This window comes from Streptomyces sp. NPDC107550, from assembly GCF_055639095.1.
This window is the reverse complement of record NZ_JBVKBC010000026.1, coordinates 55,783-100,635: the sequence shown is the minus strand read 5'-3', so window position 1 is coordinate 100,635 and position 44,853 is coordinate 55,783. Positions and strand designations below refer to the sequence as shown.

The window sequence follows — 44,853 nt, the reverse complement described above, 5'->3', positions numbered from 1 at the left end:
GAACGGACGCTTCCTTTGTACTCACCCTCTCGGGCTTTCCTCCGGGCGCTTCCCTTCGGTCTTGCGTTTCCAACCTTACCAGATCCGTTTTCCGTCCCGTTTCCGGTTCGGATTTCTTTTCCGGTGGCCGCTGGAGGGCCTCTGCCTTTCGGCGCGTTCACTACGTTAGCGGATTTCCTCGGTAACTCATAATCGAGTTTCGCGGGATTGAATTTCGGCATGCGGACATGCAGAAGAAGCCCCGGCGAGGGAAGTGCTAGTAGTGGTTTGGCCGCTTCCGGCTGCAGGCGGAACGCCGTACCCGGGTCAAGCGGCTCGGGCCACATTACGGGTCCCGTAGGGCCGCGTCAAGTCCGACGTTTGCGCGGGGTGTGGGCACGGTACGGGCTGACCGTCGGGTCGTCCGCGATCCAGAAGCGCCAAGGGTGGACGCCCCCTTCACCTGACACCCCCGTACGCGGGCCGTTGCGCACCTGGTCGGGGCGGACGGGCGTGCCTTCGAGGACCGTCAGTGCCGTCGCCTCGCGGGCGCAGGCGTCCGTGCCGTCGAGTCCGCGGTCCACGCCGAGGGCGGTCGCCAGCCGGGCCGGGCCCTTGGCCAGTTCCTTGTCATTGCGGGCCGAGAGGCGTCGGGTGCGGGCCAGTTCGGCGCCCTCGGTGATCTCGCCGGCGCGCAGCAGCACGGCGCTCGCCCGTCCTTCGGGGCCGCACACCAGGTTCATGCAGTGCCACATGCCGTACGTGAAGTAGACGTACACGTGTCCTGGCGGGCCGAACATCACGTCGTTGCGCGGGGTCCGGCCGCGGAAGGCGTGGGAGCCGGGGTCGTTCTGGCCGTCGTACGCCTCGACCTCCGTGATGCGGAGTTCTATCGGGCCGTCAGGGGTGTGGCGTACGAGCGTGCGGCCCAGGAGGTCGGGGGCGACCTCCAGTACGGGTCGGTCGAAGAACTCCCGGGCGAGGGGCTTACGGTCAGGGGCCGCGATCATGCCGTCCGAGGGTAACGGCACCGGACGGCGGGAGCACACGCGGAACCGGGCGGGCGCTCCCGGCGTTTGTAGTCAGCAGTGCCGGCCGGGGCGCGCGGTGCCCGGCGTCGCGGTTCGCGGTTCACAGGTCATCTACGGAGGAGAGCGGGTCCATGGGGTTCAAGCGGCTGATGGCGAGTCTTGGTGCGGGTGGGGCGTCGGTGGAGACCGTGCTCACCGAGACGAACGTCGTGCCCGGTGGTGTGGTCCAGGGTGAGGTGCGCATCCAGGGCGGGTCCGTCGACCAGTCGATCGAGGGCCTGTCGGTCGGGCTCCAGGCGCGGGTCGAGGTGGAGAGCGGCGACAACGAGTACAAGCAGGACATCGAGTTCAACAAGGTGCGGCTCGGCGGCGCGTTCGAGCTGCGGGCCGGGGCGGTGCACGCGGTGCCGTTCGGTCTTGAGATCCCGTGGGAGACGCCGGTCACGATGATCGACGGGCAGGCGCTGCGCGGAATGAACATCGGGGTGAGCACCGAGCTGGAGATCGCGCGGGCCGTGGACTCCGGCGACCTGGACCCGATCAACGTGCATCCGCTGCCGTCGCAGCAGGCGCTCCTCGACGCGTTCATCCACCTCGGGTTCCGGTTCAAGAGCGCCGACATGGAGCGCGGGCACATCAGGGGGACGCGGCAGACGCTGCCGTTCTACCAGGAGGTCGAGTTCTTCCCGCCGCAGCAGTACCGCGGGCTGAACCAGGTGGAGCTGAGCTTCGTCGCCGACAGCCGGGAGATGGACGTCGTCCTGGAGATGGACAAGAAGGCGGGTCTGTTCAGCGAGGGAAGCGACACGTTCCGGTCGTTCGTGGTCGGGCACCACGACTTCCAGGGCACGGACTGGGCGGCGTATCTGCACCAGTGGCTGTCGGAGGTCGGCAGCAAGCGGAACTGGTTCTAGGGGCTCTAGGGTTTCAGGAGGACGGATCTGTCGTACTCGCATGTCGCGGGTGCCGTGCGATCCGGTCCTCGTCCGCAGAACTCCGTACAACCAGGAGGTGTCGTCGTGACCGAGCAGCCCGAGCGGGCGCCGCTGCCGCATGACTTTCATCCGCAGGTGCCGTCGTTCACCGTCGTGAGCGAGGACTTCGAGCCGGGTGGGGTACTCAAGGACGCTCAGGTCCAGGCGGCCGGGAACACCTCGCCGCAGCTGCGGTGGGAGGGCTTCCCGGCGGAGACCAAGAGCTTCGCCGTGACGTGCTTCGACCCGGACGCGCCGACGGGCAGCGGCTTCTGGCACTGGTCCGTGTTCGACATCCCGGCGTCGGTGACCGAGCTGCCCGCCGGGGCCGGCAGCGGCTCGTTCGCGGGGCTGCCCGAGGGTGCCGTGCAGGTGCGCAACGACTACGGGGCGAAGGAGTTCGGTGGCGCGGCGCCGCCGCCCGGGGACCCGGCGCACCGCTATGTGTTCACCGTGTACGCGGTGGACCAGGAGAAGCTCGGTCCTGACTCCGACGCCACCCCGGCGGTCGTCGGGTTCAATCTGCGTTTCCACACGCTGGCGCGGGCTCAGGTCATCGCCGAGTACGCGGCTCCCGCCGAGGATCAGCCGGCGTAGCGGGCGATTCACGGCCGAAGCGTTCACGGAACGTTTGCCCGCCCCTGGTCTTGGAATTGATCAGGGGCGGGCAGTTTTTTATTGCGTTGTCCATCTCGGCGTGCACGGCCAGAGTTGACGCACGGACGCCGAGGGGTGATCCGCTGCGTACGGGAGGTGGGCAGGATGCGGGACACACTGGTGCTGAACGCGAGCTTCGAGCCGCTTTCGACGGTGACGCTGAACCGGGCCGTCGTGCTGGTGCTCCAGGACAAGGCCGTCGTCGAGCAGGCCCACCCCGAGCTGCGGATGCGCGGCGCCGCGATCGACATACCGGTCCCCCGGGTGATCAGGCTGTGCCGTTACGTACGGGTGCCGTTCCGAAGACGCGCGCCGTGGTCGCGGCGGGGCGTACTGGTGCGGGACCAGCACCGGTGCGCGTACTGCGGGCGGCGGGCGACGACCGTGGACCACGTCGTGCCCCGGTCGCAGGGCGGCGCGGACTCCTGGCTGAACACGGTGGCGTCCTGTGCCGAGGACAATCACCGCAAGGCCGACCGGACGCCCGAGCAGGCGGGGATGCCGCTGCTGCGGGAGCCGTTCGAGCCGACGCCCGCCGACGCCATGCTGCTGTCGCTGAGCGCGGGCGGCCGCGACGAGCTGCCGCGCTGGCTGGTCGGGGAGGCCGTCGCCGCGTGAGCGCCGGGCGACGGCAGTGACGTACGGCTGTGGTGACGTACGACAGCAATGACGTACGGCTGTGGTGATGGGCGTACGGGCGTGGAGGCGGCGCCTTCGGACATGTGACAGGGCCCGCCGGTCTTCGAGGAGGCCGGCGGGCCCTGTCGTGTGCGGTGCGGGGTGGCGTCAGTCGATGGGGGGCTGCTCGCGGCGCTCCTTGGCGGCCGGCGGGGCGGACGGGGCGCCGCCCATGGGGCCGAAGTTGCCGATGGCGCCGGAGAGGCCCTTGAGGGCGTCGCCGATCTCGCTGGGGACGATCCAGAGCTTGTTCGCGTCGCCCTCGGCGATCTTGGGGAGCATCTGGAGGTACTGGTACGACAGGAGCTTCTGGTCCGGGTCGCCGGCGTGGATGGACTCGAAGACCGTGCGGATGGCCTGGGCCTCGCCCTCGGCGCGCAGCGCGGCGGCCTTGGCCTCACCCTCGGCCCGCAGGATCGCCGACTGCTTCTCACCCTCGGCGGTGAGGATCTGGGACTGGCGGATGCCTTCGGCGGTGAGGATCGCGGCGCGCTTGTCGCGGTCGGCGCGCATCTGCTTCTCCATCGAGTCCTGGATGGAGGTGGGCGGCTCGATGGCCTTCAGTTCGACGCGGTTGACGCGGATGCCCCACTTGCCGGTGGCCTCGTCGAGGACGCCGCGCAGTGCCGCGTTGATCTCCTCGCGGGAGGTGAGGGTGCGCTCCAGGTCCATGCCGCCGATGATGTTGCGCAGCGTGGTGACGGTGAGCTGCTCGATGGCCTGGATGTAGCTGGCGACCTCGTACGTGGCGGCGCGCGCGTCGGTGACCTGGTAGTAGATCACCGTGTCGATGTTGACGACGAGGTTGTCCTGCGTGATCACCGGCTGCGGCGGGAACGGGACGACCTGTTCGCGCAGGTCGATGCGGTTGCGGATCGAGTCGATGAACGGGACGACGATGTTCAGCCCGGCGTTCAGCGTGCGGGTGTAGCGGCCGAAGCGCTCCACGATGGCGGCGCTGGCCTGCGGGATGACCTGGATGGTCTTGATCAGGGCGATGAAGACCAACACCACCAGAATGATCAGGACGATGATGATCGCTGACATCGCGTCTCCTGTGCCCTTCGTGCCGTCGTCGGTCCGGCGCCGGTGGCCGGAGTAACTTGGATCTTGCGCGTCGAGTCTGTCAGAACGCCTGGGCTGACGTGGCGAGTTCGCGCCAGATGGCGAGGTCGCGGAGGGTCACATGACGATCGCCGTGGCTCCTTCGATGTCGACGACGTCGACCTGTCTGCCCGGCTCGTACGCGGCGTCGCCGTCGAGGGTGCGGGCCGACCAGATCTCCCCCGCCAGTTTGATTCTCCCGCCGCTGCCGTCCACGCGCTCGACGACGACGGCCTGCCGTCCCTTGAGCGCGTCGATCCCGGTGGCCAGGTGCGGCTGCTGGGAGCGGTGGCGGGTGGCGATGGGACGTACGACGACGATGAGCGCGCAGGAGACGACGGCGAAGACGAGGACCTGGAGGACCAGGCCGCCGCCGAGGCCCGCGGTCACGGCGCCGGCCGCGGCGCCCGCCGCCAGCATGCCGAATTCGGGCATGGCGGTGATGACGAGCGGGATTCCCAGTGCGGCCGCGCCGATCAGCCACCACACCCATGCGTCGATGTCTGCCACATGGTCATGGTAGGGCGACGAGGGGCCGTGCGGACAGGGCGCGATGGCCGCCCTGTCCGCCGCGGTGGCGGGGTGGTCAGCTCAGCGGGAGGCCGGTGGCGGTCCAGCGGTCGCCGCGCTGCTCGACGACGAGCGGGAGGCCGAAGCAGCGCGAGAGGTTGCGGGAGGTCAGCTCCAGCTCCAGCGGGCCTGCGGTGAGGACCTCGCCCTGGCGGATCATCAGGACGTGGGTGAAGCCCGGGGCGATCTCCTCGACGTGGTGCGTGACCATGATCATCGACGGGGCGATGGGGTCGCGGGCCAGGCGGCCGAGGCGCCGGACGAGGTCTTCTCGGCCGCCGAGGTCGAGGCCGGCGGCGGGCTCGTCGAGGAGCAGCAGCTCGGGGTCGGTCATCAGGGCGCGGGCGATGAGGGTGCGCTTGCGCTCGCCCTCCGAGAGCGTGCCGAACTTGCGGTCCAGGTACTCGCTCATGCCGAGGCGGTCGAGGAAGGCGCGGGCGCGCTGCTCGTCGACGTCCTCGTAGCTCTCCTGCCACCCGGCGGTCATGCCGTAGGCGGCGGTGAGCACGGTCTGCAGGACGGTCTGGCGCTTGGGCAGCTTCTCGGCGAGGGCCATGCCGGCGACGCCGATGCGCGGGCGCAGGTCGAACACGTCCGTGCCGGGCCTGCCGAGGGCCTCGCCGAGGATGGTGGCGGTGCCCTGGCTCGGGAAGAGGTAGCTGGAGGCGACGTTCAGGAGGGTGGTCTTGCCCGCGCCGTTGGGGCCGAGGATGACCCAGCGCTCGCCCTCCTTCACGGACCACGAGACGTGCTCCACCAGAGCCCGGCCCTCGCGGACCACGGATACGTCCTCCAGCTCCAGTACATCGCTCATGAGCGCGTTGTCTCCCATTGCAGTCTCGGCAGTCTCGCGTGCGTCCGTACAGGTTCGGCTTTTTCGTCGCGGACGCAGCCCCCAGGGAAAACCTACGCCACCGGGCCGGGTGGCCCTTCCATCGGCCGGGTTTTTGGGGTGGGGCGGGGCATGTTCGGCGGGTGTCGTGGGCGTCTTCGGCGGGGGCCGGGGGTCTCGCGGGTACGGCCTAGGCTGGGGCGCATGCTTTCGGAACCGCGCTCTGGACGTCTGGCCGCATGGGGAAATGCCCTGTTGGGCGGGTTTGTCGCACCGGATGACGCGGTCCTCGCCATCGTCGGCGAGGACGCCGTGCACCGGGTCGAGGGGATTCCCGGGGAGACGGGCCCGGTCGGGCTGACGCTGGCGCTCGGGCGGCTGCGGGCGCTCGGGGTGCGGGGCCTGCGGGTGGCGCTGCCCGCGCCGGGGCATCCGCTGGGGCTGAGCGGGCCGCCGGAGTTCAACGCGCGGGCGCTGGAGGCGGAGGAGGCGGTCGTCTGCCTCGGGGCGGCGCTCGGGCTCGTACCTGAGGTGTACGAGGCGGGGCCCGAGGGCGATGTGCACGTGGAGGTGGTCTGGCACTGCCTGCCGGTGCGGGAGGCGCCGCCGGCGGACGTGCCGTCGCTGGGTGAGGCCGAGCGGGAGCTGGCGGAGGCGCTGCGCGAGGCGACGGAGGTGCTGACGCGGCTGGACGTCGCCGGCTCGGGGCCGGTCGCCGAGGCGGCGGTGGACGCGTACCGGGCGCGGGCCGAACAGGGGCGCGAGGCGCTGGCCCCGGGGTATCCGCCGCGGGCGGTACGGGTGCTGGAGCTGGCGCAGCGGGTCGGGCTGCTGATCTCCGTGGCGTACGAGAACGGGCACGGGGGTGCGGTGAGCGCGTCGGAGATGGGGGCGCGGGCGGTGGCGCTCCAGCCGGTGGAGCGGACGGCCCGGCGGGCGCTGGTGGCGGCGTACAACGCGTTCGTGGAGGAACGTGAGCGGGGGGCGCTGTAGCGCCGGGGGCGGGGTTAGTGCCGGGGGTGTTGTGAGCGCCGGGGGTGCGGGGTGGTGGTTCTTCGGGTGCGGCGTGTGCCGTGGCTGGGCGCGCAGTTCCCCGCGCCCCTTGCGGGGCTGCCAGTACCGGGGCGGGCCTGGCCGGTGAGCGCCGGGGTGGGGGCGGTGGTTCTTCGGGTGCGGCGTGCGTCGTGGCTGAGCGCGCAGTTCCCCGCGCCCCTTACGGGGCTGCCAGTACCGGGGCGGGCCTGGCCGGTGAGCGCCGGGGTGCGGGGTGGTGGTTCTTCGGGTGCGGCGTGTGCCGTGGCTGAGCGCGCAGTTCCCCGCGCCCCTTGCGGGGCTGCCGGGGTTGTAAGGGGAAGGCCCCTCTCCGGTGTCCGGGAGGGGCCTTCGGGGGCGTGCCCTGGTGTCAGAGGTTCGCCGCGGTGTTGCCGAACGCCGGGTTCAGCAGGCCGATGACGTTGACCGAGTTGCCCGAGAGGTTCACGGGGACGTGGACCGGGACCTGGGCCTGGTTGCCGGAGATGACGCCGGGGGAACCCACGGCGGCGCCCTCCGCACCGGCGTCCGCGAAGGCGGCACCGGCGGACGCGCCGGCGGCGATGCCCGCCACGGCGATGGTCAGGGCGGCCTTCTTGGCAATGCTCATGAGAGAAATTCCTCCAGAATCGGCGATCCGGCCCCGGTGACGGGGCCGCACGCTGGGCAACGCACGGGTTCCGGCCGCGACACGGGTGCCGGGCCCGATGCCCTCGTTCGGCTCAATTGTTGGATCAAGGACACGAAGATCCGATCGATTGATCGGGCTGGTGTGCGAGTGCCGTACCGGCGTACGGGACGGCCGGAGCCGGGCATGCGAGCGGCCCCCCGGGTGTACCCGAGGGGCCGTGATCGCGCGCCGGACGGGCCCGGCGGCCGAGTCGCCGTCGCCTGGACCGCGGGGCCGGGGTCCGGACGGATCAGCGGTTGAGGCCGGCGTTGCCGAAGGCCGGGTTGAGCACGCCGATCACGTTGACCGAGTTGCCCACGGCGTTGACCGGGATGTGGATCGGGGCCTGGATCAGGTTGCCCGAGACGACGCCCGGGGAGTGCAGCGCCTTGCCGTCCGCGTGCGCGTCCGTGGCGGAGGCCAGGCCCGCACCGGCGACGACGAGACCACCGGCGACGAGGCTGACGGCAGCGGCCTTCTTCATGTTCTTCACTTCTTGGTCCTCCTAGCGATGGCCGCGGCCAGCCGCCGCGACACGCACTGGAGAACGCGAGCACCCTCGCCGGGATACGCCGTACGGGGGACGTCCACACGACAGTATGAATCTCAGACCGGAGTGCAACCTTCCGCCGGCGCGTGCAGTAGTGCGCCGGAGTGCGCCCGGCGCGGGCGCGGGGTCAGCCCGCGATGCCGTGGCGGACCGCCCAGAGCGCGGCCTGGGTGCGGTCCGCGAGGTCGAGCTTCATGAGGATGTTGGAGACGTGCGTCTTGACGGTCTTCTCGGAGAGGACGAGGGCGCGGGCTATCTCGCGGTTGGAGCGCCCGTCCGCGATCAGCCCGAGCACCTCGCGCTCCCGGTCGGTGAGCGAGCCGCCGCGCCCCTGTCCCCCGCCGCCCACGTCCTGGGAGAGCAGGGCGCCCGCCACCTCGGGCTGGAGCAGGATGTGGCCCGCGTGGACCGAGCGGATCGCGCCGGCGAGCGCGTCCGGGTCGACGTCCTTGTAGACGTAGCCCGCCGCTCCGGCGCGCAGCGCGGGGACCACCGTGCGCTGCTCGGTGAAGCTCGTGACGATGAGGACCTTGGCGGCGTTGCCCGCCTCGCGCAGCCGGCGCAGGGCGTCGACGCCGTCCATGCCGGGCATCTTGACGTCCATCAGGACGACGTCGGGCCGCAGTTCCTCGGCTCGCTCGACCCCTTCGGCGCCGTCGGCCGCCTCGCCGACGACCTCGATGTCGTCCTGCACCTCCAGGAACGTACGCAGTCCCCGGCGGACGACCTGGTGGTCGTCGACGAGCAGCACCTTGATCGCGTCAGCCACCGGGTACCTCCATCTCGATCGTGGTGCCCTTGCCGGGCTCGGACTGGACGGTGAGCCGGCCGCCGACGCCGCTCGCGCGGTCGCGCATGGAGACGAGGCCGAGGTGGCGGCCGGCGCGGCGGACGGCCTGCGGGTCGAAGCCCGCGCCGTCGTCGGCGACGCGCAGGACCGCGCCCGCACCGCGCTTGTCGAGGGCGACGGTGACGGCGGCGGCGCCGGAGTGGCGCAGCGCGTTGTGCAGGGCCTCCTGGGCGACGCGCAGCAGGGCCTCCTCCTGGGCGGCGGGCAGGGCCCGGATGCCGCCCGCGACGAAGGAGACATCGGCGGTGTGGGCGCGGTCGAGGACCCGTACCTGGTTGCGCAGGGTGGCGACGAGGCCGTCGTCGTCGAGACCTGCGGGGCGCAGTTCGACGACGGCGGCGCGCAGTTCGTCGGCGGCCTCGGCCGCCAGTTCCGCGACGTGCTGGAGCTCGCCCTTGGCGCGGGAGGGGTCGCGGTCCACGAGGGTGGCGGCGGCCTGGGCGGTCAGGCGCAGCGAGAAGAGTTTCTGGCTGACGGCGTCGTGCAGTTCGTGGGCGAGGCGGGAGCGTTCCTCGGCGATGGTCAGTTCGCGGCTGCGCTCGTAGAGGCGGGCGTTGGTGAGGGCGATGGCGGCGTGCTGGGCGAGGATGCGCAGCAGTTCCTCGTCGTCGGCGGTGAAGCCGCAGCCGCCCTCCGGCTTGGGGCAGCGCTTGTTGGCGAGGAAGAGGGCGCCGATCGTCTCGTCGCCGTCCTTGACGGGCAGGCCGAGGAAGTCGGACATCTCGGGGTGGGCGGCGGGCCAGCCCTCGAAGCGGGAGTCCTCGCGGACGTCGGCGAGGCGTTCGGTGCGGGCCTCCTTGAGCATCGCCGCGAGGATGCCGTGCTGGCGGGGCAGCGGGCCGATGGCCTTCCACTGGTCCTCGCTGACGCCGTCCACGACGAACTGGGCGAAGCCGCCGTGGTCGTCGGGTACGCCGAGGGCCGCGTACTCGGCGTCGAGCAGGTCGCGGGCGGAGGCGACGATCGTCTTGAGGACGTCGCGGACCTCAAGGTGCCTGGTCATCGCCAGGAGCGCGGCGCTCACCGCGGCGAGTCCCGTGCGGGGGCCTTGGCTCATGCGTTCACGGTACCGGCGGGCGGCGGCGGGGCGTATCGGGCGTACGGCGGGTGGGCCTGGGTCCGAGGACCTAGGGCGTCGGTCCGGTGCCGATGCCGGCCCCCGGCCGTTTCCGGTGCTGTCCCCTGACCGGGTCCGGTGCTGTCCCCCGGCCGTGCCGGTTCCGTCGGGCCGCACACGGAGAGAGTTGCTATCGCAACTGGCAGTCACCTCGGGGGGCGGGGCGTGTGAGCCCGGGCATAGGGCGCAGGTCACGTACGAAGGGCGCTAGTGGATGACGGGGCGTCGGCCGTGCCGTGGCTGCGTACGGGCGGGGGGACGGGTGGGGGCACTACGCCGGTTCTCGCGGGACGGACGCCCACTATCCGGCTTCGTACGTCACACCTTTGCCACGGAATTTTGCGGCCGCTAAGAATTGCCGTCGTTGCCTGACGCCGACACGGCTTACCCAGGGCGACAGAGTCCCAAACGTCACCCGAGAGGTCCCCGTCTCCCATGTCCAAGCTCAGTTCCTTCGGCCATAGTCAGCTCACCCGCGTCCACAAGGTCTCCATGGCCGGTGTCGCCGCCCTCGGCGCGGCCGCCCTCGCGGTGACGCTGGTGCCCGGCCACGACACCCAGGCGCAGGCCGAGACGGTCGCCGCCGCGCACGTCGCCTACCCGACGGCGGCGGGCACGCAGCAGATCCAGGACGTGCACGCGAGCGTCACCGACCAGCAGGCCGCCGCGTCGGAGAAGGCCAAGGCCGCCGCCGACAAGCTGAAGGCCGAGCAGAACGCCAAGGCCCAGGCCGACGCCAAGGCGCAGGCCGACGCGAAGGCCAAGGCCGACGCCGCCGCGAAGGCGAAGGCGGACGCCGACGCCCGCGCGAAGGCCGAGGCCGACGCGAAGGCGAAGCAGGAGCGCGACGCCCGCGAGGCCGCCTCCCGCGCCGCCGCCCGCAAGCCCGTCTACGCCAACAACCTGGACGGCTGGATCCGCCAGTCCCTGGACATCATGAAGGCCAAGGGCATCCCGGGCAGCTACGACGGCCTGCACCGCAACATCATGCGCGAGTCGACCGGCAACCCGAACGCGATCAACGGCTGGGACATCAACGCCCAGAACGGCACGCCCTCCATCGGCCTGCTCCAGATCATCCAGCCGACGTTCGACACGTACCACGTGGACGGCACGTCGTCGAACATCTACGACCCGGTCGCCAACATCACCGCCGCCGCCAACTACGCGGCCGCCACGTACGGCTCGATCGACAACGTCAACAGCGCGTACTGAGACCCTTTGACGGGACCTCAGGGTCCCAGCGCTCGCTGAGCCCGCGTACGGGCAGATAGAAGAAGGGCGGCACCCGTCGGGTGCCGCCCTTCTTCATGTGCGCGTACGCGCTTCATGTGCCCGTACGCGTCGGATCACTTGCGCATGACTTCGGGCTCGTGGCGGCGCAGCAGCCGCGCCACGGCGAAGCCGCAGACGACGCCGAGGGCGAGCAGCACGGTGAGGTTGATGCCCCACTGGCTGACCGAGTGCTCCCACAGCGGGTCGAGATCGGTCGGGTTCTTCTGGTCCCACGGCGGCATCAGGTGCGCGAGGTCCAGGGTGGCGCCGCTGCCGGCGATGGCCCAGCGCGAGGGCATCAGCCAGGCGAACTGCTCCAGGCCGGGCGAGCCGTACACCTTGAACAGGATGCCGGTGAAGACGACCTGGACGATGGCGAACATGACGAGCAGCGGCATGGTCTTCTCGGCGGTCTTCACCAGCGCGGAGATCACGAGGCCGAACATCATCGACGTGAAGCCGAGCGCGATGATCACCAGGCACAGTTCGACGGCCGGCGGCATCAGCAGGCCCTCCTTCGGCAGGTCCCGGGGGACGAAGCCGATGGTGCAGATGATGACGCCCTGGATGGCCGTGATGACGCCGAGGACGATGACCTTGGACATCAGGTACGCGGAACGCGACAGGCCGGTCGCCCGTTCACGCTCGTAGATGACCCGCTCCTTGATCAGCTCGCGGACCGAGTTCGCCGCGCCGGAGAAGCACATGCCGACCGCGAGGATCAGCATGATCGTGCCCGCGTCGCCGTTGAACCGGGACGGCGGGGTGGGCGGCGCGAGGCCGAAGTCGGCCGGGATGACCGTGGAGACGACGCCGAGGACCGCCGGCAGGATCACCATCAGCCCCAGGAAGCCCTTGTCGGACGCGATCACCGAGACGTAGCGCCGGATCAGCGTCATGAGCTGGGCGCCCCACGGCTGGGGCTTGGGCGGCTTGACCGCGGCGGGCGGCGGCATCTGTACGGACTGGGGGGCGACGGCGTCGATGTCCGCGGCGTACATCTGGTAGTGCTGCGAGCCCTTCCAGCGGCCCGCCCAGTCGTAGTCGCGGTAGTTCTCGAACGCGGAGAAGACGTCGGCCCATGTCTCGTAGCCGAAGAAGTTGAGCGCTTCCTGCGGCGGCCCGAAGTAGGCGACGGAGCCGCCGGGGGCCATGACGAGGAGCTTGTCGCACAGCGCCAGTTCGGCCACCGAGTGCGTGACGACGAGGACCGTACGGCCGTCGTCGCTCAGGCCGCGCAGCAACTGCATGACGTCGCGGTCCATGCCCGGGTCGAGGCCCGAGGTGGGCTCGTCCAGGAAGATCAGGGACGGCTTGGTCAGCAGCTCCAGGGCGACGGAGACGCGCTTGCGCTGGCCACCGGAGAGGGAGGTGACCTTCTTCTCCTTGTGGATGTCGAGCTTCAGCTCGCGCAGCACCTCGTCGATGCGCTGCTGGCGCTCCTGCTCGCTGGTGTCCGCGGGGAAGCGGAGCTTCGCGGCGTACTTGAGCGCCTTCTTGACGGTCAGTTCCTTGTGCAGGATGTCGTCCTGCGGGACCAGACCGATGCGCTGGCGCAGCTCGGCGAACTGCTTGTACAGGTTCCGGTTGTCGTAGAGGACGTCGCCCTGATTGGCGGGCCGGTAGCCGGTGAGCGCCTTGAGCAGGGTGGACTTGCCGGAGCCCGAGGGGCCGATGACGGCGATCAGCGACTTCTCGGGGACGCCGAAGGAGACGTCCTTGAGGATCTGCTTGCCGCCGTCGACGGTCACCGTGAGGTGGCGCGCCGAGAAGGAGACGTCACCGGTGTCGACGAACTCCTCGAGACGGTCGCCGACCAGGCGGAACGTCGAGTGGCCGACGCCGACGATGTCGTTCGGGCCGAGGAGCTGCGTGCCGCCCTTGGCGATCGGCTGACCGTTGACGTACGTGCCGTTGTGCGAGCCGAGGTCGCGGATCTCGTAGCGGCCGTCGGGCGTCGCGTGGAACTCGGCGTGGTGGCGGGAGACCTGGAGGTCGGAGACCACCAGCTCGTTCTCCAGGGCACGGCCGATGCGCATGACGCGGCCGAGCGCCAGCTGGTGGAACGTCGTCGGGCTGCGGTCCCCGTACACCGGCGGGACCCCGCCCGGCCCCTGCTGCTGCGGGACCTTCCCCATGGGCTGGTGCGGTGCCTGCGGCTGCGGTGTCTGCTGCTGCTGCGGTGTCTGCTGCTGCGCCCACCCGGCCTGAGCGGCCTGCTGCTGTTGCTGCGGCGGCGGCTGCTGGGCGAGGCCCGCGGCCTGCTGCTGCGCCTGGTGCGGCGAGGCGACCGCGGCGGCCTGCGCGCTGCCCTGCACGGTGACCTTCGGGCCGTCCGTCGAGTTGCCCAGGTACACCGCGGTGCCGGGACCGATCTCCATCTGGTGGATCCGGTGCCCCTGCGCGAAGGTGCCGTTGGTCGAGCCGTGGTCCTCGATCATCCAGCCGCGGCCGGTCCAACTGATCGTGGCGTGACGCCAGGAGACCCTGGCGTCGTCCAGCGCGATGTCGCCCTGCGGATCGCGTCCGAGGGTGTATGACCGGGACGGATCTAGCGTCCAGGTCCTGCCATTCAATTCCAGTACGAGTTCAGGCACTCCATGCCCCACTAGTTGTCCCCCGTGTTGCGCCCCGTCATGGGGAGTCTAGGGATGTCGAACATCGTGAGGAACTATTCCAGGAAGGCACCCGTGACCGGAAGTCGCCCCTTGCGTCGGGCCTTGTGAAGACTCACCGGGGTGGGCACAGTTCCCCGCGCCCTTTGAGGTGGCAGCCCCTTCGGGCGGGTTCGTCGGCCTCGACTCGCGTCGTGGCTGAGCGCGCAGTTCCCCGCGCCCCTGAGGGAGCGGGGCTTCGCCCCAGCTTCCCCGATGGAGGTGGCGACGCAGTCGCCCCTCCAGGGGCGCGGGGAACTGCGCGACCAGCCCCCACCGGCCGGAAGGCGGCCTCGTGCCGGACGGACCCGGGGTGTCCCGGGGTGTGGACCGGGGCCGCGGCAGGGCGCGGGGGGCCTATAACGTAGGGCCCATCATGAGCGCTTCGCAGCCCCAGCACCCTGCTGACGCCCCTGCCACCCCCGGAACCCCTTCCGGCCCGGCCGCCGTCCCCACCCTCCTGGTGAAGATCTTCGGCAAGGACAGGCCCGGCATCACCGCCGGCCTCTTCGACACCCTCGCCGCGTACTCCGTCGACGTCGTGGACATCGAGCAGGTCGTCACCCGCGGCCGGATCGTCCTGTGCGCCCTCGTCACCGCTCCCCCGCCCGGCCTTGAGGGCGATCTGCGGGCGACCGTCCACAGCTGGGCGGAGTCCATGAGGATGCAGGCCGAGATCATCTCCGGCACCGGCGACAACCGCCCCCGCGGCCTCGGGCGCTCCCTGGTCACGGTGCTCGGGCACCCGCTGACCTCGGAGTCGACCGCCGCCATAGCGGCCAGCATCACCGGCACCGGCGGCAACATCGACCGTATCTTCCGCCTCGCCAAGTACCCGGTGACCGCCGTGGAGTTCGCCGTGTCCGGCACGGAGACGGAGGCGCTGCGCACGGCGCTGGCCATAGAGGCGGCGCGGCAGGGCGTGGACGTGGCCGTGGTCGCCGCGGGGCTGCACCGGCGGGCGCAGCGGCTCGTCGTGATGGACGTCGACTCGACGCTGATCCAGGACGAGGTCATCGAGCTGTTCGCGGCGCACGCGGGCTGCGAGGCGCAGGTCGCGGAGGTGACGGCGGCGGCGATGCGCGGCGAGCTGGACTTCGAGCAGTCGCTGCACGCGCGCGTGGCGCTGCTCGAGGGGCTCGACGCGTCGGTCGTGGACAAGGTCAGGAGCGAGGTGCGGCTGACGCCCGGCGCCCGCACGCTGATCCGTACGCTGAAGCGGCTCGGGTATCAGGTGGGTGTGGTCTCGGGCGGGTTCACGCAGGTCACGGACGATCTGCGGGAGCGGCTCGGGCTCGATTTCGCGCAGGCCAACGAGCTGGAGATCGTCGACGGGAAGCTCACCGGCAAGGTCACCGGGGAGATCGTGGACCGGGCGGGCAAGGCGCGGCTGCTGCGCCGGTTCGCGGCGGAGGCGGGGGTGCCGCTGGCGCAGACGGTGGCGATCGGCGACGGCGCGAACGATCTGGACATGCTGAACGCGGCGGGTCTTGGGGTCGCCTTCAACGCCAAGCCGGTGGTCCGCGAGGCGGTGCACACGGCGGTGAACGTACCGTTCCTCGACACGGTCCTGTATCTGCTGGGCATCACGCGCGAAGAGGTCGAGGCGGCCGACGCGCACGTCGAGGACTGACGGCGCCCGGACGCGCGCAGCGAGCGGCCCCCGGGCCCGCCGGAGGGGCGGGCGCGGGGGCCGGCGTGTGTCCGGGGGGGGGCGGGTCAGTCGGTCGGGGACCAGTAGTCGACGAGCGTGGCGGCGCCGGGCTCCAGGGACTTCCAGGGGCCGGTGAAGGTGAGCACGGCGAACGCGGCGGTCGGGAAGCCGCCGCGCTTCATGCGGGCGACCGCGTCCTGCTCGCCGCCGCCGGCCAGGACCTCGGCGGTGCCGTGGATGCCCGGGTTGTGGCCGACGAGGACGAGGTCACGTACGTCGTCCGGGGTCTCGTTGAGCAGGGCGATCAGCTCGCCGGGGGACGCTTCGTAGACGCGCTCCTCGTACACGGTCCTGGGGCGCTCGGGCATCTCCTGCACGGCGAGCTTCCAGGTCTCGCGGGTGCGGACGGCGGTCGAGCAGAGGGCCAGGTCGAGGGCGATGCCCGAGTCGGTCAGCTTGCGGCCGGCGGCGGGGGCTTCGAGGCGGCCCCGCTCGGCGAGCGGCCGCTCGTGATCGGAGACCTCGGGCCAGTCCGCCTTGGCATGCCGGAAAAGGACAATCCTGCGGGGTTCTGCGACGCTCATGCGTCCCAGCTTCGCATGAAACCGGGGGTCGGGCGCAGGGAGTTGGCGGGGTCGCCCGGCGGGGGTCGCGGGCGGCCGGCGGGGTCAGCGCAGGACGAGTTCGCGGGCGCGTTCCAGGACGTGGGCGATGGTGGGGTCGTGGGTGGCGGCCTGGGCGTCGGCGGGGTCGAGGATCAGCAGCAGGAGCGCCACGAAGGCGACGGCGGGCAGCACGAGCGCCCACCAGGGCAGCCGGGTGCCGACACCGGCCCGGGCGGCGGGGCGGGTCCGGGGGTGCGTGGGGGCCGACATGGCTGCCTCCGTGGTCCGTGGTCGTCGGTGGTGCCGCCGTTCCTGGCGACACTTCGACGATACGGAGACGGCGGGCGGCGGCCCATCCGGCGATCCACCCACTTCACCCTGAGCCTGGCCCCCTAGGGGGAGGTGGTGCTAGGGCGTGTCCGCAAAGTCCCGTCGTCGTCCGAAGGACGGCCCCGCGGCGTCTGGTGCGTGCTCTCGGCGTGCCGGGTGCAAGGCCTCGTACTGGATGTACTCGGCCTTACGCCCGGTGCGGCGAGAGTGCGTGCCAGGCGTCGCGGGGCAGACGGGACTTTGCGGACACGCCCTAGCCCCACCCCGGCCCCGCGGGTGGTTCAGGGGGAGACGAGTGTGGCGACGATGGCCACCACGACGGTGATGCCGAGCATCGCGCCGAGGACGAGAAGAAGCTTCTTCTGGCCGTTCTGGGGGTTGGGTTCGAGCACAGGCGACATGCGGCAAGTGTCGCACCCGCCCCCGTACGCCCCGACGCCAGCCCCCGCCCACCGGTCGCCGCGCCCGGCTGTCCCGTACCCGCTCCCCGTACCGCATCGACGTACGGGCGTACGGGTGTACGCGGGTCAGGCGGTCTCGGGCGCGGGGGCCGGGGCCAGTTCTTCCTCGATGGTGCGGTTGCGGCCCGCGAAGACGCCGACGACGATCTGCGGGATCATCAGCGCGGCCATGAACGCGATGGGGACGCCCCAGCCGCCCGTGCTCTGGTTCAGCACGCCGACCAGGAGCGGGCCGGGGATCGAGATCAGATAGCCCGTGGACTGGGCGAACGCGGAGAGCTTGGCGACGCCCGCCCCGGTGCGGGCCCGCATGCCGACCATGGTGAGCGCGAGCGGGAAGGCGCAGTTGGAGAAGCCGAGCAGGATGGCCCAGGCCCAGGCGCCGGATGCGGGGGCGAAGTACAGGCCCGCGTAGCCGGCGAGTCCGCACAGGCCGAGGAGGACCACGATGGGGCCCTGCTGGTTGAGGCGGGCGGCGGTGCGCGGGATGACGAAGCCGAGCGGCACGCCCATCACCATGATCACGGCGAGCAGCACACCCGCGGTGGAGGCGGAGACCCCGGAGTCGCGGTAGATCTGCGCCATCCAGCCCATGGTGATGTACGCGGCGGTGGCCTGGAGGCCGAAGAAGAAGGCGAGGGCCCACGCGGTACGGGAGCGGGTGATGCGCAGCTCGGCGGCCGGGGCGGCGGGCGCGGCGGCGCCGGGGAGGGGGGCGCCGGGCTCGGCCGGGGCCGCGTCCTTGGCGCGCACGATGGGCAGCCAGGGCACGACGGCCGCGACGGCGAGGACGGCCCACAGGGCGAGCCCGGTGCGCCAGTTGCCGCCGAGGGCGTCGGTGACGGGGACGGTGACGGCGGCCGCGAGCGAGGTGCCGGCGGCCAGGGCCATGGAGTAGACGCCGGTCATGGAGCCGACGCGGTCGGGGAACCAGCGCTTGACGATCACCGGCATCAGCACGTTGCTCACGGCGATGCCCATGAGGGCGAGGGCCGTGGCGACGAGGAAGGCGACCGTGTTGCCGACGAAGGGGCGCAGCGCGAGGCCGCCTGCGATGGCGGCCATGCCGGCGCAGACGATGGCGCTCGGGCCGAACCGCTTGGCCAGGCGCGGGGCGAGGCCGCCGAAGACCGCGAAGCAGAGCGGGGGCACGGAGGTGAGCAGGCCGGCGACGCCGCCGCTCATGCCGAGTCCGTCGCGGACCTCTTCGAGGAGGGCGCCGAGGCTGGTGATGGCCGGGCGCAGGTTGAGCGCGGCGAGGACGATGCCGAGGGTCACAAGACGCAGGGCCCAGACGCGCGGGGCTTTCTGCTCCTCGCGCGCGGGGGTCGTCGGGACGTTCGGTGGTGCCATCGTCGGGGTTTCCTCACTAGCCATGAGGCCCATCTTAGAATCATGGGATGATTGGTTGTCCAATCCGGCTGCGTCACACTGGGAGCCCCGGCTCTCCTGTCCGTACGAGCAAGCACGAAGGAACGTCATGCCGCTGACCTCGCCCCAGCGTTCGGCCCTGTCCGAGCAGGTCATCTCCGCCCTGCGCGCCCAGATCTCCGGCGGCGAGTGGCCGGTCGGCTCCCGCATCCCGACGGAGCCGGAGCTGGTGGAGCAGCTCGGGGTCGCGCGGAACACGGTGCGGGAGGCGGTCCGCGCCCTCGCGCACAACGGCGTGCTGGACATCCGGCAGGGCTCGGGCACGTACGTGGTGGCGACGAGCGAGCTGGCGGGGGTGATGCAGCGGCGGTTCGCGGGCGCCGACCCGCGGCACATCGCGGAGCTGCGGGCGACGCTGGAGTCGAGCGCGGCGCGGCTCGCCGCGGAGCGCCGTACCGAGCGCGATCTCAAGCAGCTCGACGCCCTGCTCGTACGGCGTCAGGACGCGTGGGAGTCGGGGGACACGGAGGCGTTCGTGGCGGCGGACGCCACGTTCCATCTGGCGGTGGTGGCGGCCTCGCACAACGACGTGATGACCGCGATGTACGCGGACCTCGGCGAGGTGCTGCTGGACTGGCTGCGCGAGGACGTGGGCGAGCGGCTGTCCGCGGAGAGCCACATGGACCACGGGCCGCTGGTCGACGCGATCCGTGCGGGGGACGCGGAGGCGGCCGCGGCGGAGGCGGCGGGCTATCCGTTCCTGTGCCGCCCGGGCCGGCTGACCTCGCCCGCCTGAGCCGGGGGCGCCGGGCGGTGTTCAGGCCGGCGCCTTGTGGTGGGTGAACCAGGCGCCGCGGACGGTCTTCCAGCAGCGGCCCGAGAGGCGGACCGTCTCGGCGGCGCCGACGGTCACCGGGCGGGTGTCGGTGTCGATGTCCCACCAGCGGGCGCACTCGACGTGCAGGGCGACCCGGTCCGCGCGCGGGTACGGGTTGTGGCACACGGCGCTCACCCGGTCGCCCGCGACGGCGACGCGGCACTGGGCGCCGAAGGGTTCGGGGCGCCGGGGCGCGGTGCCGTCGGCGGCGGGCGCGGGCGCGGCGACGAGCAGGGCCAGGGCGGCGGCCACGGCGGGGGCGATCCGGTGGGGCAGACGCACGAGGGGACCTCCTGCACTCAGCGTGCGGGGAGGCCCCCTCGGGTCGCGCGGCCGGTGGGCCGATCGGGTGAGCCCACGCCGGTGGGGCGCGGGGTCCTTCGGACGGTCAGGCGCCGATGGCGTGCAGGCCGCCGTCGACGTGGATGATCTCGCCGGTCGTCTTCGGGAACCAGTCCGACAGGAGCGCGACGACACCGCGGCCGGCCGGCTCCGGGTCCTTGAGGTCCCAGGCCAGCGGGGAGCGGCTGTCCCACACGGCGGCCAGCTCGCTGAAGCCCGGGATGGACTTGGCGGCCATCGAGCCGAGCGGGCCCGCCGAGATCAGGTTGCAGCGGATGTCCTGCTTGCCGAGGTCACGGGCCATGTAGCGGCTGGTGGCCTCCAGGGCGGCCTTCGCCGGGCCCATCCAGTCGTACTGCGGCCAGGCGAACTGCGCGTCGAAGGTGAGGCCGACGACGGACCCGCCCTCGGTCATCAGCGGCAGCAGCGCCGTCGTCAGCGACTTCAGGGAGAACGCCGAGACGTGCATGGCGGTGGCCACGGACTCGAACGGCGTGTTGAGGAAGTTGCCGCCGAGCGCGTCCTGCGGGGCGAAGCCGATGGAGTGGACGACGCCGTCGAGGCGGTCACCGAGGTGCTCGCGGACCTGGCCCTCGAGACGGGCGAGGTGCTCGTCGTTGGAGACGTCAAGCTCCAGCACCTTGACCTTGTCGGGGTGCGGCAACTTCTTGGCGATGCGCTCGGTCAGCGTCGGCCGGGGCCAGGCGGTGAGGATGATCTCCGCGCCCTGCTCCTGGGCCAGCTTCGCGGTGTGGAAGGCGATGGAGGACTCCATCAGCACACCGGTGATGAGGATCTTCTTGCCGTCGAGGATTCCAGCCATGGTTCAGTGACCCATTCCCAGTCCGCCGTCAACCGGGATGACGGCTCCAGTGATGTACGAGGCGTCGTCGGAGGTCAGGAACTTCACCACTCCGGCGATCTCCTCGACCTGCGCGTACCGGCCGAGCGGCACCTGGGACACGATGCCCGCGCGCTGCTCGTCGGTGAGCGCCTGGGTCATGTCGGTGTCGACGAAACCCGGGGCGACGACGTTGAAGGTGATGTTCCGCGAGCCCAGTTCACGGGCGAGGGAGCGCGCGAAGCCGACAAGGCCCGCCTTCGACGCGGCGTAGTTCGCCTGTCCCGCCGAGCCGAGCAGGCCGACGACGGAGGAGATCAGCACGACGCGGCCCTTCTTGGCGCGCAGCATGCCGCGGTTGGCGCGCTTGACGACGCGGAAGGTGCCGGTGAGGTTGGTGTCGAGGACGGACGTGAAGTCTTCCTCGGACATGCGCATCAGGAGCTGGTCCTTGGTGACGCCGGCGTTGGCGACGAGGACCTCGACGTTGCCGTGCTTCTCCTCGATCTCCTTGTAGGCCTGCTCCACCTGCTCACTGTCGGTGATGTCGCACTTGACGGCGAGGAAGCCCAGCTTTTCGAGTTCGGCGGGGTCACCCGAGCGGTACGTGATCGCGACCTTGTCGCCGGCGTCGGCGAACGCGCGGGCGATGGCGAGGCCGATGCCCCGGTTTCCTCCGGTGACGAGAACCGAGCGGCTCAACGGATCACCCTTTCGATAGCGGTGGTGGTACTTCGAGAACCTATCGGTACGACCAGGTGTACGGAGAATCGGCCACCGACAGTCGCGTCCCCGACTCCCTGTCGGGTCCCTACAGAAAACGCTGGCCGCGCACCCCCGCCGCGCGACATGATCGGGGCGGCCGGCCGGACCGGTCCGCTCTCCGGTCCGCTCTCCGGTCCGCTCCGCGCGACGGGCGCCGGACGGACGACAGGACGACAGACGGACTACAGGGAGACCTTCGTGCACCGTACGATCGACGACGCCTTCACGGCGCTCCCGTTGCGGGCCCTCGCCGACGCCGCGCTCGCGCGCGCCCGCGCGCTGGGGGCCGAGCACGCCGACTTCCGCCTGGAGCGGGTGCGGAGCGCGGAGCTGACGCTGCGCGACGCGCGGCTCGCGGGCACCTCCGACGCCACCGACCTGGGGTACGCGGTGCGGGTCGTGCTCGGCGGCGCCTGGGGGTTCGCCTCCGGCGTGGACCTGACGATGGACGCGGCGGCGAAGGTCGCCTCGCGGGCCGTGGAGATGGCGAAGCTGAGCGCGCGGGTGAGCGAGGCCGCCGGGGCGGGCGCGGACCGGGTGGAGCTGGCGCCCGAGCCGGTGCACGCGGACCGCACCTGGGTCTCCTCGTACGAGGTCGATCCGTTCTCGGTGCCGCAGGAGGAGCGGACGGCGCTGCTCGCGGAGTACAGCGCGCGGCTGCTCGGGGCGCGCGGGGTGACCCATGTGGACGCCTCGCTGACGGCCGTGCACGAGAACAAGTTCTACGCGGACACGGCCGGCACCGTCACCACGCAGCAGCGGGTGCGGGTGCATCCGCAGCTCACGGCGGTGGCCGTGGACGGACCCGGCGGCGAGTTCGACTCGATGCGCACGCTCGCGCCGCCGGCGGGCCGGGGCTGGGAGTACCTGACGGGCACGGGCTGGGACTGGGACGGCGAACTGGCCGAGCTGCCGGAGCTGCTCGCCGAGAAGATGCGGGCGCCGAGCGTCGAGGCGGGCGCGTACGATCTGGTCGTCGATCCGTCGAACCTGTGGCTGACGATCCACGAGTCCATCGGGCACGCCACGGAGCTGGACCGCGCCCTCGGCTACGAGGCGGCGTACGCGGGCACCTCGTTCGCCACGTTCGACCAGCTCGGGACGTTGCGCTACGGCTCGGAGCTGATGAACGTGACGGGCGACAGGACCGCCGAGCACGGCCTGGCGACCGTCGGCTACGACGACGAGGGCGTCGCCGCGCAGTCCTGGGACCTGATCAAGGACGGCACGCTGGTCGGCTACCAGCTCGACCGCAGGATCGCGCGCCTGACCGGCTTCGAGCGCTCCAACGGCTGCGCGTACGCCGACTCCCCCGCCCATGTGCCGGTGCAGCGGATGGCGAACGTGTCGCTCCAGCCGGATCCGGGCGGCCTGGCGACGGACGATCTGATCGCGGGGGTCGACCGGGGCCTGTATCTGGTGGGCGACCGGTCGTGGTCCATCGACCAGCAGCGCTACAACTTCCAGTTCACCGCGCAGCGGGCGTACGCGATCCGGGGCGGGCGGCTGGCCGGGCAGGTGCGGGACTTCGCGTACCAGGCGACGACCACCGACTTCTGGGGGTCGATGGCGGCGGTCGGCGGCCCGCAGACGTACGTCCTCGGCGGCGCGTTCAACTGCGGCAAGGCCCAGCCGGGCCAGGTCGCGGCAGTTTCCCACGGCTGCCCGAGCGCCCTGTTCAAGGGCGTCACCATCCTTAATACGACGCAGGAGGCCGGTCGATGAGTCCGCGCGTGAGCAAGCCGTACGAGGTCGTGGAGCGGGCCCTCGCACTGTCCCGGGCGGACGGCTGTGCCGTCATCGCCGACGAGACCTCCAGCGCGCATCTGCGCTGGGCGGGCAGCTCGCTGACGACGAACGGGGTGACGCGGGGCCGCACCCTGACGGTGATCGCCACCGTGGACGGCAAGGAGGGCACCGCGAGCGGCGTCGTCTCCCGTACCGCCGTGACCGCCGACGACCTGGAGCCGCTGGTGCGGGCCGCCGAGGAGGCCGCCGCGCAGGCCGGGCCCGCCGAGGACGCGCGGCCGCTGGTGACGGGGGCCGAGCACTCCCCCGCGTTCACGGAGGGGCCCGCGGAGACGTCGGCGCAGGTGTTCTCGGCGTTCGCGCCGGCGCTCGGGGAGGCGTTCGCGCGGGCCCGCGCGGGCGGCCGTGACCTGTACGGGTTCGCGCAGCACCAGATGACGTCCAGCTACCTCGGCACGTCCACGGGCCTGCGGCTGCGGCACGACCAGCCGACCGGGACGCTGGAGCTGAACGCCAAGTCCCCCGACCGCCGGCGCTCCGCATGGGCGGGGCGGGCGACGCGGGACTTCAGGGACGTGGACCCGCTGGCGCTCGACGCGGAACTGGCGACGCGCCTCGGGTGGGCGCAGCGGCGGATCGAGCTGCCCGCCGGGCGGTACGAGACGCTCCTGCCGCCGACCGCGGTCGCGGACCTGTTCATCTACCAGCTGTGGTCGTCGGGGGCGCGGGACGCGGCGGAGGGCCGGACCGTGTTCAGCAGGCCGGGGGGCGGCACCCGGGTCGGGGAGCGGCTGAGCCCGCTGCCGCTGACGCTGCGCAGCGACCCCGCCGAGCCGGGTCTGGAGTGCGCGCCGTTCGTCCTGGCCCGCGCCTCGGGCGACGCGGGGTCCGTGTTCGACAACGGCCTGCCGGTCGGCGCGACCCGCTGGATCGAGGACGGTGAGCTGGCACATCTGGCGACGACCCGGCACAGCGCGGCGCTGACCGGGCTGCCGGTGGCGCCCTCGGGCGGCAATCTGCTCCTGGAGGGCGGCTCGGACCGCTCGCTCGCTGACATGGTCGCGGACACCGAGCGAGGGCTGCTGCTGACCTGCCTGTGGTACATCCGGGAGGTCGATCCGGCGACGCTGCTGCTGACCGGGCTGACCCGTGACGGCGTCTACCTCGTCGAGGGCGGCGAGGTCGTGGGCGAGGTCAACAACTTCCGGTTCAACGAGTCGCCGGTGGACCTGCTCGGCCGGGCCACCGAGGCGGGGCGCACCGAGCGGACGCTGCCGCGCGAGTGGGGCGACTGGTTCACCCGGGCGGCGATGCCCGCGCTGCGGGTCCCCGACTTCAACATGAGCTCGGTCAGCCCCGGGGTCTGACACCCATAGACTGGCCGGGACACCATCCACCCTGTTCAAGGAGACACGGCACCGTGACGGACATCGTCGACGAGCTGAAGTGGCGCGGCCTCTGGGCCCAGTCCACTGACGAGGACGCCCTGCGCAAGGCGCTCGCGGACGGTCCGGTCACGTTCTATTGCGGGTTCGACCCGACCGCCGCGTCCCTGCACGTCGGGCATCTGGTGCAGGTGCTGACCATGCGCCGGCTCCAGCAGGCGGGCCTGCGTCCGCTGGCGCTGGTGGGCGGGGCGACGGGCCAGATCGGTGACCCGCGCCCGACCGCCGAGCGCACGCTGAACGACCCGGAGACGATCCGGCTCTGGGTCGACCGGCTGCGCGCGCAGATCGAGCCGTTCCTCGACTTCGAGGGCGAGAACGCGGCGACGATGGTCAACAACCTGGACTGGACCGCCGGCATGTCGGCGATCGAGTTCCTGCGGGACATCGGCAAGCACTTCCGCGTCAACAAGATGCTGACGAAGGACTCCGTGGCCCGCCGCCTGGAGTCGCAGGAAGGCATCAGCTACACGGAGTTCAGCTACCAGCTGCTCCAGGGCATGGACTTCCTCGAGCTGTACCGCCGCTACGGCTGCACGCTCCAGCAGGGCGGCTCCGACCAATGGGGCAACCTGACGGCGGGCCTGGACCTGATCCACCGCCTGGAGCCGGAGGCGTCGGTGCACTGCGTCGCCACGCCGCTGATGGTGAAGGCGGACGGCACGAAGTTCGGCAAGACCGAGGGCGGGGCCGTGTGGCTCGACCCGGAGATGACGTCGCCGTACGCGTTCTACCAGTTCTGGCTGAACGTGGACGACCGGGACATCTCCACGTACATGCGCATCCTCTCGTTCCGTTCGCGTGCGGAGCTTGAGGAGCTGGAGGCGCAGACCGCGGAGCGTCCGCAGGCCCGCGCGGCGCAGCGGGCGCTGGCCGAGGAGCTGACGACGCTGGTCCACGGCGAGCAGCAGACGGCGGCCGTGATCGCGGCGTCGAAGGCGCTGTTCGGGCAGGGCGACGGCAATCTCGCGGACCTGGACGAGAAGACGCTCGCCGCCGCGCTGTCGGAGCTGCCGAAGGTGCGGGTCGGCGAACTGCTTCCGGTCGTGGACCTGTTCGCCGAGGTCGGTCTCGTCGCCAGCAAGTCGGCGGCCCGCCGGACCGTGAAGGAGGGCGGCGCCTACGTGAACAACGTGAAGGTGGCCGCCGAGGACTTCGTGCCCGGCGCGGAGGACCTGCTGCACGGGCGGTGGCTGGTGCTGCGGCGCGGCAAGAAGAACCTGGCCGCGGTGGAGTACACGGGCTGACCCCCTCGCGGCGTACGGCAAGGCCGAGGGCGCCGTTCCCTTCGCGCGGGTGCGCGGGAGGGGGCGGCGCCCTCGGCGTTTTCCGGGCCGCCCGCACAAGGGGCGGTCCGGGTGATCCGCGCCGGGTGCCGGATGCGCGTCAGGCCCGTTTCCTGTTGCCGCGCAGGGCCGTCCACGCCGCGTCGCCGACGCCCACGACGATCACGGCTCCGATCAACTGGAGCAGATGGCGGGTCCAGTCGATGCCCTTGGTGTCGTTGACGCCGAGGCCGGTGGCCGCCCAGTTGCCGAGCACACTGCCGATGATGCCGAACACGGTCGTCAGCCACAGCGGGATCTGCTGCTTGCCCGGCAGGATCGCCTTCGCGATCAGACCCAGTACCAGGCCCACGATGATCGCCCACAACCAACTCATGCCGTCGCCTCCTCATGCGGCGTGAGAGTGCGCGCCTGCGCACCTGTGATCAGTTTCGTTCCGTACGCCATACGGCGCATGTCGGGCGGCGCCATACGCGCTGCGGCGCAGGTGGCCCGCGCCGTTCGTCGGGCGCCCCCCTCTCGTGGGCCGGGGACCCCCGGCGTACCGTAAGAAGGGGTCCGGACCGGGGAGGGTCCGGCGAGTCGGCGGGCGGTGGAGCGTGATGCGTAAGCACAGTGGCGGTGGCACGGCGGAGGTCTTCAGGATCACCGGTGCCCGCACCGGGCTCGCCGAGGACGTGCGCGGCCGGCAGCGCCGGTATGTCATCTCGATGGGCGTGCGCACGGTCGCCGTGATCCTGACGGCGGTCCTGTGGAACGTGGAGCGCCATGTGGCGATCGTGACCCTGATCCTCGGCGCGCTGCTGCCGTACGTGGCCGTGGTCATCGCCAACGCGGGCCGGGAGAACGTGACGTCGTTGCCGTCGACGTTCGTGCCGGCCGCGTCGCGGCCCGCGCTGACGGCCGCGCCGGGCGCGGGGACGACGCCGGAGCCGAAGCCGGCTCCGGAGGAGCGGGTCTGACGGACGGGCCCGAGGGACGGGTCCGAGGGACGAGCCCCGGGGAGAGCCCCGCGGGCTGGTTCGGCGGCCTGGTTCGACGGCCTGGTTCGGCGGGTCGGACAGGGTGGCCGGGGCGTCTGCACAGCGGCGGCAAGCGGTCCACCAAGCTCAAGAAAAGCTCAGATCAATCATGTGGTTCCGGTGCCGGGCACCGGGTCCCCCGTGACATACTTCGTACGCGCTCCGCATCCCCCGTCGGAGCGACGGACCGACGCCGGGCAGCTCCCCCCGTGGCTGCTCGGCGTCGCCCATTCCAGGGCCGTTCAGGGCCCGTGTGCGGGGTCCCTCGTCGGCGGCACCCGGGGCTCTCCAGGAGCCGTAGGGTGGAGGTCGTGAACCTCGATGATCTCTCCGCATCCCAGTCCTCCCCGGAGACGCCCCCGTGCTCGGGCAAGGGCTGCCGCAGCGACGCCGTATGGGTGCTCGCGTGGAACAACCCGAAGCTGCACACGCCGGACCGGCGCAAGACCTGGCTCGCGTGCGACGAGCACCGGGAGCATCTGACGAAGTTCCTCGGGATACGCGGCTTCCTCAAGGAGGTCGTCCCGCTGACCGAGTGGCAGGCCAGGGAACAGCCCGCCGGCGACTAGGGCCTGCCCTTCGGAGCCGTCAGCCGCCGATCGCGGACATGGGGCGGTCGGGCTGGAGGAAGGTGGGGTCGTCGAGGCCCGAGCCGGCCTTCTTGCCCCACATCGCCGTCTTCCACAGCCGCGCGATGTTCTCGTCGCTGTTCTCCGGGGCCTCGGCGCGCAGCGCGGCCCGCAGGTCGGTCTCCTCCGTGGCGAACAGACAGGTGCGCACCTGTCCGTCGGCGGTGAGCCGGGTGCGGTCGCAGGCGGAGCAGAACGGGCGGGTGACGGAGGCGATGACGCCGACCCGGTGCGGTCCGCCGTCCACGATCCAGCGCTCGGCGGGCGCGGAGCCGCGCTCGTCGGCGCCCTCGGGCGTCAGCTCGAAGCGGGTGCGGAGCGAGGCCAGGATGTCGCCCGCCGTGATCATGCCGTCCCGCTTCCAGCCGTGCTGGGCGTCGAGCGGCATCTGCTCGATGAAGCGCAGCTCGTAGCCGTGCTCGACGGCCCAGGCGAGCAGCTCGGGGGCCTCGTCCTCGTTCAGCCCGGGCATCAGCACGGAGTTGATCTTCACCGGGGTGAGGCCGGCGTCGTGGGCGGCGGCGAGGCCCTCGATGACGTCCTTGTGGCGGTCGCGGCGGGTCAGGGTCTTGAAGACGTCGGGGCGCAGCGTGTCCAGCGACACGTTGACCCGGTCCAGGCCGGCTTCCTTGAGCGCCTGCGCGGTGCGCTTGAGGCCGATCCCGTTCGTCGTGAGGGACATACGGGGGCGGGGGTCGAGGGCGGCGACCCGCTCGACGATGCCGACGAGCCCGGGCCGCAGCAGGGGCTCGCCGCCGGTGAAGCGGACCTCGGTGATGCCGAGGCGGGTGACGGCGATGCGGACCAGCCGCACGATCTCGTCGTCGGTGAGCAGGTCGGGCTTGGCCAGCCATTGCAGGCCCTCTTCGGGCATGCAGTACGTGCAGCGGAGATTGCACCGGTCGGTCAGCGAGACCCGCAGGTCGGTGGCCACCCGGCCGAAGGTGTCGATGAGCACGTGGGCCCCCTCCCTGAGCGAGTTCTTCCTGACGCCTCCGAGCCTACGTGACGGGTCTGACAACGACAGGCCGGTGATCCCACGAGCGCGCCGCGCCCCCGTCGTAGGGATCTACAGCCCAGGGCGACGGGGGCGCGGCGGCGGGAGTGCGTTCGTACAGGTCAGGCCCGTGCGAGTCAGGCCCGTACAGGGCAGGTACGTACAAGGCAGGTACGTACAGACCTGGCCGTACGCATCAGTGGGCGCCCGTGCCGGTCAGGGAGCGGACCTCGAGCTCGGCGTACTTGCCCTTGTCCGCCTTCTCCTTGGAGAGGTACGTGCCGAGGACGCCGAGGAGGAAGCCGACCGGGATGGAGACGATGCCCGGGTTCTCCAGTGGGAACCAGTGGAAGTCGACGCCCTTGAACATGGACGTCTTCGGGTTGCCGGAGACGACCGGGGAGAACAGGACGAGGAACACGGCGGTGAACAGGCCGCCGTAGATCGACCAGAGCGCCCCGCCTGTCGTGAACCGCTTCCAGAACAGGGAGTACAGGATCGTCGGCAGATTCGCGGAGGCGGCGACGGCGAACGCGAGGGCGACGAGGCCCGCCACGTTGAGGTCGCGGGCGAGGGCGCCGAGGGCGATGGAGACGATGCCGATGAAGACGGTGGCCCAGCGGGCGGCCCGCATCTCGTCCTTCTCGGTGGCCTGGCCCTTCCTGATGACGTTGGCGTAGATGTCGTGCGCGAACGACGACGACGAGGCGAGGGTGAGGCCCGCGACGACGGCGAGGATCGTGGCGAAGGCGACGGCCGAGATGGAGGCGAGCAGGATCGCGCCCCAGTTGGAGTCGGTGCCGCCGAGGTGCAGCGCGAGCAGTGGCGCGGCGGTGTTGCCTGCCGGGTTGGAGGCGATGATCTCGGCGGGCTTGATGAGGGCGGCGGCGCCGAAGCCGAGCGCGATGGTCATCAGGTAGAAGGCGCCGATGATGCCGATGGCCCAGTTGACGGACTTACGGGCGGCCTTCGCGGTGGGCACGGTGTAGAAGCGGATGAGGATGTGCGGCAGGCCCGCGGTGCCGAGGACGAGGGCGATGCCGAGCGAGATGAAGTCGATCTTCGACGTGGACGTGGCGCCGTACTTGAGGCCGGGCTCCAGGAACGCCGAGCCCTTGCCGCTGTTGGTGGCGGCGGTGCCGAGCAGGTCCGAGATGTTGAAGTGGAACTTCAGCAGCACCAGGAACGTCAGCAGGATGGCGCCGGCGATGAGCAGGACCGCCTTGACCATCTGCACCCAGGTGGTGCCCTTCATGCCGCCGATGGTCACGTACACGATCATCAGGACGCCGACGAGGGCGACGATGAGGATCTTGCCCGCGTCGGAGGTGATGCCGAGCAGCAGCGAGACGAGGACGCCGGCGCCGGCCATCTGCGCGAGCAGGTAGAAGATCGACACGACGATGGTGGAGGCGCCCGCGGCGGTGCGGACCGGGCGCTGGCGCATGCGGTAGGCGAGGACGTCGCCCATGGTGTAGCGGCCGGAGTTGCGCAGCGGTTCGGCGACGAGGAGCAGCGCGACGAGCCAGGCGACGAGGAAGCCGATGGAGTAGAGGAAGCCGTCGTAGCCGAAGAGGGCGATGGCGCCGGCGATGCCGAGGAAGGACGCGGCGGACATGTAGTCGCCGGAGACGGCGAGGCCGTTCTGGAAGGCGGTGAACTGCCGCCCGCCCGCGTAGAAGTCGGCGGCGCTCTTGGTCTGGCGTCCGGCCCACACGGTGATGACGAGGGTGGCGAGGACGAACACCGCGAACAGGCTGATGATCAGCGGCCGGTGCTCGCTGGCCTGCTGGGCGGCCAGGGTGGTCACGGGGCTCATGCGCCGCCCTCCATACGGGACTTGATGGCCTCTGCCTTGGGGTCGAGCTTGGCGGCGGCGTGCCGCGAGTACCACCAGGCGATGAGGAACGTGGTGAGGAACTGGCCGAGGCCGAGGACGAAGGCGACGTTGACGTTGCCGGCGACCTTGGTGCCCATGAAGCCGCCCGCGTAGTTCGACAGCAGGACGTAGAGCAGGTACCAGGCGACGAACGCCACGGTGAGGGGGAAGGCGAACGAGCGGTGCGCACGGCGCAGTTCACCGAACTCCGCGCTCTGCTGCGCCTCGACGAACGCCTCGGTGGAGGGCAGGTCGGGACGGGCGTCCGGGCTGCCCTTCTGCGGTGGTGGTGCGTCGGTGGCCACGGAGTCTCCTCGCGGTGCGTGTGCGGTCATTCGGTCGGCGGTCGTGGGGGTGCGCGCTCATGCGGGGTCGACGGCTCGCAGTGATGTGGATCACATGGGCCGGGTCGAGATGGTAGGGCCACTCGCCGGGTTGCGACAGGGGGCCGAAGCCCTCCCGTACCCCTTGCTCAACGGCACGGAGGCACGGCCGCCGTGGTTCAACTCCCTTTATTTCTTTCTGAACTCGTTGCTGACCTGCGGGGACTAGAGATACGTTCGCACCGCACCACGCGTCATGTACCTGCCCGGGCACCACTTGTGTTCGGGCTTTTCCGTATTCGCCTCATACGACGGATGATGTGGAGATCCCATGGCTCATCTGCCTGCCAGACGCCGCCTTGCCCTCGCCCTGCCGATCGGCATGGCGCTCACGGCCTCCTTCGGCTTCCTGCCGTCCACGGCCGCGGCGGCGCCCGCCGACTCCCCGGCGGTGAGCGCCGGTTCGGAGTCCGCGTACGCCTACGTGGTGAACGCGCGCGGCACCGACCGCAAGACGATCGCCGCCGCACAGCAGGCGATAACGGCGGCCGGCGGCTCCATAGTCGAGACGTACGCGAAGATAGGCGTCGTCGTCGCGCACTCGTCGAAGGCCGATTTCGCGCAGCGCGTGCGGGCCTCGAAGGCGGTCGCGTCGGCGGGCGCGTCGCGTACGGCACCGCTCACCCCGGCGGGCACGACCGACGAGGGCGCGGTCAAGAAGCTGTCGGCGGCGGACGTCAAGTCCCTGGGCGCGAAGGCCGCTTCGGGCCAGGAGCCGCTTGAGGCCGACCAGTGGGACCTGCGGGCGATCGGCGCCGACAAGGCCGCCGCGATCAACCCGGGCAGCCGTTCGGTGACGGTCGGCGTCATCGACACGGGCGTCGACGACACCCACCCGGACCTCGCCCCGAACTTCTCCGCCTCCCAGTCGGCGAGCTGTGTCGGCGGCAAGGCGGACACCTCGCCGGGCGCCTGGCGTCCCGCCTCCCCCGACCACTACCACGGCACGCACGTCGCCGGTGAGATCGCCGCCGCGCGCAACGGGATCGGCGTCGCCGGTGTCGCGCCGGGCGTGAAGGTCGCGGGCATCCGCGTGGCCGACCCGGTGAGCGAGATGTTCTACCCGGAGGCAGTCGTGTGCGCCTTCGTGTTCGCCGCCGACCACGGCATCGAGGTCACCAACAACAGCTACTACGTGGACCCGTGGATGTACAACTGCGTCGGCGACCCCGACCAGCGGGCCATCGTGGACGCGGTGAACCGCGCGCAGAGCTACGCCCGCGACAAGGGCACGCTGAGCTTCGCCTCCGCCGGCAACTCCAACCACGACCTCGACTCCGACGCGATCGTGGACACGTCCAGCCCGGACGACTCGACGCCGGTCACGCGCACGATCGACCCGCACAAGTGCTTCGACGTGCCGACCCAGCTCCCCGGTGTCGTCACGGTCAGCTCGACGGGCGTGACCAACGCGAAGGCGTACTACTCCAGTTACGGCAACGGCGTCATCGACATCGCCGCGCCGGGCGGTGACAAGTACAAGAGCCCGTCCGACACCCCGTCGAAGAACGGCCGCATCCTCTCGACGCTGCCCGGCAACCAGTACGGCTGGCTCCAGGGCACGTCCATGGCGTCGCCGCACGCCGCCGCCGTCGCCGCGCTGCTGAAGTCGGCGCACCCGAAGGCGTCCCCGGCGCAGCTCCAGGCGCTGATGAAGACGCAGGCCGATGAGGAGACCTGCCCGGCGTCCTACGACGGTGACGGCGACGGCAAGGTCGACGCGGTCTGCGAGGGCGGCACGCAGCGCAACGGCTTCTACGGCTACGGCATCGTGAACGCCCTGAAGGCCGTCAAGAAGTGAGGGGCGGGCGGATGGGAACGCGTCTGACGAAGTCCCTCGCCGCCTGCGCCGGTCTGGTGACGGCGACCGCCCTGGCCATCGTGCCGCAGGCGGTCGCCGCGCCGGGCCCGGTCGCCACGGACGGCCCGCTGCTCAGCTACGTCGTCAACGTCCGTCCGGGGCACGGCACTTCGGCCGAGGTCAGCCGGGCCATCGGACGGGCCGGCGGCAGTGTCGTCATCGCGTACGACAAGATCGGTGTGATCGTCGCGCACTCGAAGAACCCGGAGTTCGGCCGCGTCATGCGGGCCGTGCGCGGGGTGGCGAGCGCGGGCGCGACGCGTACGGCGCCGCTCGCGTCGTCCGCCACGGACGAGACGGGCACGACGAAGGCGCTGGACGCGGCCGGTGTCGCGCGGGCGAGCGCGAAGGCGACGGCGGGGCAGGAGCCGCTGGAGCCCAACCAGTGGGACATGCGGCTGATCGGCGCCGACCGGGCGAACCGTGTCGAGGCGGGCAGCCGGAAGGTGACGGTCGGCGTCATCGACACCGGCGTGGACGACACCCACCCGGACCTCGCCCCGAACTTCTCCGCCGACCGGTCGGCGAGCTGTGTCGGCGGCAAGCCGGACGCCTCGCCGGGCGCCTGGCGGCCCTCGGAGGCGTCGGCGGACCACGGCACGCATGTGGCGGGCACCGTCGCCGCCGCCCGCAACGGGGTCGGCGTGGCCGGGGTGGCGCCCGGGGTGCGCATCGCGGCGATCAAGGTCGCGGACGCGGGCTCGCAGATGTTCTACACGGAGTCCGTGGTCTGCGGCTTCGTCTGGGCGGCCGACCACGGCATCGACATCACCAACAACAGCTACTACTCCGACCCCTGGTACATGAACTGCGTGACGGACGCCGACCAGAAGGCGCTGGTGGACTCCGTCAGCCGGGCGATCCGCTACGCGCGCGACAAGGGCGTCACCAGTGTGGCGAGCGCGCACAACTTCAACGACGACCTGGCGGCGGACTCGGTGGTCGACACCTCGAGCCCCGACGACGGCACCCCCGTCGAGCGCACGGTCGACCCGGCGAAGTGCCCGATCGCGCCCGAGATGCTGCCCGGCATCGTGACGGTCTCCTCGGTCGGCGTCACCAAGGCCAAGGCGTTCTACTCCAACTACGGGCAGAACGTCATCGACGTCTCCGCGCCCGGCGGCGACAGCCTCAAGCCCGCCGGTACGCCCGACGCCAACGGCCGCGTGCTGTCCACGCTGCCCGGCGGCAAGTGGGGCTACAAGCAGGGCACGTCGATGGCGGCGCCGCATGTCACGGGCGTCCTCGCGCTGCTCAAGTCGCGCCACCCGAAGTCGTCCCCGCAGCAGTTGGAGGCGCTGCTGAAGCGGCAGGCCGACCCGCAGGCGTGCCCGGCCTCGTACGACGGTGACGGCGACGGCGTCGTCGACGCGGTCTGCGCGGGCGGCAAGCAGCACAACGGCTTCTACGGCCACGGCATCGTCGACGCGCTGAAGGCCGTCGCGCTGAAAGCCGTCAAGTAACGCGGCACGTACGGCACTTACCCGTAGGAAACGATGGGAGAGCTCATGACGACGTCCACCTCGCGGCAGCCGCGCGGACGCCTGCGCCGGGCGGTGTCCGTACCGCTGGGCATCGCCGCGGTGACGGCACTCGCCTTCCTGCCGAACGCGGCGGCGACGGCGGCCCCCGCCCCCGACGGCGGCGCGTCCGCGCGGGCGGCGGCGGACGGCCCGGAACTCAGCTACATCGTCAACGTCCGCCCCGGCAAGGGCGACACGGCGTCCGTGCGCAAGGCCATCGCCGAGGCCGGCGGCACGGTCGTCATCGCGTACGACAAGATCGGCGTCATCGTCGTGCACGCGAAGAACCCGGACTTCGCCAGGACGGTCCGTGCGGTGCGCGGCGTCCAGTCGGCCGGGGCCACGCGGACCGCGCCGCTCGCCGCGCAGTCCAGCGACGACATCGCCACGCAGAAGGTGCTGACGGCGGCGGAGGCCAAGAAGGCCGCCGCGCGGGCGACTTCGGCGCAGGACCCGCTGGAGCCGTTGCAGTGGGACCTGCCGGCGATCAAGGCCGACCAGGCGCACGAGAAGACGCTCGGCAGTCCGAAGGTGACCGTCGGCGTGCTCGACTCGGGCGTCGACGACACCCACCCGGACATCGCGCCGAACTTCGACCGGAAGGCGTCGGCGAGCTGCCTCGGCGGCGTCCCCGTGCAGAAGGGCGACGCGTGGCGGCCGGTCGCGGGCGAGTCCGACCACGGCATGCACGTGGCGGGCACGATCGCGGCGGCGAAGAACGGCGTCGGGGTCACCGGTGTCGCGCCCGGCGTGAAGGTGGCGAGCCTGAAGGTGGCCGAGCCGGCGACCGGCATGTACTACGCGGAGGCCGTCGTCTGCGGCTTCGTGTGGGCGGCCGACCACGGCGTCGACGTCACCAACTCCAGCTACTACACCGACCCGTGGCTGTTCAACTGCGTGACGGACGACGACCAGAAGGCCCTGGTCACCGCCGTCACCCGCGCCACCCGGTACGCCGAGGGCAAGGGTGCGGTGAACGTGGCGGCGGCCGGGAACTCCTCGACGGACCTCGCGCAGGACGAGATCGTCGACGACTCCTCGCCGGACGACTCCAACCCCGTACCGCGTACGATCCGCACCAAGGACTGCTTCGACATACCGTCGCAGCTCCCGGGCGTGGTGACCGTGTCGGCGACCGGCGCCAAGGGCATCAAGGCGTCGTACTCGAACTGGGGCAAGAACGTCATCGACATCGCCGCGCCGGGCGGTGACTCCACGAAGTACCAGACGCCCGCTCCCCCGGCGACCAGCGGTCTGATCCTGTCGACGCTGCCGGGCGGCAAGTACGGCTACAAGGCCGGTACGTCGATGGCCTCGCCGCATGTCGCGGGGGTCGCCGCGCTCATCAAGTCGACGCATCCGCACGCCTCGGCCGCCCAGGTCAAGGCGCTGCTGTACGCGGAGGCGACGCCGACGGCGTGCACGGACCCGTACGACATCGACGGTGACGGCAAGGTCGACGCGGTGTGCGTGGGCGGCAAGAACAAGAACAGCTTCTACGGCGCCGGTACGGCGGACGCGCTCGCCGCGGTCACCAAGTAGCGGCGGTTCAGGGCACGTCGGAGGGCCGGGTGGCGCACGCCACCCGGCCCTCCGGTGTGAGCGGGGGCGCGCGGGGCCAGAGTGTGGACATGACTCCTGCTGCTCCCGGCACCGCCGCGGTGTGGGCGGCGCTCGGCGGCGATCCCGCCCTGCTCCCCCGGCTCTCGTACCTCACGCGCGCGGGCGCGCTGCCCGCGCGGCTGCCCGTCCTGGACCTCGCCCGTTCCTGTGTCGGCGGCTGCGCGCTCGCCGCCGCCGAGTGGACGGCGGCCTGGCGCGGCGGGCCCGTGCCCGCCGCGCGGGTCGACGACGGCGCGGTGGCCACCGCGTTCGTCAGCGAACGGCATCTGCTGATCGACGGGCGGGCGCCTGTCTCGTTCGCGCCGCTGTCGCGGATGTGGCGCACCGGCGACGGCTGGCTGCGCACCCACGCGAACTATCCGCACCACCGGGCCCGGCTGCTCGCCGCGCTCGGCGCCGGGCCGGGGGCGGGCCCCGAGGAAATCGCCCGACTGCTGGCCGGGCGGTCCGCGTACGAGGTCGAGGAGACGGTGTACGCGGCCGGGGGCCTCGCGGTCGCCCTGCGCACCGCCGAGGAGTGGGCGGCGCACCCGCAGGGCGCGGCGCTCGCGCGGCGCCCGCTGATCGGGCGGGAGCATGTGCCGGGGGCGCCGGCGCGGGCGGCGGGGCGGCCGGTGCGGGTCCTGGACCTGACGCGGGTCATCGCGGGCCCGGTGGCGACGCGGACGCTGGCGCTGCTGGGCGCGGACGTGCTGCGGGTGGACACGCCCCGTGTGCCGGAGGACCCGGACGCGCACGCCGACACCGGGTTCGGGAAGCGTTCGGCGCGGCTCGACCTCGGCACGGCGGCGGACCGGCGGGCGTTCGAGGAGCTGCTCGCGGGCGCGGACGTGGTCGTCACCGGGTACCGGCCCGGCGCCCTGGACCGGTACGGGCTCGGCGCGCGGGAGCTGGTGGAGCGGCGGCCGGGGCTCGTGGTGGCGCGGTTGTCGGCGTGGGGGCAGGACGGGCCGTGGGGCGGGCGGCGCGGCTTCGACAGCCTCGTGCAGGTGGCGACCGGCATCGCGGCGGCCGAGGGCACGCCTCAGGCGCCGGGTGTGCTGCCCGCGCAGGCGCTCGACCACGGCACCGGGTATCTGATCGCGGCCGGGGTGCTGCGCTCGCTCACCGAGCAGGCGCGGGCGGGCGGTTCCTGGCTGCTGCGGTTCGCCCTCGCACGAACGGCGCACTGGCTCACCGGCGAGCTGGAGCCGGGGGCGGGCGGCGTGGTGGGCGAACCTTACGACGCGAAGGACCCGGCCGCCTGGCTGACGGTGACGGACAGTGCGGTGGGCCGGCTGCGGCACGCGCTGCCGCCGCTCGATGTCGACGGCGCTCCGGCGAACTGGGCGCGCCCGCCCGGCGCGTGGGGCACGGACCCGGCGGTGTGGGCCGAGCGGGGGTGAGCCGGACGCGGCGGTGTGGGCCGGGCGGGGGTGAGCGGGCGCGGTGGTGTGGGCCGGGCGGGGAGTGAGCGCACGGGGCGGTGTGGGCCGAGCGGGGGTGAGGGCACGGACGCGGCGGTGTAGGCCGAGCGGGGGTGAGCGCGCGCGGCGGGCCGGGGCGGTGGGGTGCCCCTGCGGGCGGAGCGCTTCGCCCCGGTTGTTCCCCTGCGCTTGCCGCTTGCCCGGACCACTGGTGAAGATCCCAGGGTGACTTCGCTTCCACCGACCACCGAGATACCCGCGCCCAGATCCGCGGACGCGGCGCCCGTGCGCGGGCCCGGGGCCGGGCGTGCCGTCGCCGCGCTCGTCCTCGTCGTCGCCGCCGTGCTGATCCCCGCGCTGGGTCCCGGCGCCGCGCTCACCGGCACCGGCGAGGCCGCCGCGCCCGGGGTCGGGGGCATCGCGGTGCTGCGGACGGTGCTGTTCGCGGCGGTGTGCGTGCAGGCGGGCGAGCTGTTCGCCGCGCGCCTGGCACGCCGGTCCGCGCCGGGGACGCGGCTCGGGTCCGCGCGGGGTGCACGGCTGGTGTCCGCGCCGCGCGCCTGGTCGCCGTACGCGTCGTGGGCGGGGTTCCTCGCGGCGCTCGCGCTGGCCCTGGTGGTTGCCGCGGGCAATCTGATCCCGCACCGGCTCGGCGATCTCGACATCGGCGGCCTGTACGGGTCGCGGGACGGCACGATCGCGCTGGTCGAGGTCAACGCCTTCCTCGTCGCCGCCTGGTGCGCCCGCTCCCGGCGGCCCGGCACCGCCGTCGTGCCGCTGGCTGTGATCGTGCTCGCGGAGGCGCTGCGGGCGCACCCCCCGACCGAGGACAGCGCCCTGTTCGGGTCGGTGCTGACGGTGGTCCATCTGACGTGCGCGGCGCTGTGGGCGGGCGGTCTGCTCGCTGTGCTGCGGCGGCTGCGGGCGGCGCGGCGCACGGCCCCGGAGGCGGGCACGGCGCTGTTGTGCCGCTACGCGCGCGTGGCCGCGCTGCTGCTCGCGGGGATCACGGTGACGGGCCTGTGCAGCACGCTGCGCCGGATGCCGCCGGGCACGGTCCTCGACCAGCTGACGACGACGGCGTACGGGCGGACGCTGCTGGCGAAGGTGCTGCTGGTGGCCGTCGTCGCGGTGCTGGCCCTGGTGGCTCGGCTGCGGCTGCGCCGGGCGCCGGCCCGCACGCACGCGTACGCGCCCGCGCGGGCCGAACTGGTCGTGCTGGCGCTGGTGGTGGCGGTGTCGGCGGTGCTGACGGCGGTGCCGCTGCCGATCCGCTGGTGAGCGGCCAGTTCCCAGCCGGGCGGCCGGTCAGTTGGTGACGAGGACCTTCAGGGCGGTGCGCTCGTCCATCGCGCGGTAGCCGTCGGGGACGCCCTCGATGTCCACGGTCATGTCGAAGACGGGCGAGGGGTCGATCGTGCCGTCCAGGATGTCGGGGAGCAGGTCGGGGATGTAGGCGCGGACCGGGGCGACGCCGCCGCGCAGCGCGATGTTCCGGTCGAACATGACGCCGAGGTCGAGTCCGGTGCCGCTGCCGTGCGGGACGCCGACGTAGCCGATGGAGCCGCCGTCGCGGGTGATGCCCACGGCCGTCTCCATGGACTGCCGGGTGCCGACCGCCTCGATCACGGCGTGGGCGCCCTGGCCGCCGGTCAGGGTCCTGACGGCCTCCACGGCGGCTTCCCCGCGCTCGGCGACGACGTCGGTGGCGCCGAAGCGCCGGGCGAGGTCGGTGCGGGCGGGGTGGCGGCCGAGGGCGATGATCTGTTCCGCGCCGAGGCGGCGGGCGGCCAGGACCCCGCACAGGCCCACGGCGCCGTCTCCGACGACGGCGACGGTGGCGCCCTCGCGCACGCCCGCGCCGAGCGCCGCGTGGTGGCCGGTGCCGAGGACGTCGGACAGGGTGAGCAGCGCGGCGAGGAGGCGGTCGTCGCCCATGGCGTCGGCGGGCAGGCGGACGAGGGTGCCGTCGGCGAAGGGCACGCGTACGGCCTCGCCCTGGCCGCCGTCGTAGCCGACCGTGCCCCAGAAGCCGCCGTGCTCGCAGGAGGTCGTCAGGCCCTCACGGCAGAACGCGCAGACGCCGTCGGACCACATGAAGGGCGCGACGACGAGATCGCCGCGCCGCACGCCGCTCACCTCGGCGCCGGTCTCCTCGACGACGCCGAGGAACTCGTGCCCGATGCGCTGCCCCGGCCTGCGCTCCGACTCGCCCCGGTACGCCCACAGGTCGCTGCCGCAGACGCAGGCGCGCAGGACGCGGACGACGGCGTCGGTGGGCAGGGCGACGACGGGTTCGGGCACGTCCTCCACGCGCAGGTCGTAGGGGGCGTGGATGGTGGTGGCGCGCATGGGGGGGTGTTCCTTCGTGCGGATCGTGCCGGGGGGTGCCGGTACGGGGGTGCCTGTACGGGAGTGCTGGGTGCCGCTCCCGAACGGCGCACGCGGGAACGTGCTGCTCAGGAGAGGGCGCGCGGGGTCGCCGCGTGCTTTTCACCGTACGCCGACCGCGGCAGGGCCCGCCGTCCGAGGGCGCCCTGGGTGAGCAGGTACTGGGCCGCCACATAGGTGAGCATGATCCAGAAGTCGGGCAGCGGCGGCGCGGGCCGTTCGGCGACGCCGAGGGCGATCATCGAGTCCGACAGCAGGAACAGCGCGCCGCCCACCCCCGCCGTCGCCCCGAGCCGGGACGCGCCGAAGGCCATGGCCGTCAGCAGCAGGCTGTACCCGGCGACGGGCCCGCGCATGTCGGCCGGCAGCCCGCTCCACAGGAAGGCCAGCGTCGCGGCGAGGGCGACGGCGTACCCGGCGCCCAGCAGCACCGCACGCGCGCGTGGGCGGCCGGCCCGCCGGAACAGCAGGAGGTAGCAGACGTGCCCGGCGGCGAAGCTGCCCATCCCGGCGAGGAACGCGGCGTCACTGCCGAACAGCAGCAGCACGTCGCCGCCCCACCCGCACAGCAGCGCCGCCACCAGCAGCCGGGGGGCGTCGCAGGCGACGGCGTAGGCGGCGAGGACGAGCATGAGCAGCGGCTTGAGGATGACGTGCCCGGTGTGGAACCCGGCGAGGAGGGCGAGCAGGTCGCCGGCGCAGACGATGAGGAAGGCGGCGCGCAGGGCGCCGGCGCGGCTCACGCGGCGCTCTCGGTGGCGGGGCGCGCGGCGGGCGCCGGGGTCTCGGCGGGGCGCGGGGGCTGCCAGCCGGGGCCGCGGAAGAGGCGCCCGGCGCGCTCCCGCCACGTACGGGCCGCTTTGAGGTCGCGGGCGATGGCGGCGTACTCGTGGGTGGCGACGCGCAGCGGGTTGTACGTGCTGATGTTCTTGGTGAGGCCGAAGACGGGCCGCTCGACCTCGGGCACCCAGGAGCCGAAGAGGCGGTCCCAGACGATGAGGATGCCGCCGAAGTTGCGGTCGAGGTAGCCGCCCTGCGAGGCGTGGTGGACGCGGTGGTGGGAGGGCGTGTTGAAGACGTACTCGAAGGGGCGCCACATCTTGTCGATGCGTTCGGTGTGGATCCAGAACTGGTAGACGAGGTTGGCCGACGAGCAGAACGCGAGCGCCGCCGGGTGCACCCCGCAGGCGATGAGCGGCAGGTAGAACGGCCACACGGTGAGGCTGGTCCAGGGCTGGCGCAGGGCGGTGGAGAGGTTGAACTTGCGGCTGGAGTGGTGCACGACGTGGCAGGCCCACAGGATGCGGATGACGTGGTGGCCGCGGTGCGACCAGTAGTAGAAGAAGTCCTGCGCGAGCAGCATCAGCGGGACCGTCCACCACAGCACGGGCACGCGCAGCGGGGTGAGGGCGTAGACCGCGCTGTAGACGGCGACGATCGGGATCTTCCACAGGAAGTCGAAGACGAGGCTCCCCAGCCCCATGGTGATGCTGGTCGCCGCGTCCTTGGTCTCGTACCCGGCGGCGTCCTCGTCGGGATGCAGGCGTACGGAGACGATCTCGACGATGGTGAGCAGCACGAAGGCGGGTATCGACCACAGCACGACATCGGGCAGGTTCGGCGACGACATGCGTGCACCGTAAGCGCGGGGAGCGGGCCTCGGCTAGAGGTGGTTACCGACAAGTATTACCTGCGGTAAAGGGTCAGACTCCGGCGGCTCCCAACAAAGATCCGGCCGCGTAGGTCACCGCCATGGCGAGCGCTCCCCCGCCGACGTTCCGCCAGATCGCCGGGCGTACGGCGGCACTTCCCGTACGGGCACTGCTCCAGCCGGTGAAGGCGAGCGCGACGAGGACCGAGCCGACGGTCACCGGCAGCCGCCACGCGGTGGGCGGCAGCACGATGGCGAGCAGCGGGAGCAGCGCGCCCGCCGTGAACGCGAGGAAGCTGGCCCAGGCCGCGTGCCAGGGGTTGGTGAGGTCGTCGGGGTCGATGCCCAGCTCCACGCGCGCGTGGGCGCGCAGCGCGTCGCGCTCGGTGAGCTGTTCGGCGGCCTCGCGCGCGACGTCGTGGCTGAGGCCGCGCTCCTCCAGGAGACCGGTCAGCTCCCGCAGTTCGGCCTCGGGGTCCTCCTTCAGCTCGCGGCGCTCCATGGCGAGCGCGGCCTTCTCGGAGTCGCGCTGCGTGGACACGGACACGTACTCGCCCGCCGCCATCGACATCGACCCGGCGAGCAGCCCGGCGAGCCCGGCGGTGAGCAGGGTCGAGCGGTCGTCGGTGGCGCCGGCGACGCCGACGACGAGCCCGGCGGTGGAGACGACGCCGTCGTTGGCGCCGAGCACGGCGGCCCGCAGCCAGTTGAGCCGCGCGCCGAGCGCCCCGCCGTGCGCCTCGGCGTGATCGGTGGTTGCCTCTGGTTCAGTCACGGGGGGAGCATGACACCCCGGGGGGTCAGCAGGCGCGGACCGGCACGACCGTACGTACGTCGTCCGCCGCGATCCGGCGCACATCGCCGCCCTGCCGCAGCCGCACCCCGCGCCGGTCGCCGCGCACCAGCACCCCGCACACCGTCCGTCCTTCGCCGGTGCTCACGCGCACGTACGGGACCGGGGTCTTCGCCTTCGGGGTGTCGGCGGGCGCGATCCAGGTCACCGCGACGGCGGCCACGACGAGGCTCAGGCCCGCGACGGAGAGGCGGCGGGCCGCGGTCAGGGCGTCCTGGGTGCGCTCCACCTCGTCGAGCACGGCCGCGAAGAGGCGTTCGCCGGTCAGCCAGACCCGGGCGCCGGGTGTGCCGTGCGCGGCGCCGACCGCGCGCAGCGCCCCCGCGAGCAGCAGCGCGAACGCGGCGACGAGGAGGGCGGCGGTGGCCCAGCGCCAGCCCGCGGGGAGCCCGGCGACGGAGTCCCGGCCCTTGATGACGAAGACGGCGCCGACGAGGCCCGTGAGCCCGGCGAGGCCGTTGCGCCAGCCCTCCGCCTGCGCGCGCACAGCGGCCAGTTGACCGAGCTGGAGCTGCTGGCCGAGCTGCGCGAACCGCTTCTTGGTGAGGTCGGTCATGCGCCGGTCCCCGCGGGCGGCACGGCCACGTCCCAGAAGGCGCCGCACCCGGTGTCGGGCGACTCGGCGGGCCGGTCCGGGTGCGGGTAGCCGCACTGGCAGAACACGGTGATCACGCCGGTCAGCGGAGCGGGCGCGCGCCGGCGGCGCGCCTTGGGCGGGCCCAGTACGCCGTGCGCGACGCGGAACACGTTCACGGCCCGGCACATCGGGCACTCCCCGGTGACGGTGTACCAGCGGCCGTCCTCGGAGCGCCGCACGTCGAAGGCGCCCGCGGAGGTCAGCTCCCGCTCCTGGAACGGGGTGAGGTCATGGGGCACGGCGCTGCTCCTCGTCGTACGTACGGGCTTCGGGGGTCGGCGCGGGCTCGGCGGGGCACCTGGCGGGCAGCGTCAGTCCGAACAGCGGTGCGCGGCGGGCGAGCAGGTCGTACACCCAGGCGGTGCTCTCGCCCACCTCGCGGGCGGCGACCGCCACATGCCGTTCGTCGACGTCGCCCTCCAGGGCGGGCAGCCGGCCGGTGAGGTGGCGGCTGAGGACGATGAGGTCCTGCCAGCCCGGCACGTCGTCCGGCGCCGCAGGCCGCTCCACGCGCAGGTGCACGCCGAGCGGGCGGTACAGGGCGACGCGGTCCCAGGTGTCGCCCAGCGTCCAGCCGAAGCGGGCGGCCACGCGCAGCAGTTCCAGCGGGCCGACGGGGTGGTCGCCGAGCAGCGAGTCGTCGAACATGGCGGTGTCGTGCGGGGTGGGTCGCAGCTCGCGCCAGCCGCCTTCGCCCCCGTGATCGCGCCAGGGGCCGCCGAGCGGGGCGTACCGGTTCAGGGCGCGCAGACTCTCGCCCAGGGTGTGGTGCGCGGTGCGGGCGTGGGCGATGAGAGCGGGGATATCGGGGTTCTCCCGCCAGACGTACCCTTCGTCGCCCTCCCAGCTCTGTCTGCGCAGCAGGCACGCCGCGGGGTCGGCCACCGAGGGCCTGACGTCGTCGAGTTGGGGGACGCGGCCCGGGTCCAGGTGCGCGGTGAAGCCGAGGAGCGGCGCGAGTGCGCGCAGGCGTCGCGCGACTTCGCCGAGGGGGCGGTCGGTCATGGCCGCCGCGATCAGCGCGTAGGGCCAGTCGAAGCGCTTCGCCTCCAGTGCGGGCGCCATGGAGTAGCTCGTGCCGAACGGGTCCTGTCTGGTGCGGCCGAGGCGGTCGTTCACCAGGTCCATGTCGCTCTGCGGCAGCGCGCGCCAGGCGGACACCAGTCCGGCGGCCTCGTGCGGGATGAGACCGAGCGGCGCGAGGTCGGCCAGGGCCGCCGCGACCAGCCGGTCCTCGACCCCGATCTCCCGCACCTTCACCGCCAGTTCCCGCAGGGGCAGGGGGGTCAGGGACTCCGTCGGCTTCGGCTTGGCCCGGGAGGACCACCGGTCGAGGGAGCCGAGCAGGTCGAGTTCGAGGCGGCTGAACTCCCTGGCCGCGACCGGTTCGGGGTCGGCGAACGTCAGGCCGCGTGCCTCCAGGGCCCAGCCGTGGCGCTCCAGCAGCTCGCCCACGGTCATGGAGGCGTTGGCGGCGGCGACGACCACCCCGGCCAGGGAGACCTCACGGTTCGACGAAAAGTACGGCAACCCCAGTGTCTCCAGCACGCGTTGCGCCTCGGCGGACCGGAACCCCGGCCTCCGCCGCTCCTCGTGAACGACCGCCCCGCCCTCGGCCCCCAGTTCCTCCACCATCGGCTCGTCGGACAGGCCCAGCCACGCGTGCCTGGCCAGCACCTCGCGGTAGGCGGTCTCCGCCGGCCGCTTGCCGAAGGGCCGTGACCGCATCGGGTCCCCCGCGGCGCCGAAGCGCGGGTGCCACGCGAGCACGTCCAGGTCGGCCGTCTCGACGGCCTCGCTCTCGGGGGCGGGCTCCGCCTCCTCCGGTACGTCGAGCAGGAACCCCACTGCGGCCAGGCGCCGGGCCCGTGCCAGCGCCTCGCGTACCGGGAGCCCCGGCACGGCGGAGAACGTCCGCAGGACCTGGAGCGGAGGCAGCCGGCGCTCTCCCCGCCTGGCCCCCTGTCCCCGGGCGATCCAGTCGGCGAAGAGGCCGAATCGTGGCTCGTCGCTCCCCACGAGTCCCTGGTCCACCCGGTCGAGGGCCGTGGCGTACACGCGGTCCAGGTCCCGGGCGGCGGGCACCGCGAAGCCCAGGATCGCGTACCGGCGCAGCCGGGAGAGCAGCTTCCCGAGGGACAACGGCTGCCCTGCGGGGGGCAGTTCGGACTGGACCAGCCCCTCTTCTCTGAATGTCCCGCGCAGCCCCGTGCCCCGCAGGACGTCGGGACGCGGATAGCCCGCCACGGTACGCGGCACGGGGAGACGGCCCCAGTCCTTGGTCGGCATCAGTCCCGCG

At 72.3% G+C, this 44,853-nt stretch carries 43 protein-coding genes and 1 pseudogene (1 of these 44 only partly in view); 17 read left to right on the top strand and 27 right to left on the bottom strand.

Going from position 1 to position 44,853, the window contains the following annotated elements; genetic code table 11:
- Positions 1-347: 347 nt before the first annotated feature.
- On the bottom strand, positions 348-989 hold the full coding sequence (locus ACZ7LY_RS27120) for a DNA-3-methyladenine glycosylase (protein ID WP_471627336.1): 642 nt from the start codon (positions 987-989) through the stop codon (positions 348-350).
- A 152-nt stretch (positions 990-1,141) separates the two neighbouring features.
- Between ACZ7LY_RS27120 and ACZ7LY_RS27115 the strand changes: the two genes are divergently transcribed.
- The 3 genes from ACZ7LY_RS27115 to ACZ7LY_RS27105 all read left to right on the top strand — a co-directional run bounded on the left by ACZ7LY_RS27115 (position 1,142) and on the right by ACZ7LY_RS27105 (position 3,259).
- Positions 1,142-1,924 carry a sporulation protein gene (locus ACZ7LY_RS27115; protein ID WP_471627335.1) on the top strand — a complete coding sequence of 261 codons (783 nt, stop codon included), beginning with the start codon at positions 1,142-1,144 and terminating at the stop codon, positions 1,922-1,924.
- Between the two features lie 105 nt (positions 1,925-2,029).
- On the top strand, positions 2,030-2,581 hold the full coding sequence (locus ACZ7LY_RS27110) for a YbhB/YbcL family Raf kinase inhibitor-like protein (protein ID WP_471627334.1): 552 nt from the start codon (positions 2,030-2,032) through the stop codon (positions 2,579-2,581).
- A 165-nt stretch (positions 2,582-2,746) separates the two neighbouring features.
- Positions 2,747-3,259, top strand: coding sequence for an HNH endonuclease (locus ACZ7LY_RS27105; protein ID WP_471627333.1), 513 nt, complete (start codon positions 2,747-2,749; stop codon positions 3,257-3,259).
- 168 nt (positions 3,260-3,427) lie between these two features.
- Here the strand turns inward: ACZ7LY_RS27105 and ACZ7LY_RS27100 are convergent, their stop codons facing one another.
- The 3 genes and pseudogenes from ACZ7LY_RS27100 to ACZ7LY_RS27090 form a co-directional block, all read right to left on the bottom strand.
- Positions 3,428-4,366, bottom strand: a complete 939-nt coding sequence (locus ACZ7LY_RS27100; RefSeq protein ID WP_471627332.1) for an SPFH domain-containing protein — start codon at positions 4,364-4,366, stop codon at positions 3,428-3,430.
- A gap of 135 nt (positions 4,367-4,501) precedes the next feature.
- Positions 4,502-4,933 (bottom strand): NfeD family protein, encoded by a 432-nt coding sequence (locus tag ACZ7LY_RS27095; RefSeq protein ID WP_471627331.1) that lies wholly within the window; start codon positions 4,931-4,933, stop codon positions 4,502-4,504.
- Between the two features lie 343 nt (positions 4,934-5,276).
- Positions 5,277-5,807 (bottom strand): annotated as a pseudogene (locus ACZ7LY_RS27090) (ABC transporter ATP-binding protein); the annotation flags it as partial.
- Between the two features lie 222 nt (positions 5,808-6,029).
- Here ACZ7LY_RS27090 and ACZ7LY_RS27085 point away from each other — a divergent pair.
- Entirely contained in the window at positions 6,030-6,818 is a 789-nt protein-coding gene (locus ACZ7LY_RS27085; protein ID WP_471627330.1) for a hypothetical protein, read from the top strand.
- 409 nt (positions 6,819-7,227) lie between these two features.
- On the opposite strand, the gene ACZ7LY_RS27080 is transcribed toward ACZ7LY_RS27085, so the two are convergent.
- The 4 genes from ACZ7LY_RS27080 to ACZ7LY_RS27065 form a co-directional block, all read right to left on the bottom strand.
- Positions 7,228-7,467, bottom strand: coding sequence for a chaplin (locus ACZ7LY_RS27080; protein WP_471627329.1), 240 nt, complete (start codon positions 7,465-7,467; stop codon positions 7,228-7,230).
- A 310-nt stretch (positions 7,468-7,777) separates the two neighbouring features.
- Entirely contained in the window at positions 7,778-8,020 is a 243-nt protein-coding gene (locus ACZ7LY_RS27075; protein ID WP_471627328.1) for a chaplin, read from the bottom strand.
- A gap of 184 nt (positions 8,021-8,204) precedes the next feature.
- Positions 8,205-8,846, bottom strand: coding sequence for a response regulator (locus tag ACZ7LY_RS27070; RefSeq protein ID WP_471627327.1), 642 nt, complete (start codon positions 8,844-8,846; stop codon positions 8,205-8,207).
- A complete protein-coding gene (locus ACZ7LY_RS27065) occupies positions 8,839-9,984 on the bottom strand; it encodes a GAF domain-containing sensor histidine kinase (protein WP_471627326.1) in 1,146 nt (381 codons plus the stop codon). Before ACZ7LY_RS27065 ends, ACZ7LY_RS27070 begins: the two co-directional genes overlap by 8 nt.
- Positions 9,985-10,479: 495 nt before the next feature.
- Between ACZ7LY_RS27065 and ACZ7LY_RS27060 the strand changes: the two genes are divergently transcribed.
- A complete protein-coding gene (locus tag ACZ7LY_RS27060) occupies positions 10,480-11,259 on the top strand; it encodes a transglycosylase SLT domain-containing protein (RefSeq protein WP_471627325.1) in 780 nt (259 codons plus the stop codon).
- Between the two features lie 134 nt (positions 11,260-11,393).
- On the opposite strand, the gene ACZ7LY_RS27055 is transcribed toward ACZ7LY_RS27060, so the two are convergent.
- Positions 11,394-13,916: an ABC transporter ATP-binding protein/permease gene (locus tag ACZ7LY_RS27055; RefSeq protein WP_471627324.1), complete on the bottom strand. Its 2,523-nt coding sequence runs from the start codon at positions 13,914-13,916 to the stop codon at positions 11,394-11,396.
- Positions 13,917-14,349: 433 nt separating this feature from the next.
- On the opposite strand from ACZ7LY_RS27055, the gene serB reads away from it, so the two are divergent.
- Positions 14,350-15,606: a phosphoserine phosphatase SerB gene (gene serB / locus ACZ7LY_RS27050; RefSeq protein WP_471627323.1), complete on the top strand. Its 1,257-nt coding sequence runs from the start codon at positions 14,350-14,352 to the stop codon at positions 15,604-15,606.
- An 86-nt stretch (positions 15,607-15,692) separates the two neighbouring features.
- Here the strand turns inward: serB and ACZ7LY_RS27045 are convergent, their stop codons facing one another.
- The 4 genes from ACZ7LY_RS27045 to ACZ7LY_RS27030 form a co-directional block, all read right to left on the bottom strand.
- Positions 15,693-16,211, bottom strand: a complete 519-nt coding sequence (locus ACZ7LY_RS27045; protein ID WP_471627322.1) for a SixA phosphatase family protein — start codon at positions 16,209-16,211, stop codon at positions 15,693-15,695.
- 84 nt (positions 16,212-16,295) lie between these two features.
- The gene (locus tag ACZ7LY_RS27040) at positions 16,296-16,502 is read right to left on the bottom strand and encodes a hypothetical protein (RefSeq protein WP_471627321.1); all 207 of its coding nucleotides are present in this window, start codon (positions 16,500-16,502) and stop codon (positions 16,296-16,298) included.
- Positions 16,503-16,843: 341 nt separating this feature from the next.
- Positions 16,844-16,963: an SGM_5486 family transporter-associated protein gene (locus ACZ7LY_RS27035; protein ID WP_471627320.1), complete on the bottom strand. Its 120-nt coding sequence runs from the start codon at positions 16,961-16,963 to the stop codon at positions 16,844-16,846.
- 126 nt (positions 16,964-17,089) lie between these two features.
- Positions 17,090-18,376: a CynX/NimT family MFS transporter gene (locus tag ACZ7LY_RS27030; RefSeq protein WP_471627338.1), complete on the bottom strand. Its 1,287-nt coding sequence runs from the start codon at positions 18,374-18,376 to the stop codon at positions 17,090-17,092.
- 127 nt (positions 18,377-18,503) lie between these two features.
- Here ACZ7LY_RS27030 and ACZ7LY_RS27025 point away from each other — a divergent pair, with 127 nt between their 5' ends.
- Entirely contained in the window at positions 18,504-19,190 is a 687-nt protein-coding gene (locus ACZ7LY_RS27025; RefSeq protein ID WP_471627319.1) for a FadR/GntR family transcriptional regulator, read from the top strand.
- 21 nt (positions 19,191-19,211) lie between these two features.
- Here the strand turns inward: ACZ7LY_RS27025 and ACZ7LY_RS27020 are convergent, their stop codons facing one another.
- The 3 genes from ACZ7LY_RS27020 to fabG form a co-directional block, all read right to left on the bottom strand.
- Positions 19,212-19,553, bottom strand: coding sequence for a hypothetical protein (locus ACZ7LY_RS27020; protein WP_471627318.1), 342 nt, complete (start codon positions 19,551-19,553; stop codon positions 19,212-19,214).
- Between the two features lie 106 nt (positions 19,554-19,659).
- Complete coding sequence (fabI, locus tag ACZ7LY_RS27015; RefSeq protein WP_471627317.1) at positions 19,660-20,436, bottom strand: enoyl-ACP reductase FabI; 777 nt, start codon at positions 20,434-20,436, stop codon at positions 19,660-19,662.
- Between the two features lie 3 nt (positions 20,437-20,439).
- A complete protein-coding gene (gene fabG / locus ACZ7LY_RS27010; RefSeq protein ID WP_471627316.1) occupies positions 20,440-21,156 on the bottom strand; it encodes a 3-oxoacyl-[acyl-carrier-protein] reductase in 717 nt (238 codons plus the stop codon).
- A 261-nt stretch (positions 21,157-21,417) separates the two neighbouring features.
- Here fabG and ACZ7LY_RS27005 point away from each other — a divergent pair, with 261 nt between their 5' ends.
- The 3 genes from ACZ7LY_RS27005 to tyrS are packed head-to-tail and all read left to right on the top strand — an operon-like array spanning position 21,418 to position 25,660.
- Positions 21,418-22,944 carry a TldD/PmbA family protein gene (locus tag ACZ7LY_RS27005; RefSeq protein WP_471627315.1) on the top strand — a complete coding sequence of 509 codons (1,527 nt, stop codon included), beginning with the start codon at positions 21,418-21,420 and terminating at the stop codon, positions 22,942-22,944.
- The gene (locus tag ACZ7LY_RS27000; RefSeq protein ID WP_471627314.1) at positions 22,941-24,335 is read left to right on the top strand and encodes a metallopeptidase TldD-related protein; all 1,395 of its coding nucleotides are present in this window, start codon (positions 22,941-22,943) and stop codon (positions 24,333-24,335) included. The genes ACZ7LY_RS27005 and ACZ7LY_RS27000 overlap by 4 nt, the downstream gene beginning before the upstream one ends.
- A 53-nt stretch (positions 24,336-24,388) precedes the next feature.
- Positions 24,389-25,660, top strand: coding sequence for a tyrosine--tRNA ligase (gene tyrS, locus ACZ7LY_RS26995; RefSeq protein WP_471627313.1), 1,272 nt, complete (start codon positions 24,389-24,391; stop codon positions 25,658-25,660).
- Between the two features lie 139 nt (positions 25,661-25,799).
- Here tyrS and ACZ7LY_RS26990 read toward each other — a convergent pair whose 3' ends face one another.
- Complete coding sequence (locus ACZ7LY_RS26990; protein ID WP_471627312.1) at positions 25,800-26,075, bottom strand: GlsB/YeaQ/YmgE family stress response membrane protein; 276 nt, start codon at positions 26,073-26,075, stop codon at positions 25,800-25,802.
- 226 nt (positions 26,076-26,301) lie between these two features.
- Between ACZ7LY_RS26990 and ACZ7LY_RS26985 the strand changes: the two genes are divergently transcribed.
- Together ACZ7LY_RS26985 and ACZ7LY_RS26980 are read left to right on the top strand one after the other, a co-directional pair.
- On the top strand, positions 26,302-26,661 hold the full coding sequence (locus tag ACZ7LY_RS26985) for a DUF3099 domain-containing protein (protein ID WP_471627311.1): 360 nt from the start codon (positions 26,302-26,304) through the stop codon (positions 26,659-26,661).
- A 371-nt stretch (positions 26,662-27,032) separates the two neighbouring features.
- A complete protein-coding gene (locus tag ACZ7LY_RS26980) occupies positions 27,033-27,290 on the top strand; it encodes a hypothetical protein (RefSeq protein ID WP_471627310.1) in 258 nt (85 codons plus the stop codon).
- A gap of 19 nt (positions 27,291-27,309) precedes the next feature.
- On the opposite strand, the gene moaA is transcribed toward ACZ7LY_RS26980, so the two are convergent.
- The 3 genes from moaA to ACZ7LY_RS26965 all read right to left on the bottom strand — a co-directional run bounded on the left by moaA (position 27,310) and on the right by ACZ7LY_RS26965 (position 30,531).
- Complete coding sequence (gene moaA, locus ACZ7LY_RS26975; RefSeq protein ID WP_471627309.1) at positions 27,310-28,308, bottom strand: GTP 3',8-cyclase MoaA; 999 nt, start codon at positions 28,306-28,308, stop codon at positions 27,310-27,312.
- A 235-nt stretch (positions 28,309-28,543) separates the two neighbouring features.
- Positions 28,544-30,166: a solute symporter family protein gene (locus ACZ7LY_RS26970; protein ID WP_471627308.1), complete on the bottom strand. Its 1,623-nt coding sequence runs from the start codon at positions 30,164-30,166 to the stop codon at positions 28,544-28,546.
- The gene (locus ACZ7LY_RS26965; RefSeq protein WP_471627307.1) at positions 30,163-30,531 is read right to left on the bottom strand and encodes a DUF485 domain-containing protein; all 369 of its coding nucleotides are present in this window, start codon (positions 30,529-30,531) and stop codon (positions 30,163-30,165) included. Before ACZ7LY_RS26965 ends, ACZ7LY_RS26970 begins: the two co-directional genes overlap by 4 nt.
- Positions 30,532-30,880: 349 nt before the next feature.
- On the opposite strand from ACZ7LY_RS26965, the gene ACZ7LY_RS26960 reads away from it, so the two are divergent.
- From ACZ7LY_RS26960 to ACZ7LY_RS26940, 5 genes are all read left to right on the top strand, one after another.
- Positions 30,881-32,410, top strand: a complete 1,530-nt coding sequence (locus tag ACZ7LY_RS26960; protein ID WP_471627306.1) for a S8 family serine peptidase — start codon at positions 30,881-30,883, stop codon at positions 32,408-32,410.
- 11 nt (positions 32,411-32,421) lie between these two features.
- The gene (locus ACZ7LY_RS26955) at positions 32,422-33,933 is read left to right on the top strand and encodes a S8 family peptidase (protein WP_471627305.1); all 1,512 of its coding nucleotides are present in this window, start codon (positions 32,422-32,424) and stop codon (positions 33,931-33,933) included.
- A 45-nt stretch (positions 33,934-33,978) separates the two neighbouring features.
- Positions 33,979-35,535: a S8 family peptidase gene (locus tag ACZ7LY_RS26950; protein ID WP_471627304.1), complete on the top strand. Its 1,557-nt coding sequence runs from the start codon at positions 33,979-33,981 to the stop codon at positions 35,533-35,535.
- A gap of 89 nt (positions 35,536-35,624) precedes the next feature.
- Complete coding sequence (locus ACZ7LY_RS26945) at positions 35,625-37,001, top strand: CoA transferase (RefSeq protein ID WP_471627303.1); 1,377 nt, start codon at positions 35,625-35,627, stop codon at positions 36,999-37,001.
- A gap of 246 nt (positions 37,002-37,247) precedes the next feature.
- Positions 37,248-38,303 (top strand): CopD family protein, encoded by a 1,056-nt coding sequence (locus ACZ7LY_RS26940; protein ID WP_471627302.1) that lies wholly within the window; start codon positions 37,248-37,250, stop codon positions 38,301-38,303.
- Between the two features lie 27 nt (positions 38,304-38,330).
- On the opposite strand, the gene ACZ7LY_RS26935 is transcribed toward ACZ7LY_RS26940, so the two are convergent.
- The 7 genes from ACZ7LY_RS26935 to ACZ7LY_RS26905 form a co-directional block, all read right to left on the bottom strand.
- Complete coding sequence (locus ACZ7LY_RS26935) at positions 38,331-39,374, bottom strand: zinc-dependent alcohol dehydrogenase family protein (protein WP_471627301.1); 1,044 nt, start codon at positions 39,372-39,374, stop codon at positions 38,331-38,333.
- Between the two features lie 107 nt (positions 39,375-39,481).
- Positions 39,482-40,156, bottom strand: a complete 675-nt coding sequence (locus tag ACZ7LY_RS26930; RefSeq protein ID WP_471627300.1) for a lysoplasmalogenase — start codon at positions 40,154-40,156, stop codon at positions 39,482-39,484.
- Positions 40,153-41,043, bottom strand: coding sequence for a sterol desaturase family protein (locus ACZ7LY_RS26925; RefSeq protein ID WP_471627299.1), 891 nt, complete (start codon positions 41,041-41,043; stop codon positions 40,153-40,155). Before ACZ7LY_RS26925 ends, ACZ7LY_RS26930 begins: the two co-directional genes overlap by 4 nt.
- A gap of 73 nt (positions 41,044-41,116) precedes the next feature.
- Positions 41,117-41,839, bottom strand: coding sequence for a VIT1/CCC1 transporter family protein (locus ACZ7LY_RS26920; protein WP_471627298.1), 723 nt, complete (start codon positions 41,837-41,839; stop codon positions 41,117-41,119).
- A gap of 25 nt (positions 41,840-41,864) precedes the next feature.
- Positions 41,865-42,473, bottom strand: coding sequence for a hypothetical protein (locus ACZ7LY_RS26915; protein ID WP_471627297.1), 609 nt, complete (start codon positions 42,471-42,473; stop codon positions 41,865-41,867).
- Entirely contained in the window at positions 42,470-42,793 is a 324-nt protein-coding gene (locus ACZ7LY_RS26910; protein ID WP_471627296.1) for a hypothetical protein, read from the bottom strand. Before ACZ7LY_RS26910 ends, ACZ7LY_RS26915 begins: the two co-directional genes overlap by 4 nt.
- On the bottom strand, positions 42,783-44,853 hold the final stretch of the coding sequence (locus ACZ7LY_RS26905; protein ID WP_471627295.1) for an HD domain-containing protein. 3,146 nt of this gene lie beyond the right edge of the window; only the last 2,071 of its 5,217 coding nucleotides appear in the window; its start codon lies off the right edge, out of view — the gene reads right to left on this strand; its stop codon occupies positions 42,783-42,785. The genes ACZ7LY_RS26910 and ACZ7LY_RS26905 overlap by 11 nt, the downstream gene beginning before the upstream one ends.

Coding starts and splice junctions, on each gene's coding strand:
- ACZ7LY_RS27120 (WP_471627336.1), bottom strand. CDS start 989: ATGATCGCGGCCCCTGACCGTAAGCCCCTCGCCCGGGAGTTCTTCGAC.
- ACZ7LY_RS27115 (WP_471627335.1), top strand. CDS start 1,142: ATGGGGTTCAAGCGGCTGATGGCGAGTCTTGGTGCGGGTGGGGCGTCG.
- ACZ7LY_RS27105 (WP_471627333.1), top strand. CDS start 2,747: ATGCGGGACACACTGGTGCTGAACGCGAGCTTCGAGCCGCTTTCGACG.
- ACZ7LY_RS27100 (WP_471627332.1), bottom strand. CDS start 4,366: ATGTCAGCGATCATCATCGTCCTGATCATTCTGGTGGTGTTGGTCTTC.
- ACZ7LY_RS27085 (WP_471627330.1), top strand. CDS start 6,030: ATGCTTTCGGAACCGCGCTCTGGACGTCTGGCCGCATGGGGAAATGCC.
- ACZ7LY_RS27080 (WP_471627329.1), bottom strand. CDS start 7,467: ATGAGCATTGCCAAGAAGGCCGCCCTGACCATCGCCGTGGCGGGCATC.
- ACZ7LY_RS27065 (WP_471627326.1), bottom strand. CDS start 9,984: ATGAGCCAAGGCCCCCGCACGGGACTCGCCGCGGTGAGCGCCGCGCTC.
- ACZ7LY_RS27060 (WP_471627325.1), top strand. CDS start 10,480: ATGTCCAAGCTCAGTTCCTTCGGCCATAGTCAGCTCACCCGCGTCCAC.
- serB (WP_471627323.1), top strand. CDS start 14,350: ATGAGCGCTTCGCAGCCCCAGCACCCTGCTGACGCCCCTGCCACCCCC.
- ACZ7LY_RS27045 (WP_471627322.1), bottom strand. CDS start 16,211: ATGAGCGTCGCAGAACCCCGCAGGATTGTCCTTTTCCGGCATGCCAAG.
- ACZ7LY_RS27040 (WP_471627321.1), bottom strand. CDS start 16,502: ATGTCGGCCCCCACGCACCCCCGGACCCGCCCCGCCGCCCGGGCCGGT.
- ACZ7LY_RS27035 (WP_471627320.1), bottom strand. CDS start 16,963: ATGTCGCCTGTGCTCGAACCCAACCCCCAGAACGGCCAGAAGAAGCTT.
- ACZ7LY_RS27030 (WP_471627338.1), bottom strand. CDS start 18,376: ATGGCACCACCGAACGTCCCGACGACCCCCGCGCGCGAGGAGCAGAAA.
- ACZ7LY_RS27025 (WP_471627319.1), top strand. CDS start 18,504: ATGCCGCTGACCTCGCCCCAGCGTTCGGCCCTGTCCGAGCAGGTCATC.
- fabI (WP_471627317.1), bottom strand. CDS start 20,436: ATGGCTGGAATCCTCGACGGCAAGAAGATCCTCATCACCGGTGTGCTG.
- ACZ7LY_RS27000 (WP_471627314.1), top strand. CDS start 22,941: ATGAGTCCGCGCGTGAGCAAGCCGTACGAGGTCGTGGAGCGGGCCCTC.
- ACZ7LY_RS26990 (WP_471627312.1), bottom strand. CDS start 26,075: ATGAGTTGGTTGTGGGCGATCATCGTGGGCCTGGTACTGGGTCTGATC.
- ACZ7LY_RS26985 (WP_471627311.1), top strand. CDS start 26,302: ATGCGTAAGCACAGTGGCGGTGGCACGGCGGAGGTCTTCAGGATCACC.
- ACZ7LY_RS26970 (WP_471627308.1), bottom strand. CDS start 30,166: ATGAGCCCCGTGACCACCCTGGCCGCCCAGCAGGCCAGCGAGCACCGG.
- ACZ7LY_RS26960 (WP_471627306.1), top strand. CDS start 30,881: ATGGCTCATCTGCCTGCCAGACGCCGCCTTGCCCTCGCCCTGCCGATC.
- ACZ7LY_RS26955 (WP_471627305.1), top strand. CDS start 32,422: ATGGGAACGCGTCTGACGAAGTCCCTCGCCGCCTGCGCCGGTCTGGTG.
- ACZ7LY_RS26950 (WP_471627304.1), top strand. CDS start 33,979: ATGACGACGTCCACCTCGCGGCAGCCGCGCGGACGCCTGCGCCGGGCG.
- ACZ7LY_RS26945 (WP_471627303.1), top strand. CDS start 35,625: ATGACTCCTGCTGCTCCCGGCACCGCCGCGGTGTGGGCGGCGCTCGGC.
- ACZ7LY_RS26935 (WP_471627301.1), bottom strand. CDS start 39,374: ATGCGCGCCACCACCATCCACGCCCCCTACGACCTGCGCGTGGAGGAC.
- ACZ7LY_RS26925 (WP_471627299.1), bottom strand. CDS start 41,043: ATGTCGTCGCCGAACCTGCCCGATGTCGTGCTGTGGTCGATACCCGCC.
- ACZ7LY_RS26915 (WP_471627297.1), bottom strand. CDS start 42,473: ATGACCGACCTCACCAAGAAGCGGTTCGCGCAGCTCGGCCAGCAGCTC.